45 protein-coding genes are annotated in these 51533 nt (G+C 72.8%); 21 read left to right on the top strand and 24 right to left on the bottom strand.

Features of this window, described 5'->3' with window-relative positions; translation table 11 throughout:
* The first annotated feature begins 240 nt into the window (after positions 1-240).
* The 4 genes from ACZ4SV_RS35435 to ACZ4SV_RS35420 all read left to right on the top strand — a co-directional run bounded on the left by ACZ4SV_RS35435 (position 241) and on the right by ACZ4SV_RS35420 (position 4637).
* Positions 241-837, top strand: coding sequence for a TetR/AcrR family transcriptional regulator (locus ACZ4SV_RS35435; RefSeq protein WP_468010913.1), 597 nt, complete (start codon positions 241-243; stop codon positions 835-837).
* Between the two features lie 401 nt (positions 838-1238).
* Entirely contained in the window at positions 1239-2819 is a 1581-nt protein-coding gene (locus ACZ4SV_RS35430; protein WP_468010920.1) for a N,N-dimethylformamidase beta subunit family domain-containing protein, read from the top strand.
* 336 nt (positions 2820-3155) lie between these two features.
* Positions 3156-3890 carry an NADPH-dependent F420 reductase gene (locus ACZ4SV_RS35425; protein WP_468010910.1) on the top strand — a complete coding sequence of 245 codons (735 nt, stop codon included), beginning with the start codon at positions 3156-3158 and terminating at the stop codon, positions 3888-3890.
* A gap of 48 nt (positions 3891-3938) precedes the next feature.
* Positions 3939-4637 carry a nitroreductase gene (locus ACZ4SV_RS35420; protein ID WP_468010907.1) on the top strand — a complete coding sequence of 233 codons (699 nt, stop codon included), beginning with the start codon at positions 3939-3941 and terminating at the stop codon, positions 4635-4637.
* 69 nt (positions 4638-4706) lie between these two features.
* Here ACZ4SV_RS35420 and ACZ4SV_RS35415 read toward each other — a convergent pair whose 3' ends face one another.
* From ACZ4SV_RS35415 to ACZ4SV_RS35405, 3 genes are all read right to left on the bottom strand, one after another.
* A complete protein-coding gene (locus tag ACZ4SV_RS35415; protein ID WP_468010903.1) occupies positions 4707-5732 on the bottom strand; it encodes an NAD-dependent epimerase/dehydratase family protein in 1026 nt (341 codons plus the stop codon).
* Between the two features lie 157 nt (positions 5733-5889).
* On the bottom strand, positions 5890-6864 hold the full coding sequence (locus ACZ4SV_RS35410; RefSeq protein WP_468010898.1) for a TauD/TfdA dioxygenase family protein: 975 nt from the start codon (positions 6862-6864) through the stop codon (positions 5890-5892).
* Positions 6865-7106: 242 nt separating this feature from the next.
* On the bottom strand, positions 7107-8588 hold the full coding sequence (locus tag ACZ4SV_RS35405; RefSeq protein WP_468010893.1) for a DHA2 family efflux MFS transporter permease subunit: 1482 nt from the start codon (positions 8586-8588) through the stop codon (positions 7107-7109).
* A gap of 73 nt (positions 8589-8661) precedes the next feature.
* Here ACZ4SV_RS35405 and ACZ4SV_RS35400 point away from each other — a divergent pair, with 73 nt between their 5' ends.
* The gene (locus ACZ4SV_RS35400) at positions 8662-9093 is read left to right on the top strand and encodes a MarR family winged helix-turn-helix transcriptional regulator (RefSeq protein WP_468010889.1); all 432 of its coding nucleotides are present in this window, start codon (positions 8662-8664) and stop codon (positions 9091-9093) included.
* A 260-nt stretch (positions 9094-9353) separates the two neighbouring features.
* On the top strand, positions 9354-10286 hold the full coding sequence (locus tag ACZ4SV_RS35395) for a DUF4232 domain-containing protein (protein WP_468010884.1): 933 nt from the start codon (positions 9354-9356) through the stop codon (positions 10284-10286).
* Between the two features lie 151 nt (positions 10287-10437).
* Here ACZ4SV_RS35395 and ACZ4SV_RS35390 read toward each other — a convergent pair whose 3' ends face one another.
* From ACZ4SV_RS35390 to ACZ4SV_RS35365, 6 genes are all read right to left on the bottom strand, one after another.
* Positions 10438-10683 carry a DUF5133 domain-containing protein gene (locus ACZ4SV_RS35390; protein ID WP_365881041.1) on the bottom strand — a complete coding sequence of 82 codons (246 nt, stop codon included), beginning with the start codon at positions 10681-10683 and terminating at the stop codon, positions 10438-10440.
* Between the two features lie 186 nt (positions 10684-10869).
* Complete coding sequence (locus ACZ4SV_RS35385) at positions 10870-11262, bottom strand: thiol-disulfide oxidoreductase DCC family protein (RefSeq protein WP_468010878.1); 393 nt, start codon at positions 11260-11262, stop codon at positions 10870-10872.
* Positions 11263-11388: 126 nt separating this feature from the next.
* Complete coding sequence (locus ACZ4SV_RS35380; protein WP_468010874.1) at positions 11389-12711, bottom strand: cation:proton antiporter; 1323 nt, start codon at positions 12709-12711, stop codon at positions 11389-11391.
* 44 nt (positions 12712-12755) lie between these two features.
* Positions 12756-14216 carry a cytochrome P450 gene (locus ACZ4SV_RS35375; protein ID WP_468010870.1) on the bottom strand — a complete coding sequence of 487 codons (1461 nt, stop codon included), beginning with the start codon at positions 14214-14216 and terminating at the stop codon, positions 12756-12758.
* Positions 14210-15322: an alpha-hydroxy acid oxidase gene (locus tag ACZ4SV_RS35370; protein ID WP_468010866.1), complete on the bottom strand. Its 1113-nt coding sequence runs from the start codon at positions 15320-15322 to the stop codon at positions 14210-14212. The genes ACZ4SV_RS35375 and ACZ4SV_RS35370 overlap by 7 nt, the downstream gene beginning before the upstream one ends.
* Positions 15319-16944: an NAD(P)-binding domain-containing protein gene (locus ACZ4SV_RS35365; protein WP_468010864.1), complete on the bottom strand. Its 1626-nt coding sequence runs from the start codon at positions 16942-16944 to the stop codon at positions 15319-15321. Before ACZ4SV_RS35365 ends, ACZ4SV_RS35370 begins: the two co-directional genes overlap by 4 nt.
* A gap of 233 nt (positions 16945-17177) precedes the next feature.
* Between ACZ4SV_RS35365 and ACZ4SV_RS35360 the strand changes: the two genes are divergently transcribed.
* On the top strand, positions 17178-18701 hold the full coding sequence (locus ACZ4SV_RS35360; RefSeq protein WP_468010861.1) for a class I adenylate-forming enzyme family protein: 1524 nt from the start codon (positions 17178-17180) through the stop codon (positions 18699-18701).
* A 1120-nt stretch (positions 18702-19821) separates the two neighbouring features.
* Here the strand turns inward: ACZ4SV_RS35360 and argG are convergent.
* From argG to cpt, 3 genes are all read right to left on the bottom strand, one after another.
* Positions 19822-21270 (bottom strand): argininosuccinate synthase, encoded by a 1449-nt coding sequence (gene argG, locus ACZ4SV_RS35355; RefSeq protein ID WP_365883733.1) that lies wholly within the window; start codon positions 21268-21270, stop codon positions 19822-19824.
* A gap of 156 nt (positions 21271-21426) precedes the next feature.
* Entirely contained in the window at positions 21427-22344 is a 918-nt protein-coding gene (locus ACZ4SV_RS35350; RefSeq protein ID WP_365883734.1) for a TIGR03564 family F420-dependent LLM class oxidoreductase, read from the bottom strand.
* A gap of 195 nt (positions 22345-22539) precedes the next feature.
* Positions 22540-23073: a chloramphenicol phosphotransferase CPT gene (cpt, locus tag ACZ4SV_RS35345; protein WP_468010853.1), complete on the bottom strand. Its 534-nt coding sequence runs from the start codon at positions 23071-23073 to the stop codon at positions 22540-22542.
* A gap of 160 nt (positions 23074-23233) precedes the next feature.
* Between cpt and ACZ4SV_RS35340 the strand changes: the two genes are divergently transcribed.
* On the top strand, positions 23234-24685 hold the full coding sequence (locus ACZ4SV_RS35340) for an amidase (protein WP_468010848.1): 1452 nt from the start codon (positions 23234-23236) through the stop codon (positions 24683-24685).
* 186 nt (positions 24686-24871) lie between these two features.
* Here ACZ4SV_RS35340 and ACZ4SV_RS35335 read toward each other — a convergent pair whose 3' ends face one another.
* On the bottom strand, positions 24872-25846 hold the full coding sequence (locus ACZ4SV_RS35335) for a GlxA family transcriptional regulator (protein ID WP_468010844.1): 975 nt from the start codon (positions 25844-25846) through the stop codon (positions 24872-24874).
* A 135-nt stretch (positions 25847-25981) separates the two neighbouring features.
* Between ACZ4SV_RS35335 and ACZ4SV_RS35330 the strand changes: the two genes are divergently transcribed.
* Both ACZ4SV_RS35330 and ACZ4SV_RS35325 read left to right on the top strand, forming a co-directional pair.
* Entirely contained in the window at positions 25982-26620 is a 639-nt protein-coding gene (locus ACZ4SV_RS35330; protein WP_468010840.1) for an HD domain-containing protein, read from the top strand.
* Positions 26621-26675: 55 nt separating this feature from the next.
* Positions 26676-27596, top strand: coding sequence for an NADP-dependent oxidoreductase (locus tag ACZ4SV_RS35325; protein WP_468010836.1), 921 nt, complete (start codon positions 26676-26678; stop codon positions 27594-27596).
* A 91-nt stretch (positions 27597-27687) separates the two neighbouring features.
* Here ACZ4SV_RS35325 and ACZ4SV_RS35320 read toward each other — a convergent pair whose 3' ends face one another.
* A complete protein-coding gene (locus tag ACZ4SV_RS35320) occupies positions 27688-28335 on the bottom strand; it encodes an HD domain-containing protein (protein ID WP_468010832.1) in 648 nt (215 codons plus the stop codon).
* A 340-nt stretch (positions 28336-28675) separates the two neighbouring features.
* On the opposite strand from ACZ4SV_RS35320, the gene ACZ4SV_RS35315 reads away from it, so the two are divergent.
* From ACZ4SV_RS35315 to ACZ4SV_RS35295, 5 genes are all read left to right on the top strand, one after another.
* Positions 28676-29212, top strand: a complete 537-nt coding sequence (locus tag ACZ4SV_RS35315; RefSeq protein WP_468010828.1) for an EF-hand domain-containing protein — start codon at positions 28676-28678, stop codon at positions 29210-29212.
* Positions 29209-30342: an isocitrate/isopropylmalate family dehydrogenase gene (locus ACZ4SV_RS35310; RefSeq protein ID WP_468010823.1), complete on the top strand. Its 1134-nt coding sequence runs from the start codon at positions 29209-29211 to the stop codon at positions 30340-30342. Before ACZ4SV_RS35315 ends, ACZ4SV_RS35310 begins: the two co-directional genes overlap by 4 nt.
* Positions 30339-30986, top strand: a complete 648-nt coding sequence (locus tag ACZ4SV_RS35305) for a cysteine hydrolase family protein (RefSeq protein ID WP_468010820.1) — start codon at positions 30339-30341, stop codon at positions 30984-30986. Before ACZ4SV_RS35310 ends, ACZ4SV_RS35305 begins: the two co-directional genes overlap by 4 nt.
* A complete protein-coding gene (locus ACZ4SV_RS35300) occupies positions 30965-31858 on the top strand; it encodes a class I SAM-dependent methyltransferase (RefSeq protein ID WP_468010817.1) in 894 nt (297 codons plus the stop codon). The genes ACZ4SV_RS35305 and ACZ4SV_RS35300 overlap by 22 nt, the downstream gene beginning before the upstream one ends.
* A 146-nt stretch (positions 31859-32004) precedes the next feature.
* Entirely contained in the window at positions 32005-32511 is a 507-nt protein-coding gene (locus ACZ4SV_RS35295; RefSeq protein WP_468010813.1) for a DUF4232 domain-containing protein, read from the top strand.
* A 76-nt stretch (positions 32512-32587) separates the two neighbouring features.
* Here the strand turns inward: ACZ4SV_RS35295 and ACZ4SV_RS35290 are convergent, their stop codons facing one another.
* Positions 32588-33901, bottom strand: coding sequence for an extracellular catalytic domain type 1 short-chain-length polyhydroxyalkanoate depolymerase (locus ACZ4SV_RS35290; RefSeq protein WP_468010809.1), 1314 nt, complete (start codon positions 33899-33901; stop codon positions 32588-32590).
* A 254-nt stretch (positions 33902-34155) separates the two neighbouring features.
* Here ACZ4SV_RS35290 and ACZ4SV_RS35285 point away from each other — a divergent pair, with 254 nt between their 5' ends.
* Positions 34156-35514 carry a glycoside hydrolase family 10 protein gene (locus tag ACZ4SV_RS35285; protein WP_468010805.1) on the top strand — a complete coding sequence of 453 codons (1359 nt, stop codon included), beginning with the start codon at positions 34156-34158 and terminating at the stop codon, positions 35512-35514.
* A 205-nt stretch (positions 35515-35719) separates the two neighbouring features.
* On the opposite strand, the gene ACZ4SV_RS35280 is transcribed toward ACZ4SV_RS35285, so the two are convergent.
* Positions 35720-36865 (bottom strand): FAD-dependent oxidoreductase, encoded by a 1146-nt coding sequence (locus ACZ4SV_RS35280; RefSeq protein WP_468010801.1) that lies wholly within the window; start codon positions 36863-36865, stop codon positions 35720-35722.
* Between the two features lie 194 nt (positions 36866-37059).
* Entirely contained in the window at positions 37060-39042 is a 1983-nt protein-coding gene (locus ACZ4SV_RS35275; protein WP_397940874.1) for an APC family permease, read from the bottom strand.
* 289 nt (positions 39043-39331) lie between these two features.
* On the opposite strand from ACZ4SV_RS35275, the gene ACZ4SV_RS35270 reads away from it, so the two are divergent.
* Entirely contained in the window at positions 39332-40678 is a 1347-nt protein-coding gene (locus ACZ4SV_RS35270; protein ID WP_468010794.1) for a hypothetical protein, read from the top strand.
* A 27-nt stretch (positions 40679-40705) separates the two neighbouring features.
* On the top strand, positions 40706-40957 hold the full coding sequence (locus ACZ4SV_RS35265) for a hypothetical protein (RefSeq protein WP_468010790.1): 252 nt from the start codon (positions 40706-40708) through the stop codon (positions 40955-40957).
* A gap of 136 nt (positions 40958-41093) precedes the next feature.
* On the opposite strand, the gene ACZ4SV_RS35260 is transcribed toward ACZ4SV_RS35265, so the two are convergent.
* The 3 genes from ACZ4SV_RS35260 to ACZ4SV_RS35250 form a co-directional block, all read right to left on the bottom strand.
* Entirely contained in the window at positions 41094-41516 is a 423-nt protein-coding gene (locus ACZ4SV_RS35260) for a hypothetical protein (protein WP_365875805.1), read from the bottom strand.
* 89 nt (positions 41517-41605) lie between these two features.
* Complete coding sequence (locus ACZ4SV_RS35255; protein ID WP_397946835.1) at positions 41606-42055, bottom strand: hypothetical protein; 450 nt, start codon at positions 42053-42055, stop codon at positions 41606-41608.
* 536 nt (positions 42056-42591) lie between these two features.
* Positions 42592-43242 carry a TetR/AcrR family transcriptional regulator C-terminal domain-containing protein gene (locus tag ACZ4SV_RS35250; protein WP_468010785.1) on the bottom strand — a complete coding sequence of 217 codons (651 nt, stop codon included), beginning with the start codon at positions 43240-43242 and terminating at the stop codon, positions 42592-42594.
* A 67-nt stretch (positions 43243-43309) separates the two neighbouring features.
* Here ACZ4SV_RS35250 and ACZ4SV_RS35245 point away from each other — a divergent pair, with 67 nt between their 5' ends.
* Positions 43310-44704: an FAD-dependent monooxygenase gene (locus ACZ4SV_RS35245; RefSeq protein WP_468010781.1), complete on the top strand. Its 1395-nt coding sequence runs from the start codon at positions 43310-43312 to the stop codon at positions 44702-44704.
* Positions 44705-44900: 196 nt separating this feature from the next.
* Here the strand turns inward: ACZ4SV_RS35245 and ACZ4SV_RS35240 are convergent, their stop codons facing one another.
* Complete coding sequence (locus tag ACZ4SV_RS35240; protein ID WP_468010916.1) at positions 44901-45392, bottom strand: Lrp/AsnC family transcriptional regulator; 492 nt, start codon at positions 45390-45392, stop codon at positions 44901-44903.
* 137 nt (positions 45393-45529) lie between these two features.
* Between ACZ4SV_RS35240 and ACZ4SV_RS35235 the strand changes: the two genes are divergently transcribed.
* Positions 45530-46216 carry a nitroreductase family protein gene (locus ACZ4SV_RS35235; RefSeq protein WP_468010778.1) on the top strand — a complete coding sequence of 229 codons (687 nt, stop codon included), beginning with the start codon at positions 45530-45532 and terminating at the stop codon, positions 46214-46216.
* Positions 46217-46256: 40 nt separating this feature from the next.
* Here ACZ4SV_RS35235 and ACZ4SV_RS35230 read toward each other — a convergent pair whose 3' ends face one another.
* Positions 46257-47276, bottom strand: a complete 1020-nt coding sequence (locus ACZ4SV_RS35230) for a helix-turn-helix transcriptional regulator (protein ID WP_468010774.1) — start codon at positions 47274-47276, stop codon at positions 46257-46259.
* A gap of 407 nt (positions 47277-47683) precedes the next feature.
* Between ACZ4SV_RS35230 and ACZ4SV_RS35225 the strand changes: the two genes are divergently transcribed.
* Positions 47684-49276, top strand: coding sequence for a M60 family metallopeptidase (locus ACZ4SV_RS35225; protein WP_468010771.1), 1593 nt, complete (start codon positions 47684-47686; stop codon positions 49274-49276).
* Between the two features lie 460 nt (positions 49277-49736).
* Here ACZ4SV_RS35225 and ACZ4SV_RS35220 read toward each other — a convergent pair whose 3' ends face one another.
* Positions 49737-49937, bottom strand: a complete 201-nt coding sequence (locus tag ACZ4SV_RS35220) for a hypothetical protein (RefSeq protein WP_468010767.1) — start codon at positions 49935-49937, stop codon at positions 49737-49739.
* 522 nt (positions 49938-50459) lie between these two features.
* Positions 50460-50711: a hypothetical protein gene (locus ACZ4SV_RS35215; protein ID WP_468010763.1), complete on the bottom strand. Its 252-nt coding sequence runs from the start codon at positions 50709-50711 to the stop codon at positions 50460-50462.
* Positions 50712-51533 lie beyond the last annotated feature (822 nt).

The following is a 51533-nucleotide window of genomic DNA, read 5'->3' as shown; positions in this document are numbered from 1 at the left end:
TCACACCCGCGCGGGATCAGGGGCGATTTCCGGGCACCCCTGGCCGAGAGCCGACCGCAGTGACGTCCGTCACATCTGCGCAGTAGCGGAATATTCCATTCACATGACGCCGCACACCATTTCCGTTTATCCCGCGCCGTTTCACCCCTACACTCCGCCCGGCACCGCGACACGGAGGGACACATGACCAATCCGGCCCCCGCGCCTCCTCAAGGACGCCGTCAACGCAACAAAGCCAGAGTGCAGGAACGCCTCTTCACCGCAGCCCTGGAACTCATCGCACACCACGGCTACGACAACACGTCCATCGACGACATCGCCGCACACGCCGATGTCGCCCGCGGCACGTTTTTCAACCACTACCCGCACAAGGACGACCTCATCACGGAATGGAACACCCGCCGCGCCACCCAGCTCCACCGCGCCCTCACCACCCGGACCGGCGAACTCTCGCCCGGTGACACCCTCACCCGCTTCCACCACTGCCTCGCCGCGCTCACCGAACTCAACGAACAGCATCAGCAGCTCAACCGCACCATGATCACCGCCGCTCACCGGACCGGCCGCCTCACCACCCACCCCTCCCCCACCGCCCAGCTCTTCACCGCCATCCTCACCGACGGGCAGAAGCGCGGAGAGATCACCGAAGACCTCGATCCGCACCGTCTCGGCCACCTCATCGACGACACCTACCACGGCGTCCTCACCCGCTGGGCGGATCCCGCCACCCCCCGGGACACCTCCCTCTACCGCGAACTCCACGAGGCCTTCAAAACCTTCCTCACCGGCACACTCCCCCGCCCCGCCCACCCCGGCGAACACGTCCGCACCACCTGAGAGGCCCGGCAGCCACGCCCGGCCCGCACCGCCGTCCTGATCCACCCGGCAAGGGAGGAGCAACCGCCCGGACGCCCCGGCACTTCAGCCGGTGAACCGACACGTCCGGGTGGAGCGGCGAGGGACCGTGCCGCAGCGGCCGGCGACGGCCGCGTGCCTGCCGGCCGGAGAAGCGCGTAGCTGCCCGGCGGAGAAGGCGGTGAGGCAGGCCCGCCGCCTCCTGGTGCACCGCGCCACGTCGCCTCATCACAGACCCGTACCCCAAGACCCCTGGCCGGCGCGGAAGCCCTGGACCTGAGACCTCCCGCGGCCCGGAGCGAGGCGCGCGGTCCGCGTCGTTCTGTCACCTTGGCCCGGAGAGAGGTGACGCACGAGCCGTGTGCAAGGGAGGCGCCATGAGCATGGGTCCCGCCCGGCAGGAGAGACCGGAACACGAGGCGGTCCCCGGACGGCGGCCGCCGCGCAGGCGCTTCCTCGGAGCGTGCGCCGGCCTCGGGCTCGCCTCCGTGACGGCCGCCGCCTGCGACGCGGCCGGTCCCGCGCACGGACACCGGCGGGCGGCCGTCTCCCACCGTCCCGAAGCGGAACAGGACCGTACGGGTACACCCGATTGGCGTATCGCTTCCCGAGGTCCCGCTCCGGCCGTCGCCGGCTACGCGGACCGGGTGAGCGTGACCCCGGGCGAGGAGTGCGGCCTGTACGTCTCGACGACCGCGGCGTCCTTCCGGGTCTCGGCCTTCCGCGTCGGCTGGTACGGCGGGGCCCAGGCCCGGCTCGTGTGGACGTCGGAGCGCGTCCGGGGCCGCCGCCAGGCGGAGCCCCGCCTCCTGCCGGACACCCGCACCGTGCGCGCGGACTGGCCGCGCACCCTCACGTTCGGCACGTCCGGCTGGCCGGAGGGCGCGTACCTGCTACGGCTGGAGACGGACAGCGGTCACCAGCGTTACGTCCCGCTGATCCTGCGCTCCACGCGGGGCGCCGGCCGAACCGTCCTGATGCATGCCCCGGCCACCTGGCAGGCCTACAACCGGTGGGGCGGCCACAGCCTCTACGCCGGTGCCTCCGGCGCGTACGCCACCCGCTCCCTGGCCGTCAGCTTCGACCGGCCCTACGACGCCGACGGCGCGGAGAAGTTCATGGTGTACGAACGGGCCGCGGTCGTGCTGGCGGAACGGCTCGGCATACCGCTCGCCTACACCACCGGCACCGACGTGCACCGCGACCCGGAGATCCTGCGCGGGGCGTCCGCGGTCGTCTGCCTGGGACACGACGAGTACTGGACCCCGGAGCAGCGCCGGCACGTCACGCGGGCCCGCGACGCCGGCAGCAATCTGGTGTTCCTGGGCGCCAACACCTGTTTCCGCCGGGTCCGCCTGGAGGACGGACAGACGCGGCCGGACCGCACGGTGGTCTGCTACAAGACCTCGCTGCGGGCCGACCCCTGCTACCCCGCCCGGCCCGCCCAGGTGACCACCGACTTCCGCAGCGCTCCGGCGCCGGATCCCGAGTCGTCGCTCACGGGGGTGCTCTACGAGGGGTATCCGACGGACGCGCCGTACGTCGTCCACGCGGCGGACCACTGGCTGTACGAGGGAACAGGCGTACGGCCCGGCGACGGCTTCGACCACCTGGTCGGCGTCGAATACGACCGGATCACCCCCGCCGCGCCCGTCCCCGCGCCACTGGAGATAACGGCCCACTCCCCGCTGGTGTGCGGTGGCCGCCGCAGCCACAGCGACTCGGCCTACTACACCGCAGCGAGCGGCGCGCGGGTCTTCGCCACCGGCACCATGCGCTGGGTGGAGGCCCTCATGGCCGGTACCCGGGACGGCGGCCGCGACCACGCGATGGACGCCCGTACCCGCGCCTTCGTGACCCGCACGACCGAGAACGCCCTGCGCGCCTTCGCGGAGGGCCCCGCCGCCCGGCACCGCCCGGCACCGCGCCCGAACGTCACCGAGGTGTACAGGGGCCCGGCGTGAGACATCCCCGCCTCCGGCTCGCCGGCCACCGCCGACGTTCCACAGCGGCGGCTACGGCGACACCAGCGGGAACTTGACCGGAGGTAGCCTCCGTTTTAAGCTCCTCTCGTGCGGAGGCAGCCTCCGTTTCAGTGCCCGCCGGATCGTCGCGCGAAGAGTGGGGAGCGGTGCCAAAGGCAAGCGGGGCCGCTGAGCTCGCGTGGGCCGCGCGGCGCGCGAGGAGGCTGCCGCCGCACCCGGAAGCCGTGCGGGGCGCCCCTCCCTGCCCTGCCGGCGCCTCATCACACCTGCCCGCCGTCTCTCCCGGGGGACGACGCACCCCCGGAAGGACCCCTCATGAAAATCGGCATCCTCGGAACCGGAGAGATCGGGACGACGCTGGCGCGCACGTTCGGCGCCCGCGGACATGACGTCGACGTGGCGAACTCCAGGGGACCCGAGACCATCGGCAGCGCCGTGCGGGAGTTCGGGGCGCGCGCGGTGACCGCGGAAGAGGCCGTTCAGGGCAAGGACGTGGTGATCCTGTCCGTCCCCTTCGCCCGTGTCCCGGACGTGGCCGGGCTCTTCGCCTTCGCCCCCGAGGAGACCGTGGTCATCGACACCTCCAACTACTTCCCCCAACTCGCCGGTCCCGTCGACGCGGTGGAGCAGGGCCAGGTGGAGAGCCTGTGGGTGGCGGAGCAGTTGGGGCGCCCCGTGGTGAAGGCGTGGAATGCGGCTCTGGCAGGCACCTTGCGCACCAAGGGCGTACCGGCGGGCACCCCGGGCCGCATCGCGCTCCCGGTCGCCGCCGACTCCGGCGAGGCGCGGCGCGTCGGCATGCGCCTCGTGGACGAGAGCGGCTTCGACCCTTACGACGCCGGCGTGCTGGCCGACTCCTGGCGTCAGCAGCCGATGACACCCGCCTACTGCACCGAGCTGGGTCTCGGGGAGCTGGGACCGGCCCTCGCCGCGGCCGACCGGACCGAGGCCCCGCGTCAGCGCGACCGTCAGATGGCACGCTTGGCCGCTCTCACCTTCACGCCCACGCTGGACGAGACCGTCGAGCTGAACCGCTCCCTCCACCGCTGACACACCCGCCCCGGCACCTCGAACCACACGTCCCGGAAAGGCACTTCCTTGTCCAGCAGCGTCTCCTTCTTCACCGATCTCGTGCGCGCCAGGCACTCGCCCCGGCAGTTCCTGCCCACCCCGCTGTCCCCCGCGGACATCCGCGGGGTGCTGGAGGACGCGCAGACGGCACCGTCCAACAGCAACACCCAGCCCTGGACGGTGCACGTCGTCTCGGGTGCGGCCCGGGACACCCTGAGCAAGGAACTGCTCAAGGCGGAGGAGGAAGGCCGGACCTCCCCGGACTTCACCGCCGACTACGGCGACGGTGTCTACCGCGAGCGGTCCTATCAGCACGGCGCGCTCGTGTACGGGGCCCGGGGCATAGCGCGCTCGGACCTCGAAGGCAGGCGGGAGGTGTTCCGCGAGAACCTGCGCTTCTACGGCGCACCCCATGTCGCCCTGCTCTTCATGCCGAGGCTCGGCGACGGGGTACGGACGGCCGGTGACGTCGGCATGTACGCCCAGAACTTCCTGCTGTCGCTCACCGCACGGGGTTTCCACGGCATCCCGCAGGCCCTGCTCGGCATGTACGCGGGAACGGTCCGCGAGTCACTGGGCGTTCCGAGCGAACTCACCATGGCGTTCGGCATCGCCTTCGGTGTCGGCGACCCGACGTCACCGATGTACGACATCGGCATGGGCCGGGTCCCGTTGCGGCAGAGCGTGGTCCTGCACGACACCCCCGGCGTCCTCGACGAGCAGTAGCTCCTGCCCTCGCGTACGCGCCGGGTCCCGGGCGCCCCGCCTGACAGGGCGCCCGGGACCCGGCCCAGGTCACTCCGCTCCGGCCGGGCGCATGCCCCCGAGCCGCCTCTCGTCCAGTGCTTTCAGCAGGTGGCGCTCGCGCTCGCCGCTGAGGCCGGCCCGGCGGGGCCGGTCCAGGCCCTGTTCCCGTTCCCAGCGCAGGATGTCCGCCAGCATCTGGGCCCGGGGCCGGTGGCGCAGGCCCGCCGCGCTCGCCGCGGCGCCGTTGCGGGCGCCGAAGCCGGACCAGTCCGGGTCGGCCACCCATAGCGCGAGGGACTCCGGACCCATGGCCTGGACCACGTTCTGTTCCAGCAGCCAGGCGTCGTCGGCTTCCCTCACCGGCCCGGTGTGGCCGCCGATCCGCCGTGACAGCGCGACCCACTCCCCGAAGGGCACGACCGGGCCGACCGCGTCGTACGTCCCCGTCGTGCCGTTCTCCGCACAGTCCAGCAGCCATGCCGCGAGGTCTCGCGCGTCGACCACCTGCGTGGGAAGGGCCGGGGAGGCCGGCACCAGGAGCGGGGCCGACGGCTCGCGGGCCGCGCGGGCGACCCAGTAGCCGGAGCGCCCGCTGTGGTCGCCGGGGCCGCCGATCAGTCCCGCCCGCGCGATGAGGAGCCGGTCGCCCACCGCGGCCGTCGCGGCCTGCTCACAGGCCACCTTGGCCTCTCCGAACAGCCCGTGGTCGACCTCGTCGCCGCGGGCGGCCGGGAGCAGTTCCGCCGACTCGTCCGCGTCCGGCCGCGCATGCGAGGCATAGGCGCTGACCGACGACACGTACGACCAGTGGCCCGCCCGCTCGCCGAGCGCCGCCAGCGCCCCGCGGACGAAGCCCGGCTGCCACGACACCTCGACCACGGCGTCCCAGTCCTGGCCCTTCAGGCTGTCGTACGCCTTCGGGTCGGCCCTGTCCGCGACGGCCAGCACCGCGCCCTCGGCCGGTTCGCCGCTCTTCCCCCGGGCCAGACAGGTCACCCGATGCCCACGTTGCAGTGCCTGCCGCGATACCTCGCGGCCCACCCACGCGGTGCCGCCCAACACCAAGATCTCCATCAGTGCACTCAACCAGAGACTGCCGGCCCCCGCCTGCCCGGTTCGCCGAGGGCATAGCCGCGTCCGCGTGGACTCGTTGCCCTCGCGTCCGCGGGCGCGGCCTCGCAGTGCGGGGGCCGAACTCGCCTGGGCACGCCGGGTGTTGACAGCTCCGGGCTCACCAGCGGCCGGGCGCGCTCCCGGTGATCGCCTCCGAAGGACGGCCGTCCACCCCGGTGGGCACGTCCCCGGCGAGCATCACCCGGTGCATGATCCGCGGGGAGCCGAGCTGGGCGTGGTCGCCTGGCGCCAGGTGCACGGTGGCCCGGTTGTCCCAGAAGGCGACGCTGCCCGGCTCCCAGCGGAAGCGCACGGTGTACTCGGGGCGGACGGCCTGCTCCAGCAGCATGTCCAGGACCGCCCGGCTCTCGGCGCGGGAGAGCCCGGTGATCTGCTCGACGTAGTAGCCGTTGACGAAGAGGATCCGCTCCCCCGTCTCCGGGTGGACCCGTACCAGCGGGTGCACGGTGGCGGTCTGGTGCTCCAGCAGGTGGCGGACGTAGGCGTCGTCGCCGGGCCGCGGCTGGTAACCGACCCCGAGCCGGTGCTCGGCCCGCAGTCCGTCCACGAACTCCCGCACGGGCGCGGAGAGTCCGGCGTACGCGGCGGCCAGGTTGGACCAGGTGGTGTCGCCGCCGTACGGCGGTACGGCCTCGGCGCGCAGGATCGTCGCGGCGGGCGGGTCGATCCGGGCGCCGTGGTCGCAGTGCCAGCCGCGCAGCAGCGAGTGGCGGCGGCGCCGCAGCCATTCGTCGTGCTCCATGCCGAACCGGCCCCCGAGTTCCAGCCGGTCGGCGGTGGTCTCGACCTCGGGCACGCCCGCCGGGGAGGCGCTGCCCCGCCTGGGCAGCACGACCGGCTCGCCGAACCGGCGCGCGAACGCGACATGGGAGGCGTGGTCGAGGCGCTGCCCGCGGAAGAACACCACCTTCCAGCGCAGCAGCGCCGCGCGGACGACCGCGACCACCGCCTCGTCCAGTTCCCCGGCCAGGTCGACGCCGTCGATCTCCGCGCCGATGTATCCGGCGGCCGGCCGCACCTCCACACCGGCCGCGCGCGCCGCCCCGTCCGTCCCCGGGCTGTCCGTCGTCATGCGCACTCCGGTGGTCGTAGTCGTCCGCGTTCCCGGGTGGTGGGCGGAGGCTGCCGTCGGCGCGAAGACGGCGGAGACGGCCGCGTACGACGCCCCGGCCGCCCTCCGGGCAACGACCCGAAGATCAGACAGGCCCAGGTCCCCGCCCGGTCCGGTCGGTCACCGCTCACCCTATCCGTGGCGCCGGCGGGACGGCACGGACGGGGAGGAGGTCCGTACGTACGCGAGCGGTGTTCCCGGGGTCAGGAGCCGACCCGGTCCCGCCGGCGTCGGGGCAGGACGGGCCCGGAGGTCCTGGCCGTGCTGCCGCGGACGGCGGCGCGGGCGGGGCCGTCGGGCAGGGTGAAGGCGAGGACCGCCGTCGCCGCCGCGATCGCGGCGAGGGCCAGGTACGCGTGCTGGTAGGCGGTGACGGGCGGCGCCGCGGCGGTCTCGGGCGGGGTGCCGAGGACGAGGGCGGTGGTCACGGCGGCCGGCGCGAGCGCGCCGCCGGTCTGGCGTACGACGGTGTTCAGCATCGTGGCCTGGGCCAGGTCGGTCCGGTCGAGGGTGGCCAGGGAGGCCACCGTGGTGGGCATGAAGAAGGTGCCGATCGCGGCGCCGAACAGGAACATGTAGCCGCGGACGGTCCACAGGTCCGTGTCCGCGTCGCAGGTGGCGAGGAGCAGCAGTACGGCGCCCAGACCGACCAGACCGCAGCCGACGATCAGGCGCGGGCCGACCCTGGCGTACAGGGCACCGGCGACCTGCACGGTCAGCAGCACGCCGAACGCCTCGGGGAACGTGGTCAGGCCCGACTCCAGCGCGCTGCGGTGCTGGGCTTGCTGGACGAAGAGAGGGGTCAGGTACAGGGCGCCCATGATGGGTATCAGGCCGATGAGATTGATCAGGTTGGTGTCGCGGAACAGCCGGTCGGCGAACAGGCGCAGCCGGAGCAGGGGTTGGGCCGTGCGCAGTTCGACGGCGACGGCGCCGGCCAGCAGTACCGCGCCGAGCAGGAGCGTGGTGAGGATGGTGCGGGAGGTCCAGCCCTGGTTGGGTCCCTCGCAGATGCCGAACATCAAGGCGGCCAGCGCGCCCGCGCTCAGCAGCAGTCCGGGCAGGTCGAAGCGGCCGGGCCGGCCGCCCCGGCCGCCGGCCAGGAACAGGGCGCCGAACAGCACGGCGGGCAGGCCCACCGGCAGATTGACGTAGAAGACCCAGCGCCAGGACAGGTGGTCCACCAGCAGCCCGCCCAGCACGGGTGCCGCGGCCGGCGCGATCTGCTGCGGGATGATCATGTAGCGGGAGATGCGCACCTGCTCCGCCGAGGTGAAGGTGGCGAACAGCAGGGCGGTGGAGGCCGGGAAGAGGACACCGGCGGACAGGCCCTGCACCGCACGGCAGGCGACGAGCTGGCCGAGCCCGGCCGCCGCCCCGCACAGCAGCGACGAACCGAGGAAGACGGTGAGCGCGGTCAGCAGGACGCGTTTGCCGCCGAACCGTTCGACGAGCCAGGCCGAGGCCGGGATGGCCATGGCCAGACAGACCGGGTAGACGACGACCACTCCGTCCAGCGCGGCGGTGGTCAGCCCGAACTGACGGGCAATCGAGGGCAGGGCGACGGTGGTGATCGCTCCGTCGACGATCGCGATGAACGTGACGCTGACGCTGACGACGGGGACGACCAGGCGCTGGCTGAGACGGGACGGCAGGGCGGACAGCACGGAGTGGCGTCGGAGCATATGCTGAGCATACTCACTATGAGGGGTCTCAGCGTATGGCGGGGGCGAGGGCGGACAGGAGAGACTGAGCGCCATGACAGTGCAGGGCAGCAGCGACATCCTGATCGACGAGCTGTACGAGACGACGCACCGGCTACGACAGTTCGTGGAGGCCCGGTTGCGGGCGAGAGGGGCGTCGGTGGCCCGGCTGCGTGCCCTGCGCATGCTCGCCGGGGCCCGGGAGCCGCTCCGCATGCGGGATCTGAGCGAGAGGGCGGGCATCGCCCCCCGCACCGCCACCGCGATCGTCGACAGTCTGGAACGGGACGGCCTGGTGGAGCGGCTCCGCCATCCGCAGGACCGGCGCGCGTTCCTGCTGCGGCTCACCGAGGCGGGCCGGCGCTGTCACCGCGAGGCGGAGGAGATCGACCGCCTCGCCCTCGCCGAAGCGACCGCCGGGGTGGACCCGGACGAACGCGAACAGCTGCGGACCCTGCTCGCGCGCATCCGCGCCAACACCGTGTGAGGGGTCGCGGAACCCCGACCGAGGCACCTCCCGGCGTCCGAGATGGGACGCCCGGCACCGCCTCGCGCCGGCCGTCGGGCGTCGCCGGCTCCGCGCGGCCGTGTCCCGGGGACCTCGCCGAGGCCCTCACGGAACCCTGGCCGCGAAACGCGCAGGCCCGGGTCGCGGCAGCGGCCGACAGGCCGTACGGAGCGAGCCGTTGACCCGCCGTCGTGACGTACGCCACAGCCCGGCGGCCGGGACCCTGATGAAGTGTCCCGATGCGCACAGCCACTTGTCTCTTCCCGCCGGCCCTTGCCGCACTCCTGCTGCTCACGGCGTGCGGCTCCGGACAGCCGGGCAGCCTCGGCCCGGACGTGACCGGTCCCGCGAGCCGGCCGGCTGTCACCGCGCCGTCCGTGGACGGCGTCCGGATCACCTCGGTGACCGTCCCCTCCGGCACGCCCACCGCGAGCCCCAGTCCGGACGCTTTCTCCGTCCACCCCGACCCGCTTCCTGGCCGCGTCTCCGGCGTCTCGGCCGCCTACGAGGTCACCAACGACGGCACCGCGGCCCTGACGTACACGGTCCTCTTCACCTTCACCACGGACACCGGCGAGGTCATGGCCAGCAAGGAGGAGACCGTCCGCTCGGTCGGTGCCGGGGCGACCGTACGCGGCACGGTCCGCCTCGGGGAACTGGTGCCCGGAGCGTCGCCGGTGACCCGGGTCAAGGTCGCCAGGGTGACCAGGGTGCCGGCCGGCGAGGCGCCGCCGGCGTCCGGCCAGTGCCCGCCTTCCGGCATCCGCCTGAGCGCCGATCAGGGCGATGCCGCGATGGGGCTGCGCGTGGTGGGACTGCACCTGGAGAACTGCGGGACACGCGCGTACGCCCTCGACGGCTACCCGCTCCTCGAACTCCTCGACGAGGACCTGTCCCCCGTCGAGGGCATCCGGATCGTGCGGGGCAGCGGGGGCATCAGCACCGGGACCGGATTCGACGAGCCGGCCCGCCCGCTGGTACTGAAGCCCGGGGAGAGCGCCGTTTCCGGGCTCATGTGGCGCAACACCACCGAGGACGGCGCTCCCGTCGACGTTCCGTACGTCAGGGTGCGGGCGGAGCGCGGCGCCGATCCGGTGACCGTCACGCCCCACCTCGACCTCGGCACCACCGGGAAGCTGGCCGTCCGCGCCTGGGCGCGCCCGCCGCAGTAAGGCCCTGCTCCGAGCCCCGGGCCCCGCGTTCCGAGGAACCACGGGGCAGGGGCCGCGGACCGGACTGGCCCTTCCCGGCGGCGCGTTGCCCGGGCACACGCCTCGTCCGGGCAGGCTTTCGGATGCGCGGGGTGGGCTTGGCCGCCTGGCGTCAGGCGGCCAGGGTCTGTGTCGCCCTGGCGGCCGCGGGACGGTCCGTCCGCAGCCGGTCCAGAAGGGCGTCGGCGGTGGCGAGGGCCTGGTCCACCGACTGGGTGCCGGTCATGACGCACAGCGTGTAGGTGGCGTCCTCCAGTTCGCGGCTGGAGTGACCGGTGGGCTGCAGGTCATGGCGGAAGCGAGCGTCGGCGAAGCGGGCCAGCACCGCACGCAGTTCCTTCTCCGCAGGCAGCAACACAGCGACAACCTTCCCGAAAGGCGGGCCGTTTCACGGGGCCCGCGACGTCCGTGAGCGCGCACCCTCCATGCGGCTGCGCTGCCGGGAGTGGTGGATGCGTGTCCAGGGAGCCGTCTGCCCCGGTCTGATCACCGTATGCACGTTTGCTGTCGCGTCGAACAGAGAACCGGCGAACGGCCCTCCCGCTCAGTCGGCTCCCGGCCGCCGGCCGGGGGGCACGGCACAGGCCGGCGTGCCGCCGGGGAGGCGGTGGCGGTTGCGGGCGATGACGCGGTAGACGCCGTGGGCGGCCCAGCGCAGGGGCGGCAGTCGCAGGAGCGCCCCGGCGACGGCCCAGCCGCGGCCCGCGCTCAGCAGCGCTCTGGCGACCGCCTGCGCACCGCCGTACACCCGCCCGTCGGGGGTCACCCACAGGGCCTCGTACTCGGCCCGCTGCCGGGTGACGCCGAGGGCGTCCAGCTCGGCCCGCTGGCCGGCCTCGATGTCGCAGCGCGGCTTGACCCACCTCCGGGCGAAGGCCACCGAAGCGGAGCAGAAACCGCAGTCGCCGTCGTAGACCAGCACAGGCAGCGTTCGCATGCCCTCCATGATGCGCCTTGACGAGCCCCAGCGACCGACGGCCGGCCCGCCGCCCGCGCGTCCGCGACGAGCGCCCGGAGCCGGGGACGCGCGGTCGGCCGGCGTGGCCGCCAGCCGGCGTCGTCGTCAGCCGGTGCCGTGGGTCCGGGGGCTGTGCCCGGTGGGTGCCGGGCCCGCGCCGGGGCCGGCGGAGGTCGTCTCGGCGGGCGGGGTCCGGTCCGGCAGGTCGGTGCGACCGCGCCGGTCCAGCAGGGCCAGCAGCGGGCTCGTCATCACCGTCGTCACCAGGGCGACGATCACGAGCACCCCGAACAGCGCGGGCGAGGCGATGCCCGCGGCCAGGCCGACGTTGATGGCGATGAGCTGCATCAGGCCGCGCGCGTTCATCAGCGTGCCGACGCGGACCGCGACGGCCTGCGGCTCGCCCATCAGCCGCGCCATGGCCCAGCAGGCACCGAACTTGCTGACGATCGCCACCAGCACGCAGGCCGCGGTGAACAGCAGCAGCCGGCCGTCGGACAGCAGCGTGAAGTCCGTGTTGAGTCCGGAGTAGGCGAAGAACAGGGGCAGGAACACGATGCGGCTGATCGGCGCGATGGCCGCCACCGCGCGGGTCACCACCGGGTCGCGGGGGAAGGCGATGCCGAGGCTGAAGGCGCCGAACACGGCGTACAGGCCGATGCGGTCGGTGTACCACGCGGCGAGGAACAGCAGCAGGACGGTGACCAGCAGCATGTGGTCGTCGGTCAGTTGCCGCGCCCGTTCCAGGGCCGCGGGCCGGACGCGGAGGAAGAGCCACAGCAGCACGGCCAGGCCCGCCGTGCCGGCCACCGCCAGCAGGAAGGTGTCCGCTCCCCCGCCCGCCATGCTGAGCACTCCTGCCAGCAGCACCCACGCCACGGCGTCGTCCAGCGCGCCCGAGGCCAGGGAGACCGCCCCGAACCGGGTGTGGGTCAGGCCGCGTTCGGTGATGATCCGGGCCATCATCGGGAAGGCGGTGATCGACACGGTGACTCCGACGAACAGCGCGCCCACCGTCGTGGAGACGCCGTCCGGGTAGAGGTCCACCGTGCCGTGCGCCGCCCAGGCCAGCCCGGTGCCCAGGACGAGCGGGACGACGATGCCGGCCGCGGAGACCGGGACCGCCGTGCGGCCCACCGACCGGAGCCGGTCGGTGCGGAACTCGTACCCGGACAGGAACATGAACACGACGAGGCCGACCTGCCCCGCCACGTACAGCACGGGGCGGATCTCGTCCGGGAACACCGCCTTCTCCAGGCCGGGTGAGACGAGACCGAGGACGGAGGGGCCGAGGGCCACCCCGGCGACCATCTCGCCGACCACGGGCGGCTGGCCCAGTCGGCGCAGCAGCCAGCCGACGAGGCGGCACACGGTGAGGATGACGGCCACGGCGAGGAAGAACGCCGGACCCATCTCGGTGGTCGACAACGGTGACTCCTTGGTGAGGAGACGCGGGAGGAAGGTGGGGCCCGTCAGGCTCGCCGGCCCGGGTACGGGCAGGTGCGCGCGGCCTGTTCCCGTCCCGTCCCGGTGCCGGGCAGACCTTGGTCGCCGTCGAGCGGGCGGCCCTCGGTGTCGTGCCGGGCGAAGTACGTCGCGGCGGGCCTGGTGCGGCGGGCCTCCAGCACCATCCAGGTGCCGAAGAGGAGTTGCAGCAGGCTGCGTCCGACGTCCTCGGCCCGGTCCCGGACGGTCAGCGCCGTCCGCAGGACGCCTCGCAGAGGCCGCGGGAGCGGGCGGTCGCGGGGGACGAGCAGACAGGGGGCGCGGTGCGGGATGGAGCGGGTGTGGCCGACGGGAGAGTCGAGCACGTACCGGGCCAGCACCTCGCGGGTCGCGGCGCGCATGACGACCGGGGCGAGGCGCCAGGCGGGGCAGGGCCGGTTGGCGGCGACGCCGAACGGGATGTGGTGGGCGTCCCGGGCGGAGAGCGACTCCCAGCGCGCGGGGTCGAAACGCTCGGGGTCCGGGTAGCCGGTGGCGTGGTAGTCGGGGTAGCTGAAGGCCAGGACGGAGCCTGCCGGGATGACCGGCAGACCGTCGAGGGCGAGGTCCGCGGTGGTGATCCGGTGGGCCACCCCGAACAGCGGGTAGAGGCGGAACGTCTCGTTCATGACGTGCGTCAGGTAGCGGTCGTCGTCGGGGGCGGCCGCCACCCGCCGCTGTGTCTCCGGGTGCTGGGCGAGGACCAGCAGGAGGTGGGCCATCGCCTCGGACATCTGGACGACCGCGGTGTTAAAGAAGGTGCCCTGGAGGTAGAACGCCTGCTGGCGGCGGGTCAGGCCGGCGGGCAGCGCGTGGGGCACGTCCCCGGCGGCCAGCCGGCGCAGCAGATAGCGGGTCAGCCGGTTCCGGCGGCGCATATGGCGCAAACGGGTGCACTTGAGGGCGTTGACGACGTCCTCGGCGTGGGCGACGATCAGCCGCCGGGCCTCGGCCGGGCACGGCTCCTCGAAGACCAGCCCGTAGAAGAACTCGGCCCACACCGGCATCATCAGGTCCCGCAGCCGTACCGCACGCACGCGGCCGGTGCCGGCCGCTTCCAGGACCTGCCGGGTGTGCCGGGCCGCGGCGGCGGACAGTTGCGCCGACGGGCCGGAGAGGATGTCGAGGGTGCGCCGGGCGACCTCGTCGTAGCGGGGGCCGGCCTCCAGGTGCTCCTGGTGGACGTCGGCGCCGGGCGCGAGCCAGTACCAGAACAGGTCGGACAGCGCCGCGCCCTTGCTGCGGCCGGCGGCGGCCGGATGGCCGTAGACCTCCTGGAAACGGTCGGGCCCGAAGACGGCGTCGGGGAAGAGCATGCCCTCGTCGCCGTTGACGCGGGCGAAGACCTTCGTCCGCAGGGCGACGACCCGGTCGGGCAGCCAGGCCGGGGAGGACAGCAGCAGCGCGCCGCCCGCGGCCAGTGCCGCCGCCGTCGTCCTGCTCACCATGTCCGCTCTCCTTCCGGTGGCCGGTGCGGGAACCCGCGCGGGACCACCTGGTCGGCCGTGAGGTCCCCGGGCCGGCGTCCGCCGCACAGGGCGAGCGCCCGGCCGAAGTCCTCGCGCAGCGCCGTCAGGGCCTCCCGCACCCCGTCCTCCCCGGCCGTGGCCAGGGCCCACAGCACGGGCCGGCCCACCCCGACGGCCCGGGCGCCGAGGGCGAGGGCCAGCGCGATGTCGGTGCCCCGGCGCACCCCGCCGTCCATGAGCACCGGCACCCGTCCGGCGACGGCGCGGGCCACGGCCGGGAGCGCCTCGACGGCGGCGGGAGCGGCGTCGAGCTGTCGTCCCCCGTGGTTGGAGACGAGCAGCGCGTCCACCCCCCGCTCGACGGCCACGCGGGCGTCCTCGGGGTGCAGTACGCCTTTGAGGACGAGGGGCAGACCGGTCAGTTCGCGCAGCCGTGCCAGGTCGTCCCAGCCGGCCGGCCACATGGTGATGTCGCGGGTGCCGCCCGGCGCGGTGCCGGGCAGGTCCCGCATGTTCTCGGCCGCGAGTCCGGGCGGCAGATCGTGGAAGCCGTTGCGCAGGTCACGGGTGCGCGGGCCGAAGACGGGCGAGTCGACGGTGACGACGAGCGCGGAGCACCCCGCCCGTTCGGCGCGGCGCACGAGTGCGGCGGTGACCTCGGTCTCCGGTTGCAGGTAGAGCTGGAACCAGACCACGGCCTCCGGGTCCGTCCCGCGGGCGGCGGCGACCACGTCCGCGACGGCGGTGGTGGCGGCCATTCCGGTCACCAGCGGGGTGCCGGTCGCGGCGGCGGCCCGCGCGGTGGCCAGTTCGCCCTCGGGGTGGGCGAGGCGGTGGAAGGCGGTGGGCGAGACGAACAGCGGCGCCGGCCACTTCCGGCCCAGCACGCCCACTTCGGTGTCGCGGCCGGCGCCGCCGCGCAGCACCCGGGGAAGCAGGGCGAGCCGGCTGAAGGCGTCCTCGTTCTCCCGGAGTGCCGTCTCCTCGCCCGCGCCGCCGGCGATGAAGTCGTAGTGCTCGGGGCGGAGCCGTTCGCGGGCCCGCTCGGCCGCGTCGCGGGAGCGGGCGGGGCGCGGGCGGGTCATGCCGGGGGCGCGGCGGGTTCCGCACCGGCCGGGAGGTCGTTCCCGGCGGGCAGCCGGGAGGCGAGGAAGGAGCGGAGCGGGCCGACGTGGACGTCGGGGTTGTCCCACTCGTTCTCCAGGTTCTCGGTGAGGTGGTGCTGGGCGACCGGCTCGCCGGTGCCGTCGGGGCGGAACTGCCGTACGACGGGGTGCAGATAGCGCGCGTCGAGGCCGCCGGTGTCCTGCTGGGGCGTCCTGCGGACGGTGATGTCGAAGGGGTCGACCCGGTCGTGGTCGGCGCCGTACTCCAGCGTGACGGTGAAGTAGGAGGCCAGGTCGCCGAAGTCGCCGCGGGCGGCGGCCTCGTGCAGATGCGCCACCGGGACCTCCTCGCAGTAGCGCACCCGGCCGTCGGTGCCGGCCAGCACCGCGTCGCCGAGGAATCCGAACAGCTGCCACAGGGCCGAGGTGCGGTTGACCCGTTGGACGACCGCGTCCGTCACGGCGCCGGCGGAGGCGGGCAGGGCGGTGTGCGGCCATTCCCGGTCGTGGTAGCGGCGTTCGAGTATGCGGTGCAGCGCCTTGACGCCGTACCGGAAACCGTGAATGAAGCCGTTGGTGGACTTCTTGAAGTCCAGGGACTGGGTGATGGTGCCGGCGAAATACAGACCGGGCACGTTCACGGATTCCCAGGCGGGGGTGAGCCGTGGGAAGCGGTCCTTGATGACGAGGTCGGGACGGCAGTCGTCGTCGAACACCGAGGCGTCGAAGCGGAATCCGGTGGCCAGGATCACCCGGTCGTACGGGATGTCCTTCACCACTTCCTCGACCCGGGCGAATTTCACGCTCACCACATAGGTGCCGTCCGGGTTCCGCGCTATGCGCAGGATGTCCCCGTCCAGTACGGCGTTCTGGGACTTGAGCTGGTAGGTGTCCAGGAAGTTGTTGTTGACGGCCCGCAGATGTCCGACGAAATGCGTCCGCCAGGCCAGCTTGAGCGAGCCGGGGCCGGCGACGTGGATGACGGCTGCGGTCTCGATGAGGTTGTCCGCGGTTTCGAACGCGGAATTGCCGCGCCCGACGATCAGCACCCGCTTGTCGGTGAACTCGGCCGGGTCGACGGACACCTCGGCGTAGTGTTCGGCCTCCTCGGCGCCCTCGATGGGCGGCACGTAGGGCCGCGAGACACCCGTGGCGACGATGATCCGCCGGGCCCGGACAACGTTGCCATGCTGGTCCGTGGCGGCGAACAGGCCGCCGTCGGACCGGCCGACGCGACACACGCGGGTGTTGAACCGGATGCGCAGCTCGTGCGTCCGCGCGAAGTCCGCCAGATAGCGGACCATGTCGTCGGCCGGAGGGAAGTACCGCGGGGAGTAGGCGGTGAACAGCGGTCCCTCGTCCGAGAGCAGCGAGTTCCAGTCGACGCGCAGCCGCAGCTCCGGATCGCTCCAGCCGGTGTGCACCTTGTTGGAGGAGATAAGCGTCCGATGCCTGGGAAAACGAGTGAAGAAAGCGCCCGGAGCGTCACTCTCTTCGACGACGAGGTAATCTCTGCCGCTTTTCCCTAGAAAGTACCCGGCCTGAAGTCCGGCGGGACCGCCGCCGATGACGAGATAGTCAACCTGTCCTAAATCAGACATGGTTTTCTGCCTTCCGTGGGGGCGACGAAGACGATACTTGATGATTAAAGGACGAGACCAGTCCGCCTCAATGTGATGTAGGTCACTCCCCCTCCGATGGGGTGAATTCCCCTGGTCGGATAACGTGAGCGGGTCATTGGCGGGTCATGTGCGCTCCTCCCCGCCCGGCATGGACGTTTTCCAGTCATTCACAGCGCCTTTACGTCGGTTTTTCCGGCCCACAAGGAGCCGAAGTGGACGAAAAGCCCGGAGAAGTCTTCCCGCGAGCACTGCTCGACGCGTTCCGCGACGCCCCCGGCCTGACCGCGTTCGAGTACGAGGGACGCGCGGTCACCCGCGGAGAGGTGCTCGTCTCGATCGCCGGCTTCGTGCGTGGCCTGCGCGGCGCGGGCTTGACGGCGGGCTCCCGCGTGGCCCTCGACACCGGGGTCACACCGGAGGCGTTCGCCGTCCGCGTGGCCGCCCATGTCGTCGGCTGCCAGGTCGTCGGTCTGCGACCGGGGCTGACCGGCGAGCACCTGCGCGACATCCTGGCCCGCGGGGTCGACGCCGTGGTGACGGACGACGCCGCGAGCCGGCCCCACCTGGCCGCCGCGGCGGGCGGCATCCCGCTGCTGGAGACCGGCGGCGCGCTGCGGCCCCCGGCGTCCTTCGTACCCGGCCCCGACGACCTCACCGCGCGGGGCGAGCCCGACGGCATCGGCGTCATCCACCTCACCAGCGGGAGCACCGGCCGGCCCAAGGGCACGCTGGTGACCTACGGCGCCCTGTCCCAGGGCTGGGCCCTGCAGCCCGCCCGCTGGACCGACCGCACCCGACGCCTCGCGGCACGCTACGCACGCTTCCTGCTCTTCGGGACGCTCACCAGCGCCGTCATGTTCGAACACCTGGTCCTGGCGCTGCTGGGCGGAGGCACCGCCGTCATCCCGGCACAGCCCCTGCGGTTCCCCGAGGTGTTCGCCGAGCTGCGCGTCACCGCCTGCATGACGACGGTGCCGCGGCTGTACGGCATCCTCGACGCCGTACGCGACCGCGCCGTGGACACGAGCAGCCTGCGCGCCCTCGTCGTGGCCGGATCCCCCCTCGCGCCCCACCGGCTGACCGAGGCGGCGGAACTGCTCGGACCGGTGGTCCACCACGCCTACGGCCAGACCGAGACCGGGATGCTCACCCTGCTGGAACCCGACGAGCTGGCGGCCGATCCCGGCCTCGCCGACAGCGTGGGACGACCGCTCGACACCGTCGAGATGGCCGTGCGCGACCCCGACGGCCGGGACCTCCCGCGGGGACGGACGGGCGAGGTGTGGGTCCGGCTGGCGGACGCGTTCTGCGGCTACTGGGAGGACCCGCGGGAGACCTCGGAGGTGCTGCGGGACGGCTGGGTCCGCACCCGGGACCTCGGCCGGCTCGACACCCGAGGGCACCTGCGGCTGGCCGGACGCACGCGCGACATCGTCATCGTCGACGCCGTCGTCCACTACGCGGGCCCCATCGAGCGGGCCCTGGCCTCCCACCCCGGCGTCGACCAGGCGTACGTCGTCGGGATACCGGACGAGCGGACCGGCGAGGCGATCCACGCCTTCGTCGTCCCGCAGCCCGGCGCCACCCCGGAGACGGACGCGCTGCGCGAGCTGGTCGCCCGGGAGGTGGGCGAGGCCTGCGTCCCGGCCTCGATCGTCCACCTCACCGAGGTCCCCACCGCCCCCAGCGGCAAGCCGGACAAAGCCGCGCTACGGGCCCTGCTCACACCCCGCTGAACGACTGCGCCACTGCTGGGGGACGGCCGCGCGCGGCCGGTGCCGGGCTGCCGTACGGCCCGCGATATGCGGGGGCGGGCGTCCGGTGGACCCGGGTTGACGGACCGCCTACGGGGACGATCCGCGGCGAGCGGGCACCGGCGGTCCCGGATTGGCGGGCCGCCTACGGGGACGATCCGCAGTGGGCGGGCGTCAGCGGTCCGGGCGTCCGCCACACGGAGACGATCCGCGTTACGCGGGCGTTCCGCGTTAGGCGGGCGTCGACGGTCCGGGCGCGGGGAGCCGAGGGCGGAGCCAGGTCGCAGAACGCGGACGCGCAGCCGGGTCCCGGCATCCGGACGCCGGGAGCGGTGCCGGGTCGCCTCACCCGGACGCGGTGAGCCGACGGCGAAGCCGTATCGCGGAACGCGGGCGAAGCCGGGTCACGGCGTCCGGACGCGGAGCCGGGTCGCGCACCCTGTTTGGCTGGAGTGCAGCGGAGGCCACGGGTCGGCCGGAGGCCGGCCCCGGCCCGCAACGCGGGGCGGATGCCCTACGGTTGGCCCGGCGCGCGGAGCGCGTGCCGCCTGGCGGTGAGCGGAGCGAGCCGCATCCGCTCACGCGGACGGGAGCGAGTCGGGGAGCGCAGCGCGCCGGCTCACGGCGCCGGGCGAAGCTCGGAGGGACCCGCTCCGCGGGAGAACGCGGACGCGAAGCGGGCTCCCCGCATCCGGACGCCGGGAGCCGGCGGAGCCGGGGCGGGGAACGCGGCGGAGCAGGATCACGGCACCCGGACGCGGGGAGCCGATGGCGAAGCCGGACCGCGGAACGCGGACGCGGAGCCGGGTCGCAGAACGCGGCGAATCCAGGTCGCCGCACCCGGACGCGGAGAGCCGACGACGGAGCCGGACCGCGGACCCGGAGCCGGATCGCGAAACTCGGACCCGGAGCCCGAACCCGGACCCGGCCCGGGAACCCGGACCCGGATCGCCGCGCCCCGACGGCGGCGGGGAGTCGTGGTCCAGTGGTTTCCGCACCGCGGGCGGGGCGGCGCTGTCACCGTCGTCCAAGAGAGAAGCGCACAGGCAAGGGGCCCCACCGGTCCCAGACCGGCGGGGCCCCTTGCCCCGAGGCGGGGTGATCAGTCCGTGCCGGATTCCATGGCGGCGCGGTCCAGCGCCTCGTCTTCCTCCGAGACCGCGCCCCGGGAGGCGATCGCCTCGGCGCCGCCCTGGGGCATCGCGCCGATCAGACCGGTGGAGGCGGCCTGGGCCGCGCCGATCAGCGCGGGGTGCTCCGTGCCGACCATGCCGAGGTCCGCGTACTGCTCCAGCCGGGCGCGGGAGTCGGCGATGTCCAGGTTGCGCATGGTGAGCTGGCCGATGCGGTCGGACGGGCCGAACGCGGAGTCCTCGGTCCGCTCCATGGAGAGCTTGTCCGGGTGGTAGCTGAACGCCGGGCCCGTGGTGTCGAGGATCGAGTAGTCCTCGCCGCGCCGCAGCCGCAGCGTCACCTCACCGGTGACCGCGGCACCGACCCAGCGCTGGAGCGACTCGCGGATCATCAGCGCCTGCGGGTCCAGCCAGCGGCCCTCGTACATCAGGCGGCCCAGCTTGCGGCCCTCGTTGTGGTACTGGGCGAGGGTGTCCTCGTTGTGGATCGCGTTGACCAGGCGCTCGTACGCGGCGTGCAGCAGCGCCATGCCGGGCGCCTCGTAGATGCCGCGGCTCTTGGCCTCGATGATCCGGTTCTCGATCTGGTCCGACATGCCGAGCCCGTGCCGGCCGCCGATCGCGTTGGCCTCCATGACCAGTTCGACCGGGGAGGCGAACTCCTTGCCGTTGACCGTCACGGGGCGGCCCTGGTCGAAACCGATGGTCACGTCTTCGGGGGCGATCTCCACCGACGGGTCCCAGAACCGCACACCCATGATCGGGTCGACCGTCTCGACGCCGGTGTCCAGGTGTTCCAGCGTCTTGGCCTCGTGGGTGGCGCCCCAGATGTTGGCGTCGGTCGAGTAGGCCTTCTCCGTGCTGTCGCGGTACGGCAGCCCGTGCGCGAGCAGCCACTCGGACATCTCCTTGCGGCCGCCCAGCTCGGTCACGAAGTCGGAGTCCAGCCAGGGCTTGTAGATCCGCAGGTGCGGGTTGGCGAGCAGACCGTAGCGGTAGAACCGCTCGATGTCGTTGCCCTTGAAGGTGGAGCCGTCGCCCCAGATCTGTACGTCGTCCTCCAGCATCGCCCGGACCAGCAGCGTGCCGGTCACGGCGCGGCCCAGGGGGGTGGTGTTGAAGTAGGCGCGCCCGCCGGAGCGGATGTGGAACGCGCCGCAGGCGAGCGCGGCCAGCCCCTCCTCCACCAGGGCCGCCCGGCAGTCGACCAGGCGCGCGATCTCGGCACCGTAGTTCGTCGCGCGGCCGGGCACCGAGGCGATGTCGGGCTCGTCGTACTGGCCGATGTCGGCGGTGTAGGTGCACGGGACGGCGCCCTTGTCGCGCATCCACGCGACGGCGACCGACGTGTCGAGGCCGCCGGAGAAGGCGATGCCGACGCGCTCGCCGACCGGAAGGGAAGTGAGGACCTTGGACATAGGAAGAGTATGCACCCTTACACATAGACATGCATAGTGCGGGTCGCTTTCGAGACCCTCCAAGATCCTCTGGCCGGATCCGATACCACCGCCGGCGCTCCGTCCGTCACCGCGGCGCGGGTCGCGCCGCGGCGGTCACGGGACGCCTCCTGCGGCTCAGCCGCCGGCCAGTTCGCCCAGCAGCGCGAACGTCCGGCGCTGGTCGGCCTCCCCGCCCAGGTCGGTCGCCGTGAACACCACCTCCGTCGCTCCGGCGTCGCGGTAACGGCGTACCTCGGCGGCGACGTGCTCCTCGTCGCCGATGACGGCGACGTCGACGGCCCGGGTGCCGCCGGACAGCTCGATGACCCGCTGGTAGGACGGGAACCTCTCGTAGAAGGAGAGCGTCTCGACCGCCGTCCGCCGCACCTTCTCGGCGTCGGAGGTGACCACGCCGGGCACGAAGGCGACGATCCGCGGCGCCGGCCGGCCCGCCGCCTCGGCCGCCGCGGTGACGGCGGGGACGATGTGCTCGGCCAGCGCGCGCGGTCCGGCCAGCAGCGGCAGGATGCCGTCCGCGAGCGTGCCGGCGACGCGCAGGGCCTGCGGTGCCATGGCGGCGACCAGGACGGGTACCGGCGGTTCGGCGCCGGGCACGGTGGCCGGGAGCGGGGTGCTGGCGGTCAGCAGCTCGCCGTGGAAGTCGGTGCTGCCCGTCTCCAGCAGCGGCCGCAGCGCGGTCAGGAACTCGCGGAGCCGGGCGATGGGACGCTCGTACGGGATGCCGAAGCCGGTCTCGGTGAAGTGTTTGGTCCCGAGCGCGAGCCCGAGGTGGTACCGGCCGCCGGTGGCGGCCTGGGCCGTCTGGGCCTGACTCGCGACGAGCAGCGGATGGCGGCCGAAGACCGGGATCGCCGAGGTGCCGACCTGGAGGCCGGGCACCTCGCGGCCGACGATCGCGGCCAGCGCCGGGGAGTCGTAGGAGAAGGTCTGCCCGAACCAGGCGGACGTCAGCCCGGATTCCCGGGCCTCTCGGGCGAGTCGCACGATGGTGTCGATCGGGTCGAGATGAGAGAGCGATACTCCGATGGTCATGTAGACGGCAACGAGGCCGCGTGGGACGTCATTCCGGCCCGTTTGTGTCAAGCTCGTGACGGCTGGGAGACCGGCCCGGCGTGGTCGCGCGGGACGGTCGCCGTCGGCAACGCCTCTGGCACACGCGCTGGTTGACCAGACGTGCGCGAGTGACGGCATCCCCGGCCGCCCGGCGACGGGCGGCCCGGCCGTCGGTCACTCGGCATGCGCGGCGATGGTCCGTGCGCAGTCCATCGCCTCCGCGTGTGTGGTGTCCACCTCCAGGTCGTAGCGCACGCCCTGGTGGACCAGTGCCGCCTGGGCGGCGGCCATGCCGACGGTCCGGTCGCCGCGGGCGATCTCGCGGCCCGCGGCCACCGCCGCGTCGCACCTGACGCCGACCCACAGCACCCGCAGTCCGCTCAGGGCCTTCTGCCAGCGCTGCTGTGAGTACGCGCCGCCGAGGAAGACCTCGTCGACGATGACCCGGGCGCCCGCGCGGGCCATCGCGGCGACGCCCTCGATCCACGCCGCTTCCAGCGCCCGGAACTCCGGGCCGACGGTCACCTCTCCGTCCGGGGCGAAGCCGATGCCGCCGTCCGACGCCTCCAGGGACGCCGGCATCGCGTCCACCAGCGTGTCCGTCCCGAGGGCCAGCCACGGATCCGGCAGGACCGCCTGCAGACACCGGACGATGCCGGACTTCCCCGAGCTGGAACCACCGTTGACAAGGATCACCTGAGTCTCCACCGAGCCACCGTAGAGGCGCCGGGACACCGTGGGAAACGGATTTCCGAGGGACCCCGCACCGCCTGCCACAACCGGGCAGACCCTCCCGGGAGGAGACCCCAACCCGCCTGCGCCGAAAGACATTTCACGGCTCCACCCGATGGCCGGTACGGTCCGCTCCATGGACTGGAATTTTCTGACGGCCGAAGACCTCATCGCTGCCTTACGGGCCGGTGACGTGACCTCGGCGGAACTGACCGACGCGGCGATCGCCCGGATCGAGCGGGACGACAAGGCGGTCAACGCGATCTGCGTGCCGGACTTCGACCGCGCGCGGGCCGCGGCGCGCGACGCCGACCAGGCGCGCGCCCGCGGCGAGGACCGGCCGCTGCTCGGCGTTCCGGTGACGGTCAAGGAGTCCTACGACGTCACCGGGCTGCCCACGACCTGGGGCATACCCCAGCACCGGGACCATCTGCCGGCCGAGGACGCCGTACAGGTGTCGCGGCTGAAGGCCGCGGGCGCGGTGGTGCTCGGCAAGACCAATGTGCCCGTCGGGCTGCAGGATATCCAGAGCTTCAACGACCTCTACGGCACCACCAACAACCCGTGGGATCACCGCCGTACGCCGGGCGGGTCGTCCGGGGGATCGGCGGCGGCCCTGGCGTCCGGGTACGGCGCGCTGTCCATCGGCTCCGACATCGCCGGTTCGCTGCGCACCCCCGCGCATTTCTGCGGTGTCTACGCGCACAAGCCGACGCACGGGCTGGCGTCCACCCGCGGTATGGTCCCGCCGGGCACCCCGGCCCTGCCGGCCGACCCCGACCTCGCCGTCGTCGGTCCGATGGCGCGCAGTGCCCGCGACCTCGCGCTCCTGCTCGACGTCATGGCGGGACCGGACCCGCTGACGCTCGGTGTGGCGCACGACGTGACGCTGCCGCCCGCGCGCCACGAGCGGCTCCGCGACTTCCGGGTGCTCGTCCTCGACGAGCACCCGCTCATCGCCACCGCCGCCGCCGTGCGGGCGGGCGTGGACCGGGTGGCCGGCGCGCTCGCCGGCGGCGGCGCCCGCGTGGAGCGGCACAGCGCGCTGCTGCCCGACCTGGCCGAAGCCGCGGTGCTCTACATGCAGTTGCTGTACTCCGGTTTCTCCGCGGGCTTCCCCGTCGAGACGTACGAACGGCTCCGGATCCGCGCCGCCGGGCTGGACGCGGACGACCTGAGCCTGGAGGCCACCCGGCTGCGGGGCATAGCGTTCAGCCACCGCGAGTGGATCCAGGCCAACGCCCGCCGCGAACTGCACCGCCACGGCTGGCGGGAGCTCTTCGCCGAGTTCGACGCCGTGGTGTGTCCCGTCACACCCACTCCCGCGTTCCCGCACGACCACCACCCCGATCCCACGGAACGCCGGATCGACGTCGACGGTGTCTCCTACCCGTACTTCGACCAGCTCGTGTGGGCCGGTGTGGCCACCATGCCGGGGCTGCCCGCGACCGCCGTACCGACGGGCCGGTCCCCCGAGGGGCTGCCGGTGGGAGTGCAGCTCGTCGGGCCGATGTTCGAGGACCGCACCCCACTGCGGCTGGCCGAACTGCTGGAGCAGGAGATCGGCGGCTTCGAAGCGCCCCGGTAGGGCGTTGCCGTCGCCGCGGGCCGGCGGCGCGGGACGGCCCGGTACGGCCGGACCGTCCCGCTCCAGCCGGCCGGCTGCCGTGGTGCTGCGGGCCGGGGACGCAGGGGTCTGCCGGCCGCGTCCGGCGGGCCCCGGCCGCTGTCCCGTACGCCGCACCGGGAGGCCGGCCCCGGCTGCCCCTTCGCCCTAGGTGGCGGATGCGCGGCGTGCGGTGGCGAACCGGCGCTGGTAGGCCGCGGGCGAGATCGACAGCTCCCGCGCGAAGACGCGGCGGAGGGCCTCGTAACTGGGGAAGCCGGCCAGGGACGCCGCCCGGGTGGCGGTGTGCCCCTGGTCGAGGAGCGACTTCGCGATGTCGAAGCGGATCGACTCGACGTACCGGGCCGGTGTGGTGCCCAGTTCCTCCCGGAACAGCCTCGTGAGGTGGCGCGTACTGATGTTGAGGTGGCGGGCCAGTCCGGCGAGGGAGCAGTCGCCGGCGGGATCCGCCGTGACCAGGTCGACGACCCCGCGCAGGGCGGGCGACCGGGGCGGCGGGCCCTGCAGGGGCGCGGAGAACTGGGACTGGCCGCCCGCGCGCTGCAGGTAGACCACGAGGGAGCGGGCGACCTCCCGGCTGACGTCGGGACCGTGGTCCTCCTCGACGAGAGCCAGCGCGAGGTCGATGCCGGCGGTGACGCCCGCCGAGGTGTACGTGGTGCCGTCGCGCACGTAGATGGCGTCGGGTTCGACACGGGTCCCCGGATGCCGGGCGGCGAGTTCGCCGGCGATCCTCCAGTGGGTGGTGGCCCGCTTGCCGTCCAGCAAGCCGGCCGCGCCGAGGACGAACGCGCCGGAGCACACCGACGCGACCCGCCCGGAGCGGACCGCCAGACCGCTGGTGGCTTCCACCAGGTCACTGGGGACGGGAGTGCGCGGATAGAGGTCCCCTCCCGGCATCAGGAACGTGCCGGGATCCGGCTCCGCGGCGGCGCTGCCGTCGACGGCCATCCGCATGCCGACCGAGGAGGCGACATCGGCACCGGTCGCCGACACCAGGACGATCCGGTAGTCGGCGCCGAGCAGGTTCGCTTCCCCGAACACCTCGGCGGGACCGGCGACGTCCAGCAGTTTCACCCCGTCGTAGACGAGGATCGCCACCCGATGCGCACCCGGGCTCACTGGCCCATCCTGAGGTGACCGCATTCGAGTGGTTCCTGGCCGGACCGAGGCGGCGCCGGGGGCCGGCCGGACGGCACCGTGGAGAACGGACGCACGGTCCGCTCCCAGCACATCGCACCGGAAAGCACGGACATCATGACGGACATCATCGCAGGGGTGGAGATCCCCGGGACCCCGGCCGCCGCGGAGGCCACGGACTTCCTCCGGGACCGGACGAACCCCCTGCTCTTCCACCACTCCCGGCGGGTATTCCTCTTCGGTTCCCTGCACGCGCGCGAGCTGGGCCTGCGGCCGGATCCCGAGCTGCTCTACATCGCCGCGATGTTCCACGACACCGGCCTGCTGATCCCGTTCTCCGGCGCGCGGCAGCGTTTCGAGCTGGACGGCGCCGACCACGCGCGGGCGTTCCTGCGCGACCGCGAGTTCTCCCGGCAGGCCGGCGACACCGTCTGGACGGCGATCGCCCTGCACTCGACACCGGGGATTCCCGGCCGGATGGGCCCGGAGATCGCCGCCACGAACTACGGGGTGCTGACCGACGCGGTCGGCTGGGGGCTGGACCGGCTGGACGACGGCCGGCTCGCGGAGATCGTCGCCGCTCATCCGCGCGGCGATTTCAAGAAGGAGTTCCTCCAGGCCTTCGTCGACGGCCTCAAGGACCGCCCGGACACCACCTACGGGACCGTCAACGCGGACGTCCTCGAACACTTCGTTCCCGGATTCCGCCGTACGTCCATGGTCCAGCGCGTCCTGGACGCCCCCTGGCCGCGGTGACCCGGCCGGGGCGAGCACACGAACGTCTCCCGAGCACGCCAAGAGAGGACCCCTCGTGCGAGCGATCACCGTCCGAGACCGCGAAGCCGGAGTCACCGGGCTGACCCTGGAGGACCTTCCCCGTCCGCACGCCGCCGAGAACGACGTCATCGTGCGGGTGCACGCCGCGGGCTTCACCCGGGGAGAACTCGACTGGCCCGGGACCTGGTCCGACCGCGCGGGCCGCAACCGCACCCCGAGCGTGCCCGGCCACGAGGTGTCGGGAGTGGTGGCGGAACTCGGCTACGGGACCACCGGACTCACCGTCGGCCAGCGGGTCTTCGGGCTGACCGACTGGACCCGCGACGGTTCGCTCGCCGAGTACGTCGCCGTGGAAGCCCGCAATCTGGCCCCGCTCCCGGCGGACGTCGGCCACACCCGCGCGGCCGCGCTGCCGATCTCCGGGCTGACCGCCTGGCAGGGCCTGTTCGACCACGCCCGCCTCGCCACCGGCCAGAGCGTCCTGGTCCACGGCGCCGCGGGCGCTGTCGGCTCGATCGCGGTGCAGCTCGCGCGGGAAGCGGGCGCCCGCGTGGTCGGCACGGGCCGCTCCGCCGACCTGGACACCGTCCTGGACCTGGGCGCGCACGCGTTCCTCGACCTGGAGGCCGACCGGTGGGAGGACGCCGGCCCCGTCGACGTCGTGTTCGACGTGATCGGCGGTGACGTCCTCGGCCGCTCGGCGGCGCTCGTGCGCCCCGGCGGCACGCTGGTCACCATCGCGCACCCGCCCGCTGTCCGCCCCGACGACGGCCGGGCCGTGTTCTTCGTCGTGGAACCCGACCGCGCGCGCCTCGCCGACCTCGTCCGGCGGCTGCGGGAGGGCCGGCTCCGGGTACGGGTGGGCGCGGTCCGGCCGCTGGCCGAAGCCGCCGCCGCCTTCGCACCGGGACAGCGTGTCCCCGGCCGCACGATCATCCGCGTGGCCGAGGACTGAGGGGGCGGGCGGGCCTGCCGCACCGGCCGGGACGCCCGCCGCTGCGGCGACGAGTGCGGTCAGGCCGCGTACGGCGCCGGGTCCGGACGTGCTACTCGGCCCAGGGCGAGTCGAGGATGACGCGCACGAAGTCCTCCCGCCGGAATCCGGGCACGAAGTGCTCCAGCACGTCGGCCTTGACATTGCCGAAGGTGGTCTGCGGCCGGGGGCGGATGCCGTCGGTGAAGGCCGCGAGGATGCGTTCCTTGAAGCCGGGCCGGGGGTGCAGGGCGACGATGTCCGCGCGGTCCGCGTCGGAGATCGCCTCGTACCCGATGCCGAGGACGTCGTACTCGACGCCCGCGGTGACGAGCGCGACCTCCGGTTCCATGAATTCCGGTATGCCGGGTGTGGTGTGCAGCGCGATGGCCGTCCACACCCGCCGCACGCTGTCCTCGGGCACGCCGTGCGACTGGAGGAAACGACGGGCCTCGTCGGCGCTGTCCACCTCGAACCGGCGTCCGCTGGTGCGGAACTCCTCGTTCAGGCCGAGATCGTGGAACATGGCCCCGAGGTACAGCAGCTCCGGGTCGAAGCCGAGGTCCCGGTTGCGGCCCTGGAGGCTGCCGAAGAAGTAGACCCGGCGCGAGTGGTGGTAGATCAGGTCACTGGTACTGTCCCGGACCAGTTCCGTCGCCTCGCGGGCCAGCTTCGTGTCCGGCACGGGGATACCGGCCGTAAGGTTCGTGTCCGCAGTCATCGCCTGCCACCTCTTCGTCGTTCGGATGCGGGGTTCCGGGATCCGGCCCGGCACCAGTGTTCTGCACCGCGCGGTGCCCGGACCACGTCCGCACGGCCACATGTCCCCCAGATGCGGACACGAGGCGCCAGCCGCCTTCCGCCTGGCCGCCGGCACCTCGCGCCGCTCTCCCGGCTCATGCCGCTTCATGCGTCATCCGGGAGATTCCCTTCTTTCGTGTGCACCTGGCCGGCTTCCCGCGCCGGTGCCCGCACGGCGGGCCGATAGTGGTGGGGCCGTCGCGGCCCCGCCCGGGGAAACGGTGGCGTCCCCGCCCGAGCGCCGCTCCAGAGGAGGCACCATGCCCACCACCGAGGCGAACGACCGTGTCCAGCTCGTCTTCTCCCTGTTCGACGCCGACGGCAACGGCGTTCTGGAGGCCGACGACTTCGAGCTGATGGGCAAGCGGGTCGTCGCGGCGGTGCCCGAGGCCGGGGACACGGCGCGGGACAGACTGCTCGACGCCTTCCGGGGCTACTGGGAGACGCTCGTCCGTGAGCTGGACACCGACGGCGACGGGCGGATCAGTCCCGAGGAGTTCACCGCCGTGGTGCTCGCCCCCGAGCGGTTCCACGCCACGGCCGACGCGTTCGCGGACGCCCTGGCCGCCCTGGGCGACCCGGACGGCGACGGCCTGGTCGAACGCGGCCACTTCACCGCCCTGATGACGGCCATCGGGTTCCGGCGGCCCAACATCGACGCCCTCTTCGACGCCTTCGGCCCGGCCGACGGCGACCGGGTCCCCACGGCCGTCTGGGCGGACGGCATCCGGGACTACTACCGCCCGGAGAAGGCCGGCATCCCCGGCGACCACCTCACCGCCGGCACGGCCCGGTGAGCGACCCCAGCGTTCCCGCCCCGGCAACGGAGGCGCGCGTCGCCAAGCCCGTCATCGGTCTGGCGGTGGGCCGGGGCACGGGACCGGAGGTCGCGGACGTCTTCGAGCGCGTCCTCGGCGCGCTGACCGCCGGGCATCCGCACGGCGTGACGATCGAGCGCTCCCCCCGCCTGTACCACTCCTACGTCTCGCTCCGCGCCGAACGGGACGTGGCCGCGGTCCAGGCGCTGACCGCCGAGGACGCGGACCATTACGAGCGGTTCTGCCGGACCCGGGCCGAGCAGGGCACCGAGGCGATCTTCCGCACCGCCGTCAACGCCCAGTCCCTCTACCTCGTCCGGCAGCGGCTGCGCGCCGTGAAGGTGGACCTCCTCACCGACGCCGGGCGCTCCCTGCTCCTCGTGCGGGACCAGGCCCAGGGGTTCTACACCGGGGACAACCGGCACACGCCCGGCGAGGTCACCCGGACCATGACCTTCAGCCGGGAGATCACCGAGGCCGTGGTCGCCTACGCCCTGCGGCGCGCCCGGCGGGAGTGGCCGGACGGACGCCTCGACCGCATCGTCATGGCGTACAAGTTCCACCTGCTGGACGGCGCCCTCGACGCCTGGGTGGCCGGCCTCGCGGACCGGCTCGGCATAACCGTCGACCTGTTCCAGCCCGACACGGTCAACCGCAACCTCATCACCCACGGCCTGCCCGACCGCACGCTGATCGTCGCCGGGAACGAGTGGGCCGACATCATGCACGTCATACTGCTCGACCGGTTCGGCTCCGACCGGCAGGAGAACCGCTGCACCGAGAACGTCTGCCTCGCACCGGGCCTGGCCGGCCTCGTCGAGTACCAGACGGTGCACGGGTCCGCCGACGACCTCGCCGGGCGGGACCTGGTCAACCCGGTGGCGACGATCCGCGCGGCCGCGCTCGTCGCGCAACGCCACGCCGGGTGCCCCGGGGCGGTACGGGCCGCCGAGCGGGCCTTGCGCACGCTGGACCAGCGCGGGGTGCGCACCCCGGACCTCGGCGGACGGCACTCCACCACCGCCGTGGTCGACGCGCTGCTCGGCTGCCTCGACGTACCCGGACCCGACGGCACGCCGCGGGACGCCGCCCTGGTCGGCGGGCCGTGACCGGCGGGGAGGCGGCCGGGACGGCGCTCGTCGTGGTGGACGTGCAGAACGACTTCTGCACCGGCCCGACGGCCCTGGCCCGGTTCGGCGAGGACCCGGCCGTGCTGGAGGCGGCCGTCGCGGGGTGCGTCCGGGCGGTGGCCCTGGCCCGCGAACGCGGTGTGGAGGTGGTCTTCGTACGGTTCGTCGGCGACCCCGAGTTCCAGGGCGCCGCCTGGCGGCTGCGGGACCGCGCCCTCGGCAAGCGGCCCACGTGCAGGGAGGGCTCCTGGGGCGCGCGGTTCCACGCCGTCGCCCCGGCCCCGGGCGAGCGGGTGTTCACCAAGCGCGCCTGCTTCGACGCCTTCCTGGGCGACGGCTTCGAGGAGCACCTCACCGCGCGGGGCGTGGGCCACTTGGTCCTCGCCGGGCTGTACGCGGACGTGTGCGTGGACTCCACCGCCCGTACGGCGTTCCAGAAGGGCTTCCACGTGACCGTCCTGGCGGACTGCACCGCCGCGCTGCACCTGCCGTACGAGGCCGTGCTGAGGTTCATGCGCCTCGTGTACGGCGCCCGGACCACCACCGCGGACGACCCCCGGGCGTGGACGGCGTCCGTGTCCCGGCCCGGGGAGGAGAGGCTGTGTGTGCCGCCGCCGAGGTGACCGCCGGTGTGGCCCGGGGTGTGGCCCGTACCGCCCTGCTGGTGGCCGCGGCCCGCGCCATCGAGACGCATCGCCCCGACGCCCTGGCCCGGGACCCGTTCGCGGAGCACTTCGTGCGCGCGGCACCGGTCTCGGCCGGCTGGCCGGTCCGTCCGGAGCAGGTGCCCGCCGGTGAGGCCGATCCGCTGTGGGGCCGCCTCGGCCGGTACTTCGGCCTGCGCACCCGTGTCCTGGACGATCATCTGCTCCACCGCGCGGACCGGGGCGTCCGGCAGGTGGTGCTGCTGGGAGCGGGCCTGGACTGCCGGGCGTTCCGCCTCGGCTGGCCGCCGGGCTGCACGGTGTACGAGGTGGACACGGCCGGTGTGCTGGCGTTCAAGCAGGCGGTGCTGGACCGGACCGGGGCCGTCCCCACGGCCGGGCGCCGCACCCTCGCGGCCGACCTCCGGCTCGGCTGGAGCGAGGCACTGCTCGGCGCGGGCTTCGATGCCGCCGCGCCCACCGCGTGGCTCGCCGAGGGACTGCTGCTCTACCTCCCGGCGGACGCCGAGCGCCGCCTCATGACCACGATCGGCCGGCTCAGCGCGGCGGGCAGCTCCCTGGCCTACGAGATCAAGGAGATCGCCGAATCACCGCGGGTACGGGCCAGTCCCGTCTACACGGCGGCACGGCGGCGCCTCGGCATCGACCTGCTCGCCCTGTTCGACAGCCGGGCGCGCCCCGACTCGGCCGGTGCACTCGCCGGCCGGGGCTGGTCGGTGGCCGTCCACACGCCGTACGACTTCACCGCCCGGCACGGCCGCGGTCCCCGCCCGGAGCCGGACGACGCCCTGGCGGCCAACCGCTGGATCTTCGCCGCGGCACCGGAATAGTCGTTCCGGCGGGCGGCCGGGACGGGACGGTGGTTCAGCGTTCAGTCACTCGGTGTCCAGTGGTCCACGGTTCAAGAGGGGTCCGTCGTCCCCTCCGCGGTACCAGGTACGTGCCAGCCACTTCGCTCCACTCATCGGAGGTTCTCATGCAGCGTGTCCGGACCATCGCCCTGTGCGTCGCGGCCGGCGCCCTGGTCTCCTCCCTCTCCGCCGCCGTCCCCGCCGGGGCGGTTCCCGGCGCAGGCTCGCCTGCCTGCAAGAACGTCACGCTGTCCTGGGCCGGCGGTACGGCCGGGCCCGGCGGTGGCAGCGACCGGCAGGAGACGGCGCGGGTCCAGGTGCGCAACAGTGGCGACCGTGCCTGTTCCCTGCTCGGCGCGCCGTCGGTCATGCTCACCACCGACGGCCCGCCGGAGACGCTGTCCCAGCGGCCCGGGGGCGACAGCGTGCACCTCGCGCCCGGAAAGAGCGCGCGGTTCACGATCACCTTCCTCAGCGACGCCGGGAAGAACGGGAACGAGGTCATCCGGCCCGATCAGGCCGTGGTCACCCTGCCCGGCGGCACCGTGAAGACCCTCACCTGGCTGTGGGGCGGTGTCACCCGGCAGGAGGCCGCCAGTCACCCCGGCAACTACGTCGGCCCGATCGCCTGACCTGCTCTTCCGCGCCGGGAACCGGACCGCTCGCCAGGCCCTGCGACCGGCCGTGAGCGCCGTTCACGGACGACCGTCAGGGCTGCTGCGTCGCGCAGGCCGCTCCGTTGAGGCTGAAGGCCGTCGGGGCGGAGGTGTCGCCGGTGTGGGTGGCCTGGAAGCCGAGGGTGGCCGAGGCGCCGGGGGCCAGGGTGGCGTTGTAGGGGGCGTTCCGCGCGGTGACGGTGCCACTGGCGGGTGCGTACTGGGCGTTCCAGCCGGAGGTGATGGTCTGCCCTGCCGGGAGGGTGAACGTCAGCGCCCATCCGTCGACCGGCGCGGTGCCGGTGTTGGTCACGGTGACCGCGGCCGTCAGCCCGGTGTTCCAGGTGCTGGTCGTGTAGGTCACCCGGCAGGCGCCGGCCGGTGTGGTGGGCGGGTCGGTCGGCGGGTCGGTGGGCGGCGGGGTGGTCGCGGAGTCCAGTCCGAAGAAGGAGATGGCGCGGGCGGCCATGCCGGTGGTCGGCAGGGCGTGTCCGACGCCCTGGAGGCTGATGGCCTCGACGGGGGCCTGGGTGCCGGTGCCGCCGTAGCGGGTGCGGGTCCAGGCGGACTGCGGGTGGTCGGTGAACGCGGGCGTCTGGCTCACGCCGAGGACGTTGGTCCACTGCTTGATCTCTTCGCCGAAGTTCGGGTAGCGCAGCGTGGTGTCGTCGGTGCCGTGCCACAGCTGCATCCGGGGCCGGGGGCCGCTGTAGCCCGGGTAGGCGCCGCGGGCGAGGTCGCCCCACTGCTGCGGTGTCTTCGTCACGGTTCCGTTGGCGCACGCGGTGTTCCAGCTTGAACCGTCGGTCGTGGCGAAGCAGCCGAAGGGCACGCCCATGAAGGCGGCTCCGGCCTTGAACACGTCGGGGTAGTCGCCGAGCAGGACGTTGGTCATCATCGCGCCCGACGAGGCGCCGGCGACGTAGACGCGGTCCGGGTCGGCGCCGTAGTGCTGCTCGGCGTAGGTGACCATCGACATGATGCCGACCGGGTCGCTGCCGCCGCCGCGCTTGAGCGCCTGGGGCGAGGAGACGTCGAAGCAGCCGCCGCTGCGGGTGACGGACGGGTAGACGACGAGGAAGCCGTACCGGTCGGCCAGCGAGGCGAACTCGGTGCCGGAGTAGAAGGCCGGACCGGAACCGGTGCAGTAGTGCACCGCCACCAGGACCGCGGGGCGGGCCGGCGCGCTGTCCGGGCGGTAGACGTACATGCGCAGGTTGCTCGGGTTGGCTCCGAACCCGGTGACCTCCGTCAGGGAGGCCGCGTGGGCGGCCGGCACGGACAGGGTCAGCGCGGCCAGCAGCGACACCAGGCCGGCGAGCAGGGCGGTCAGCAGGGACCGTGGCCTCGGCCTTCTTCGGATCATGTCAGCCTCACCTCGGAACATCGAAACATTCGGACGTCTTTCGGAACGCGCTGCGTCACGTTAGGGGCGCCGGAAAGCGGCGTCAACCACTCCCGCAGGAGCACAACTCCCCCACGAGCCAAGGCGGGGTCGACCTTCGGCCAACCGCTCGAAGTGATGCGTGAACCGTTGACCGCTGTCTCTCTGGTTCGTAATCTGCGCGTCACATTCGACAACTGATGCGAAAGTTTCGAAGAAACGGAGCTGGCATGCTCATGCCTAAATCACTCCCCAGGCGGGCGGCCGGGGTGTTCACCTCGGTGCTGCTCGCCGCGACGACGGCCACGGCGCTGTCGCACAGCGCCGCCGCCGCCGACGGCACCCTCGGCTCGGCCGCGGCCGCGAAGGGCCGCTACTTCGGCACCGCCGTGGCGGCGGGCCACCTCGGCGAGTCCGCGTACACCGGCACGCTCGACCGCGAGTACAACGCGGTCACGCCGGAGAACGAGATGAAGTGGGACGCCACCGAGTCCACCCGGAACACCTTCACCTTCGGCGCCGCCGACCAGATCGTCGGCCACGCGCAGAGCAACGGCATGAAGATCCGCGGGCACACGCTGGTGTGGCACTCCCAGTTGCCCTCCTGGGTCTCCGGTCTGGGCGCCGCCGATCTGCGCACGGCGATGAACAATCACATCACCCAGGTCATGCAGCACTACAAGGGCAAGATCTACGCCTGGGACGTCGTCAACGAGGCCTTCCAGGACGGCTCCAGCGGCGCCCGGCGCAGCTCGCCCTTCCAGGACAAGCTGGGCAACGGCTTCATCGAGGAGGCGTTCCGCACCGCCCGGTCCGTCGATCCCGACGCCAAGCTCTGCTACAACGACTACAACACCGACGGCGTCAACGCGAAGAGCAACGCGGTCTACGACATGGTCAAGGACTTCAAGGCCCGCGGCGTGCCGATCGACTGCGTGGGCTTCCAGTCCCACTTCAACAGCGCCTCGCCGGTCCCGTCCGACTACCAGGCCAACCTGCAGCGCTTCGCCGACCTCGGCGTGGACGTGCAGATCACCGAGCTGGACATCGAGGGGTCCGGCACCGCGCAGGCCAACAACTACGCCAACGTGGTCAAGGCCTGCCTGGCCGTCACCCGCTGCACCGGCATGACCGTCTGGGGCATCACCGACAAGTACTCCTGGCGCAGCAGCGGCACCCCGCTGCTGTTCGACTCCAACTACGCGAAGAAGCCCGCGTACGACGCCGTCCTGACCACGCTCGGCGGTACCGGGGGCGGTGACGGGGGCGGCGGCGGCAACGGCGGCGACCCCACTGCGGCGTGCACCGTCGCCTACGCCCGGACCGCCGACTGGAACGACGGCTACAACGGCCAGGTCACGGTGACGGCAGGCTCCGCGCCGATCACGAACTGGACGGTGACCCTCACCTTCCCCTCCGGGCAGCAGGTGTCCGCGCTCTGGAACGGCAGCCCGGCCTGGAACGGCAGCACCGCGACGGTCCGCTCCACCTACAACGGCAGCCTCGCGGCGGGCGCCTCGACCGATTTCGGCTTCACCGTCATGAAGAACGGCAACGCGGCGGCTCCCACGCTCGGGACCTGCACGGCGTCCTGACCACCGGACCCGTCCGGCAGGCGCCCGGGCCCGCGCGGGTCAGGGCGGCCGGTCGTCGCAGGGCCGGTCGTCAGAGGGGCCGGTCGTCGCGGGCCCGGTCGTCAGAGGGGCCGGTCGTCAGAGGGGCCGCCGGCGGGCGGCCGTGGCGCACGCGGAGGCGTGGCGCGGGTGCCGCCGTCCGGGCCGTGACCCGCGAGGGATGCCCTCAGTTGCCGGCGCGCGGGGTCTGCTCCTCCGCGCCGAACGCGGCGAACAGGCCGTGGGGTGTGTCGTCGCCGAAGAGGAGCGCGTTCACCCGGTCGCCCTCGACCGCGGCTTCGGCGCTGCGCGGGAACATGGCCCGCTCGTAGGCGGCGAGCGCGGCTTCGGTGTCGCCGGGGTGCGCGGCGAGCGCCTCGCCGAGTTCGGAACCGTCGTACATGGCCAGGTTGGCGCCTTCGCCGTTCGGAGCCGAGAGGTGGGCTGCGTCGCCGATCAGGGTCACCCCCGGCACCCGGTCCCACCGGTGCTCGGCCGGCAGCGCGTACAGCGGGCGCAGGAGCGGCGCCGTGTCGCTGTCGGTGATCAGCGCGGTGAGTTCCGGCGCCCATCCGGCGAACTCCTCCGCGATCCGCTCGGCGGCCGCGGTGGCATCGGTGAAGTCGATGGCGTCGAACCAGTCCTGCTCCTCGGTGAGGGCCACGTAGGTGTGCAGGGTGCCGCCCTTCTCCCGGTGCGTCTGGATGGCCTTTCCCGGCGCGAGCGCGAACATCGACCCGCCGCCGGCCGTCTTCGCGGCGGCGGGGTGCCGGGTGTCGCTGTCGTACAGGTACGTCTCGACGCACGACCTGCCGACGTACTCGGGTACGGCGTCGGAGAGCAGCGGCCGGACGCGGGACCACGCGCCGTCCGCGCCGACCAGCAGGCTCGTGACGACGGTGGCGCCGTCGGCGAAGGCGATCTCGTGGCGGCCCTCGCCGAGGGAGCGTACGGCGTCGGCCTTGCACCCCCAGCGGACGGTTCCGGCCGGGAGCGAGTCGAGCAGGAGCTGCCGCAGCTCCCCGCGCTGCACCTCCGGGCGTCCTCCGGTGCCGTCGTCGGCCTTGTCGAACAGGACGGTCCCGTCCCGGTCGAGGAACCGTATGGCCTGGCGGCCGGGCAGGACGAGGCCGTGGAACTCGTCGATCAGACCGGCCGCCCGCAGGGCGAGCTGACCGTTGTAGTCGTGGATGTCGAGCATGCCGCCCTGCGCGCGGGCCGTCGGCGAGACCTCCGCCTCGTAGACCGTGGCCGGGATGCCGTGGACGTGGAGGACGCGGGCGAGGGTCAGTCCTGCGAGCCCGGCGCCGATGATCGTGACGTCCGTGGTCATGGTGGGTCCTTGTCTGTCGCACGCCTGCCGGACGGGATCCGGCGGGATCACCGGAAAGGTCCCAGACCACGCCGACATCCGGCCGACACCCGGCCGACAGTGCCGACACCCGGCCGACAGCCGGCTCCGCCGCGCGTGGGGGCGCGGCGGAGCCGGTGGGTGCGGACCGCCGCCGGGTGCCGACGCGGCCGGGGTCAGCTCCCGACGTGGATGCCGGGACGGCGCTCGGGATCGGGCTCGTTCCTGCGGATGATCTCCCGGGTGACGGGCGCCGTGTCGCCGCGGCCCAGGAGGAAGTAGCGGAACATGTGCTTGAGCGGGCTGCCTTCGGCCCAGGCGAAGTAGCAGTGCGGGCGGACGCCTGTGGCGTTGCGCAGGGCCAGCAGGATCGCGGCGATGGCGTTGGGGGCGGCCGGGGCCTGGGCGCGCAGGACGCGGTAGCCGTCGACCTCGACACCGTGGACGGTCAGGGTGTCGCTGAAGTCGGAGGGGTCGACCACGTCGATCTCCAGGAACAGGACGTCGGCGCGGCCCGGCACCGGGTTGGCGCCGCGCTGTTCGCGTTCCTTGTCGGCGTACTCGGCCCGGTCGCCGGCCTGGCGCCGGTTGGCGATGATGTTGAGGGAGTGGTCGTAGGCCAGGCTGTCGGCGACGAACCGGCGTGCCGCGGCGTCGAACTCGATGCTGTCGGCCCGCAGTTCCGTGGTGCGGGTGATCCGCGAGACCAGGGAGACGAGGACGATGCCGGCGATGAAGACGCCGGAGATGGCTATGCCGTCGGGCTTGTCGATGATGTTCGCCACCAGCGCGTACAGCAGCGCCGCGGTGAGCGCGGCGAAGCCGGTGCTGCGGGCGCGCTGCCGGCGGCGGGCGGCGGAGACGGTGACGGCGAACGCACCGGAGACCATCATGGCGAGGACGCCGGTGGCGTAGGCGCCGGCCTGGGCGTTGACGTCGGCGTCGAAGGCGATGGTGATGCCCACGCAGATGGCCGTGTAGACCAGGACGACCGGCCGCACCGCCCGTCCCCACTCGGGGGCCATGCCGTAGCCGGGCAGGTAGCGGGGCACGATGTTGATCAGTCCCGCCATCGCGGAGGCGCCGGCGAACCAGAGGATCAGGATGGTGCTGATGTCGTAGACGGTGCCGAACGCCTCTCCGACGTGCTCGTGGGCCAGCCAGGCCAGGGCCCTGCCGTTGGCGCCGCCCCCCGCTTTGAACTCGTCCGCGGGGATGAGCACCGTGGTGACGAAGCTGGCGGACAGCAGGTAGACGCTCATGACGAGTGCGGCGGCGGTGAGCAGCTTGCGGGTGTTGCGGATGCGCGCCTCCAGCCGCTGCTCCGCGTCGGCGCCGTCGGCGGTCACCAGCGGCATCATGCTCACCCCGGTCTCGAACCCGGACAGGCCCAGCACCAGCAGGGGAAACGCCAGCAGCGCGGGGCCGGCGAGGTCGCCGAAGCCGCCCCCGGTGTCGCGCAGGGCGCCGGTCCACGCGGCCCAGGCGCCGTCGGTGGTGAAGACCTGGACCAGCCCCACGGCGATGACGACGGCGTTGAGGGCGAGGAAGGCGGCCACCAGCGGGATGGCCACGCTGACCGCCTCGCTGAAGCCCAGCAGGAACACCGCGCCGAGCAGCACCAGCAGGCCCACCGTGATGAGTACCTCGTGACCGTGCAGGGCGTGGGGCAGATAGGGGTTCTCCACCAGGTGCACGGACGCGTCCGCCGCGGAGAGAGTGATGGTGATGATCCACGAGGTGGCGACGAAGCCGAGCAGCACCAGCACGAACAGCTTGCCCTGCCAGAACGGCAGCAGATCCTCCAGCATCGCCACCGATCCGGCGCCGTGCGGGCTCTCCCGCGCCACCCGCCGGTACATCGGCAGCATGCCCAGCAGGGTCAGCACCACGATGATCAGCGTCGCCAGCGGAGAGACGGCCCCGGCCGCCAGGGCGGCGATCGCCGGCACGTAGGCCAGGCTGGAGAAATAGTCGACGCCGGTCAGGCACATCACCTTCCACCAGGCATGCGACTCGCCGTGTCCCTCACCGGCGGCCGGCCCGACCGGCTGCACCCGGTGCCGCAGCAGCCATCCGGCCAGCCGGCCGGTGGGCTGGGCACGCAGCGCGGGACTGTCCACCACGGCCGGCAGGACCGGCTCCTTCTCGTTCTTCACGGCCTTCAGCCGTCCTCTCCCCGTACGACTCGTCGGCACCACTGGACACTCCCCCGCCGGACGGCCTCCACGCATGCGTCTCGGCTCCTGTCGCCCCGGCCGGGTGGACATCCAGTGCCTGATAGTTGTTACCCACGGGCGGTGAATCATTCGATCAAGCCCGCGGCGATCCGGCACCGGCCCCGGTCCCCGGCGGCCACGGCGGCTCCTGGCGGTCCTGGAAGGGCAGCGATCCCCATCCTGGATCACAATGGGACACATGTGACGGCCGACTCGTGGAGGCGCGGTGATGGAGGGCAACGCCGGGGACGACGAGGGGGCCGTCGAGGAACATGACGGGTACGACGCCGAACTCGACGACGACAGCGAATCCGACGCCGGGGAGACCGACGAGTACACCGAAGCCGACGCGGACATCGACGAGTACACCGAGCCCGAGCCGTACGACGTCGAGCCGGAGCCCTACGGCAGGGCCGCCCCGGCGCGCGAGACCGCGGTCGGCCCCGCCGGCGAGACAGCCGGCGTCCGCCTGCCGGCCGGTGTGGACCCCGATGTCTTCCTCGACGTCCCGGTACTGAAGGTCGACGAAATCGAGCTGGACGTCGAGGACCTGCGCGCGCACGTCTCGCTCCAGGCCGAGGTGCTCGATCTGGTACGACTGAACGTGGGCGCCGATGTCTCGCTGGGCCGGGTGCACCTGGGCATCTCGGGTGTGGACGCGCAGGCCCAGCTCCGGGTGCGTCTCGACAACGTCGCGGCGATCATCAACCGCGTGCTCACCACGCTCGACCGCAATCCGGAGATCCTGCACGAGCTGGCCCGGGGCGTCGGGTCGGCCGTGCAGGACGTGGGCGGCGGAGCCCGCCGGGCCATCGGCGAGCTGGGGACGGGGGCCGGAAGCGCCGTGCAGGATGTCGGGCTGGGCGCCCGGGCCGCCGTACGGGACGTCGGTCGCGGTGTCGGCTCGGCGGCGCGGGACGTCGGCCGGGGAGCCGGAGCTGCCGTTCAGGACGTGGGCGGCGGTGTCGGCTCGGTGGCGCGGGACGTCGGGCAGGGAGCCGGAGGCGCCGTCGGGGATGTGGGCACCGGTGCCGGGCGCGTGGTGGAGGACGTCGGCGGCGAGGCGGGCCGGACGGTCGGCGCGACGGGCGCGGTGGCCGGCGGCACGGGGGCAAGGGTGGCCGAGGAAGCTGCGGGGGTAACCGAGGTGGCGAACGAGGCAGGCCGGACCGTCCGCACGACGGGCGCGGTGGCCGGCGGCACCGGCGCAAGGGCGGCCGAGGAAGCCGCAGGTGCGACCGAGGTGGCGAACGAGGCAGGCCGGACCGTCGGCGCAACCGGCGCGGCGGTCGGCGGCACCGGCGCAAGGGCGGCCGAGGAGACTGCGGCGGAGGAGGCGGTACGGGACAGCCGTGCGGCCGTCGCGGACAGCGCCCCGGCCGCGGCGGCCGGTACCGCGCACCCCGCCGAGTCCGCCGGGCGGGGCACGGTCCGCAGGTCCGCGGAGGAGGGCCGGCGCCGGGCCGTCCGGGGTCAGGAAGGCACTCGTGCGCGCCGAGCGCGCACCGAGGACGGCAAACCGGCGGCCCGGCCCCGTCGCCGCCGGCCCGCCGAGGAACCGGACGAGCCGCCGTGAACAGGAGGCGCGGAGACGGAGCGCGAGATGTGCGACATCTCGTTCCGGTCGACGGTCCGTGCCGAACGTCTCCGCTTCACGGAGGAACCTCGGACAGCCGTCCGCTTCCCCGGCACCGGGGCGCGGCAGTCGGTGAGCCACAGCGACCGCACCCGCCTCCCCGACCGGATCGAGCCCGGCCGGGAGTACCGCGACGTCACCGTTTCCTACCGTCTCGCCACCCGACTCACCGAGGCGGAGGACACAGAGAACGGCTCGGAACCGCTCGGCGGTCCCTGAAGTCCCCGGCGGATCGCAGTGTTCCTTTTCGCCTGCACCCTCGCGCCACCGGCCTCCGCACTTCCGGCCGCAACGGTCATCGGTGCCTGACGGAGGCCCCGCCCCATCGACCGCCTACCGCCGGCCGGACGGCCGCTCAGCTCCGCCCGGCCGGCGTCCACGGCTTCTCGGGCGGCGGCGGGCCCTCCAGAGCGCTGCGGATCTTCTCCTTCAGACTCTTCGGCGAGGCTTCCTTCTCCTCCGTCGTATGCATGAGCCGTGCGACGGACACCCGTATGTGACACTCGCGGTGGCGCTGCCTGACGAGCACCACCCAGCTCCCGTCCCGGGTGAGCAAGGCGTGCCGGGCCGGCTCGTCTCCGGGCCGGGCGTGCCGGGCGAGCACGTGCGGCGTGTAGTGCAGCGCCGCGTCCTCCGCGGCTGCCACCGCCTGTGCCTCGTCCCCGTCGATGGGATGAGTGCCCACCAGCATCCAGCGGTGCAGTCTCAGTTCCACGCCGTCGACGCGTTCGGTCTCACGAGTGTCCTCTTCGATGAGGACGTACCACGCAGCAGTCACGGCTGGGGCCTCTCCGTCTTCCGGGGCCGAGGCCAGCCAGCGGGGTCACCCGGCGAATATACCTTCCGGACCTGCCGGGACGCGGTGCTTCAGGGGCGGCGGCGGTCGGTGCGGGGGGCTTGCGGGCACGGCGGGCGGTTCCGGGGCGGCCCGGTCGGCTGGGACGGCGGCCGGCGGGCGGCGGCCAGGAGCGCGGTGACCCGTGCGGGGTCGGAGCCGGTGATGGTGGCGATGCGGTCGATGCTCAGCCGGAGGTCGTCGTGCAGGAGCGCGGTGTCCTCGGCCGGGCTGGGGGTGCGGCCGGCGCGCTGGGCGACGGCCCGGGTGTGCCGTTCCCAGGCCCAGGCGGAGGGGCACCGCCTGGTCATGACCCAGGTCCAGTTGCCGGCGACGAGGTCGAAGAGCTGGGCGACGCTGACCTGGGCCTCCTCTTGTGGCAGGCGTGCGGCGGCGTAGGCGTGGTAGACGGGGCGGTGCAGGTCGCAGAAGGCGTGGAAGGCCGTGGTGAGTACGGCCGAGGTGGGCGGTGTGGGCTCCATGGTCCTTCCCTGGCGATGGACGGACGAGTCGGCTGTGGGCGGTGGGGCGTTCTTCGGCGGCTGCGTGAGCGCGGGGCCGGCCGGCGGCGTCGGGAGGCTTCGCCGGGCGACGGTGAGCCGGCCGGTTCCCCGTGGGGCCGGGGACACCCCGGACGTACGGCGCCCGGCCGGGCGGAGACGCGCGGACCGGCCGGCGCGCGGCCGAGGCCGTCGGCGCTGACGGGGTGCTGAGTGGCGGCACGGATGACCACGCGTCGCGGACGATCTCGACGTACCTCCGGGAAAGATCACGCTGGCCTGAGGGCATGCGGGAGACGAAGGACTCGCGGATGCCCCCACGTATGGTGGGTTCCCGCTGACGGCGGTCCGAGCCGTCCCTCGTACAGGTGAAGGCGCGAGCCGGACGCTGACGCGGGCGGCGCACGTCCGCATGCCCCGGGGAGCGCGCGCTCAAGCGGCGCGTGCCCCGGGGCATGCGGACGTGCGCCGGATGCCCCGCAGTGCGCGCTTAGACGTCGAATGGCCCGGGGGCGCGTTCAGCCGATCCCGTAGCGTGCGCCGATCCCCGCGACGACGAGCGCCAGACCCTCCTCGAACTGCCGGTCGTAGTCGTCGAAGAGGAGCCTGCCGGCCTCGGCGGCGAGGGGGAAGCCGGCCATACGACGGGCGCGTTCCTCGATGTCGAAGCCCTCCCGGCGCTCGCCCGGCAGGGGCCGTACGCCCTGTTCCTCGATGACGAAGCCGATGGTGTAGGCGTTCACCGTGCGGCCCGCGTCGACCGCCTGCACCAGGGTGAACCCGGCCTCGGTCAGCAGCCGCAGGTTCGCCTCCAGGGCGGGGGCGTGGTCCGTGCCCGTGAACCGGGAGCCGCTGAACACCTTCGCGCCGTCACGGTAGCCGAGCAGCGCGGTCCGCAGTCCGTGGCTCATGGCGAGCAGCCGTTCCCGCCAGGTGTCGGCGGGGTCGAGCACGGTCCCGGCGACCATCCGCCGGTACATCTGGGTGGCCATCTCGTCCAGTAGCGCCTGCTTGTCCCGGAAATGCCAGTACAGGGCGGGTGCTTTGACGTCCAGTTCCTTGGCGATGGCGCGCAGTGTCAGCCCGTCCAGGCCGACCTCGTTCAGCAGCCGCAGGGCCGTGTCGGCGACCCGCTCGCGGTCGAGGGGGGTGCGTTTCTCCGTACTCACGCTTGACAGCTTAACAACGTTAAGTGCAGTCTCGACCCGTCACTTAACGACGTTAAGGGGAAATCTGATGGATACGGCAAATGTGAGGGACGTTCTCGTGGTGGGCGCGGGCCCGACCGGTCTCGCGCTCGGGATCGACCTGGCGCGGCAGGGCGTGGACGCCCTGGTGGTGGAGCGCGGGGAGCACCTGTTCCCGGGGTCGCGCGGCAAGGGGATCCAGCCGCGCACCCAGGAGGTCTTCGACGACCTCGGCGTGCTGGACGCGATCCGGGCGGCCGGCGGCCGCTACCCGAACCGGATGATCTGGAAGAACGGCGAACGGATCGGTGAGCAGCCGATGTTCGAGACGCTGGACGCGGACGACGGCACGCCCTGCACCGAACCGCTGATGATCCCGCAGTGGCGGACGCAGGAGGTGCTGTACGCGCGGCTGACCCGGCTCGGGGGCGAGGTCGCCTTCGGACACGAGGTGACGGCCCTGACACAGGACGGACAGGGGGTGACGGCCCGGTTCGCCGACGGTACGGCAGTGCGCGCACGGTACGTCGTCGCGGCCGACGGCGGGCGCTCGGCCGTCCGGCAGGCGCTGGGCGTCGGGATGGCCGGGGAGACGGTCGACCCGGCGCCGTTCGTGGTGGCCGACCTGCGGCTGACGGGCCTGGACCGCGACCACTGGCACGCCTTCCCCGGGGACGACGGCAGCGTCCTGGGCCTGTGCCCGCTGGCCGGGACGGAGGACTTCCAGTTGGCGGCACGCCTGCCGGAGGGCACGCGACCCGACCTCTCCCCGGATGGCATCCGCGAACTCGTCGCCCTGTACACGCACTTGGGCGCGGCGGACGTGACGGAGGTGCGCTGGGCGTCCGGCTTCCGGCCGCGGGCGGCCCTGGCGGACCGGTTCCGGGTGGGCCGGGTGTTCCTGGCGGGAGACGCGGCGCACGTGCACTCGCCGGCCGGCGCCCAGGGCCTGAACACCAGCGTGCAGGACGCCTACAACCTGGGCTGGAAGCTGGGTGCGGTGCTGCGGGAGGAGGCGCCGGACGCGCTGCTGGACACCTACGAGGAGGAGCGCCGGGCGAACGCCGTGGCCATGCTGGAGCTGTCGACGGGCGTGCACCGCGGGGAAGTGCGGCGCGGCAAGGCGACGGTGCAGCTCGGGGTGGGCTACCGGGAGTCGTCCCTCAGCCTCGACACGCGCCCGGAGGCCGAGGGCCTGCGCGCGGGTGACCGCGCCCCCGACGGCACGGTGGCGGGCGTACGGCTCTTCGACGCGTTCCGGGGGCCGCACTGGACGCTGCTGGGGGCGACCCTTCCGGGACTCCCCTCACTCCCCGCTCCCCCGCCCTCGTACGGTCCGGGCGTCTTCCTCGTCCGCCCGGACGGATACGTGGGCTGGGCGGGCGACACCACGGAGGGCTTGCGCGCGTACGCGGAACGGACGGGGGCTGTCATCGCGCCGTGAGGCGGGAACCGCGTGAAGCGGACACCGTGAGGGGCGGGAACCGCATGAGGCGGGAGCTGTGAGGGGCGGGAGCGGGTCGCGGCGGTCGGCGGCGCGGGATGCGCTCGACCCCGTTCCCGGTCGGCCGGTGGCGCGAGGTCACCGCGGTGGCGGGTCATCCCCGGCGTGGGTCCCGACTCCCTGAGACCCGACTCCCTCAGTCCCGACTCCCCGCGCGGCCGGCCACCTCGTCGACCAGGGGCTGGACCCGGTAAGGGATGACCGCGCTCAGGGCGATGACCGTCGTGCTGCGGCGTACGCCCGGCACCTCCAGGACGTGGTCGATCACCTCTTGCACGTGCTGGTTGCTCGTGCCGGCGATGCGGCACCAGATGTCGCCGGGGCCCGTCACGATGTGGGCCTCGAGGATCTGCGGCACGGCCCGCAAGCGCGCGGTGATGGCCGCGCGGGCCGACTGGTCCACCTCGAACGTGGTGAACGCCTCGACCCCGTGGCCGAGAGCGGCGACGTCCACGTCCGGGCCGTAGCCGGTCACCACGCCGGAGCCGGTCAGCCGGTCGAGCCGTGCCTGCAACGTGCCGCGTGCGACGCCGAGTTGGCGGGCGATCTCCAGCAGGCCCTCACGCGGGCGCTCCCGGAGCAGGCGCAGCATCCGGCCGTCGAGCGGATCGAGCCCCTGTCGCGCCACTCCGTACCTGCCGATCTGTGCCGTGCCAGGCACCTCAGCCCCTCGTTCTTTGTCAGATTAGCAACGGGAGGAAGGGTCTGTTGCCTATTCGGCTGCCGGTGGCCCACGCTGTGGCCCCCGGTCCGTGAGGAGCAGTCGTGAGGCAGCACACCCACCCGTTCATCCCTTACCGGCCCGACCGGTACGACGAGGCCGAGATGGTCCGGCGAGGGAAGGAGTTCGTGTCGTTCCTCGACGGCCGGCGCAGCGTGCGGTTCTTCAGTGCCGAGCCGGTCCCGCGCGCGTGCGTCGACCTCGCCATCGCCGCGGCGAACACCGCCCCTTCCGGGGCCCACTTGCAGCCGTGGAAGTTCACCGTGATCGGCGACGCCGGGACCAAGCACCGCATCCGGGTCGCCGCCGAGCAGGAGGAGCGGGTCAATTACGAGGGCGGACGGATCCCGCCCGAGTGGCGTGCCGCGCTCGCGCGCCTCGAAACGAATGCGGACAAGAGCTACCTCGACGTCGTGCCGTGGATCGTGGTCTGCTTCGCCGAGAAGAGCACCGCGCTGCCGGACGGTTCGCTGCGCAAGAACTACTACGTGAACGAGAGCGTGGGCATCGCGTGCGGCTTCTTCCTCGCCGCCCTGCACGCGATGGGGCTGAGCACCCTGACCCACACGCCCAATCCGATGGGCTTCCTCACCGAGATCTGTGGGCGGCCCGGCAACGAACGGCCCTACATCCTCTTCCCCGTCGGCTACGCGGCCGCCGACTGCGAGGTCCCGGACCTGGCACGCAAAACGCTTGCGGAGGCGACCGCCGAGAGCCCGGGCCCTCGCTGACGGCCGGGCCCTCCTCACCGGGGCGGCGAGCCGCTCCGGTTCAGTCGACCAGGCCGAGGCGGACGGCGGTCACCCCGGCCTCGAACCGGCTGGAGGTGCCGAGTCTGCCCATGATCTGGCGCATCAGGCGGCGCAGGGTGCGGTCGGAACAGCCCAGCCGGCGGGCGATGGCGTCGTCCTTGGCGCCGGTGGCCAGCAGCGTCAGCACCTCGCGTTCGAGCACGGACAGTTCGGGACCGGTGCACCCGGGCCCGGCGGGCTCCGTCCCGGTGGTCCGTTCCGTGTGCGGCCGGGCGAGGTCCCAGGCGTGGAGGAAGACCTGGGCGAAGCACTGTGCGACGGGTGTGCTGTGCAGGATGACGTCGCCGCCCTCGCCCCGCGGTCCGGCCCCCACGCCGATGACGACGACCGTACGGTCCATGATGTTCATGTGGAGCGGTACGGTCGCCGCGACCCGCACCTCGACCCCGGCGTCGATCAGCGCGTGCAGATAGCGGGCCGGCGCGGGTGAGCGCAGCGCCTGCTGGGAGGTCAGCACGCGCATCCGGATGCCGCTGGCCGCCATCTCCAGGTCCCGCACGAGGCTGGCGTCCAGGACGCGCGCGTCGGGGAAGGCGTTGCGCATCGCCAGGAACTCCTCCCGGCTCAGCGCGTCCAGTTCCTCCAGGCGCTGCCGGGTGCGTGCGCGGTCCGTGAAGAACTCCGTCTCCACGGTGTCCCGGGGGCCGGGCCGGGGGGCCGCCAGCAGGGACAGGACATCGTCCAGCGCCCGGGCGTCCCGGCTGAGCCCCTCGACCGTCTCCCGCAGGCGGCGCCGGTGCTCCGCTACGACGTGCCGCAGGGCGCGCTCCGGAGGGCTGAGCCGTTCGCCGCTCGCGTCCAGGAGCCGCCGCTCCGCCAGCCACCGCGTCAACTCGGCGGAGATGTCCCGCAGTTCCTCCTGCTCGGTGGTGCCCCTCGCGTCCGATGCCTCGATCCGCTCCACCATGGCCAGGTAGGCGTCTTTCGCCTCGGAGTCCGCCGGCCGGCGACCCCGCGAAGGGTTCTGCTGCGCATGCATGCGCGCACGATACGGGCGCCTCACGACCGACGACCAGCCCGGCCCCCGGGCCGGACCGGACCGGCGGCGGGCGCGGACCGTGCTCCGGATGCCCGTCCACATCCGGTTCGACAACCGCGGCGGGATTGACTGCTGGTGCGTGGACCGCGTCGCGGTCAGGGGCGACGGCGCCGACGGAGTCACCCACCTCTGCGCCTCAAACGGCCGCCGTCCGGCGCCATCCGTCGCAGTCGGCGCCCCAGGCCCCTTGGCGACGCTGACGAACGCCTCCGCGGTGAATCCACCCGCCGCACGGGTGAGGGAAGGCCGTCGGGCGACTGGGGAGGCGGGGCGGTCGGTATAACCCGGGGTGATGCGGCTGTGCCGTCCGGATCGGCGTGCACGCGCGGAAAGGAAGCGTTCACGCGATGCCCGAAGGCCATGACCTCGGTCTGTCCGTGGGCCGGGTACTGCCCACCAGCGTCGAGTTGACGTGGGCGCCGGCCCCCGGGCTGGGGCCGTACCGCGTCCTGCGCGGCGACCGGGAGATCGGATCGTGCGGCGGGCAGCGCTTCACCGACGACGAAGCCTGTCCCGGCACCGAGTACGCATACCGCGTCCTGTCCACCGGGCCGGCGGGCGGTGACGCTGTCGTGAAGGTGCGTACCGGCTCGTGGCCGGCCGACGCGGGAGACATCCGGCCCCCGCACGCCCGTCCGCACGAGCCGGGTGAGCCGATGGTGCTCACGCTCTCCGGCCGTCCGACCTCCGGGGACGAGAAGACGCGCCTCGCCCTGCGGACCGTTGCGGGCAGCCGCTACCAGTCCACCGGCCTGTACGCGGCCCCGGGCCAGGAGGTGACCATCGACGTCTCCGGTGACCTGGGTCCCGGCCGCGTACTGAAGCTCTGGACCGGTGCTCCTTATCTGGTGGCTCCGGACGGACGGAACGAGAGCCCTCAGCCACGGGAGCACCCTGCGCTGGGAGCCGGCGTCAATCGGAGGCGCGACGACGCGGGCGGCATGCTCTACCTGGAGTACTCCGCGGCGCCCACGGACACCGTCACCGTCCGCGTCATCGACGGCCAGGCGGCACCGTACTTCGTGACCGGCTCCACGAGCCAGGACGACTGGCTGCGGATGCTGCGGGAAAACTCCGCCAGTCCCTACGCCGAGATCGTCTCCCGCCGCGTGATCATCACCTGCCTGCGCGAGACGATGCTGCGGCTCGCCGAAGATCAGACGGCACAAGGCACCGCGCAGGAAGACGTGATGCGCATGCTGGAAACGGTGATCCTGCTGGAGGACACCTACGCCGGACTCAGCGACGCTCCGGGTACCGCGTCCGAGCACCGGCGCTCGGAACTGGCCGAGCACTTCGTCCAGGTCCCTTCCACCGGGGGCTTCATCGCCGCCACCGTCAACCGGTGCGTCAAACTGCACGGCTCCTCACTGGCGTGGGTCACCACCCTGAGCCAGGCCTCGGGATGGGGAATGAGCCACGAACTCGGCCATCACCGGCAGCAGTTCATCTGGACCCAGCAGGCCCTCGCCGAAGTCACCCCCAACCTCTTCGCCCTGCACGTCCAGAAGGTCTTCGGTCGGCCCAACCGGCTTGTGACGGACAACCGATACGAGCAGGCAGCCGCCTACCTCGACGGCCTGCACGCCGCCACCGCACAGAACCACAGCGCCCAGCCCGACGCCACCGGCGCGCCGGCCAGTCCCTGGAACGGCCTGGTCATGCTCCGCCAGATCAGCCTCGCTCTCGGCGAGGAGGGCTGGAGCCGCCTGTTCCGCTTGGCCCGGGAGAACCCGGAGGTGCCGTTCGCCCGCGACGACGCGGCCGGCACCTGGCGTGTGATCATCTATCTCCTGTGCGTCGCCTTCCAGCACGATCTGCGCGACCACTTCCGCACCTGGGGCCTCTCGCCCGTCTACGACGACGCGTTCCACCGCCGCCTGAACGCTCTCCGCCTGCCCCAACCCGACCTCACACCGGCCACGTTCAAGGAACAGTGATCTGGCCCGCCGGTGGCTGCGGGGGTGGCCGGCGACGAAGACGGCCCTTTGCTCCACGGCCGTCCGGATCGGTCCGGCGGAGGCAGGGGCGCCGAGCGCTCGACTCGCCTGAGGGAACGGGGCGTCGAAGACGTGAGGGAGGAACTGACTGCGGGTGCGGACCGCTTCGGCCGGCATCGACGACCTCGTAGGTGTGCGCCCATACGCCCCAGTTTCACTCGAACAAGTGGAGCGTGGGGCGGCCGGCGCGGCCGACCCGGGGTTGGGTTTCCGTGCGTTCCGTGGTCGGTGTCCTGCCAAGGGTCTTTGCGCAGAGAACGGTTCCGGCCTTGCGACGCCCTGCCCCGGAGCGTTGCGCGCTTGCCGGGACAGGGCGTTCGACCAGTCGGGCCGGTCGGTTCACTTCTGCGCAGATGCAGGCTCGCGGACTTCACCACGGCCTGTGCTGTGCTTTCCCCGATCAGTCCACCACGTGGTACTTCTTCTTGGAGACTTCTGCGATCGTGGAGAATTCGCCGATCTTGTCTACCGTCCCCATGATCTCACTCAGTTGGAGATCCCCGTCGCCGCGTACGGCATCCCGGTAGTCTTGGAGACCCGCCTGCAAAGCGTTCTGGGCCTCGCGGAACTTCTCCTGGGCGAGGTCAAGCTTGGTCGACATGTGCATCACCTTTCCAATCCCCGCGCACGAGAATTGCTTGGGTCTGGTGTTTTCCCGATTCTCCCGGAGCGCAGCCGACTGGCGTCATCCGCTGAGCGGACCTTGGGACGGGCCCTGGGCGGTCGGCGCGAAAGGCGCTCGCGCCCTGCCGGGCATCGGCACGTCAAGCCTGGCACAACCCCAAGCGGCGCGCAGCTCGGCCTGCCGCGCTTGGCTTTGGAGGGCGATGGGACGCCGCCTCGTGCATGACCCGGCAGGCCATCGCCGTCGGGGTCAGAAATCCATCCAGCGCGATATTCGCAACGCCCCCTCGAAGGAATCCGGTACGAGGCGGGGTGAAAGCGCCGTTGCGCGCGTATTCGAGGAGTGGAGCGTCGGCGAAGGCACTGGAGCTGGAGGGCGACACGCGGGGGCTGCGGGTGCTGGCATGATCGAGGTTGTGACGCCGACGCCCGCCTTGCAGGTTTCTTTCCCTGGAACGGGACGCGGACAGCAGGGCCTGCCCGAAACGGCTCAGTGGGCTCAGTACACCCGCGTGCAGCCGATGCGGGTGCAGTATTCCTGGGCCAGCTCGCTGTTGTTCTCGTCGTACATCGTGAGGTAGACGCGCACGACGCCGCCCGGCTGCGGGATATTCAGCGATCCGATGAGGGTCGTGTTCGGCCCGCCTGCGTACGCGTACGGGCTGCAGATGAGGCCTGACAGCGTGCTGCCGTTCACCCCATAGGCGCAGACCCGGCGGCCACCGCTCGCCGCGTGGACGGTGCCGGACACGCTGGCGGTGTACCCGTCGGTGAAGTGGCTTCAACCATGCCACTTGTGACCAGCCGTGAACATGCCATTACGCACCTGCGTGTGTGATGTTTCCGCCTTCATGACAGTGATCATCCAAACTTACGGTGCTGACCGCGCCGCCGGCCCCGTCCGCGTACCGTTTCGGGGCCGCGGCCTCACCCATCGAAGCAACGGCATGACACACACCGAGCCTGATGGCAAGGGCCAGGCCGTCTCCCCCGTAGGGGGTGGCAACGGCATGACGACCATCTCGCCCGTCGGCAGCGCCGTCATCGGCTGCTGGAGCCGCCGCTCCCGCTATGGCACCCGCCCGGGAGGAGCCACAGCCACACGGGAAGCGCCCTGTGTCAGGAAATGAGAGGGACGGAGGTGCTGGGGTCGGGGCAAGCGGCGGCGCGGGGCTGTCACGTTCAGCCGACACGCAGGGCGTGGGGTCAATGTGCGTGACGCTTCAACGGCTGGCGCCCGGTCACGGCCCTCATACCTACGTCCCGGCCCCGGGCGCGTCCCTTCCGCTCGGGTCTGATGGCCGCGGCGGCCAGACCGGCCGCACTCCCTTCCCGCAGTTATGGACCGTCTTCGGGTGCCCAGATCGCCTAGCGACCGTCCGCGCCGGTCAACTGTGCTGACCTTCTCCGCCGGCGCGCGGCCGTTCATTCCGGCATCACACCAGACCTCCGCATCGCAGATGTGTCCAGCGCACGGTCTAGTACTGCAACGGTGCTTGCCGTGACTGATGGCCAGGTCAGGGGCTGTGTCCGCGTCGTTTGTAGTGGCTGGTGCGGGCCTGGTGTTGGCGTC

It is taken from the genome of Streptomyces sp. NPDC027672, from assembly GCF_055566335.1.
This window is presented reverse-complemented; position numbering and strand designations above follow the sequence as displayed.

Coding starts and splice junctions, on each gene's coding strand:
- ACZ4SV_RS35225 (WP_468010771.1), top strand. CDS start 47,684: ATGCCCGAAGGCCATGACCTCGGTCTGTCCGTGGGCCGGGTACTGCCC.
- ACZ4SV_RS35280 (WP_468010801.1), bottom strand. CDS start 36,865: ATGACCACGGACGTCACGATCATCGGCGCCGGGCTCGCAGGACTGACC.
- ACZ4SV_RS35430 (WP_468010920.1), top strand. CDS start 1,239: ATGGGTCCCGCCCGGCAGGAGAGACCGGAACACGAGGCGGTCCCCGGA.
- ACZ4SV_RS35405 (WP_468010893.1), bottom strand. CDS start 8,588: ATGCTCCGACGCCACTCCGTGCTGTCCGCCCTGCCGTCCCGTCTCAGC.
- ACZ4SV_RS35295 (WP_468010813.1), top strand. CDS start 32,005: ATGCAGCGTGTCCGGACCATCGCCCTGTGCGTCGCGGCCGGCGCCCTG.
- ACZ4SV_RS35265 (WP_468010790.1), top strand. CDS start 40,706: ATGTGCGACATCTCGTTCCGGTCGACGGTCCGTGCCGAACGTCTCCGC.
- ACZ4SV_RS35220 (WP_468010767.1), bottom strand. CDS start 49,937: ATGTCGACCAAGCTTGACCTCGCCCAGGAGAAGTTCCGCGAGGCCCAG.
- ACZ4SV_RS35400 (WP_468010889.1), top strand. CDS start 8,662: ATGACAGTGCAGGGCAGCAGCGACATCCTGATCGACGAGCTGTACGAG.
- ACZ4SV_RS35315 (WP_468010828.1), top strand. CDS start 28,676: ATGCCCACCACCGAGGCGAACGACCGTGTCCAGCTCGTCTTCTCCCTG.
- ACZ4SV_RS35230 (WP_468010774.1), bottom strand. CDS start 47,276: ATGCATGCGCAGCAGAACCCTTCGCGGGGTCGCCGGCCGGCGGACTCC.
- ACZ4SV_RS35375 (WP_468010870.1), bottom strand. CDS start 14,216: ATGGTGAGCAGGACGACGGCGGCGGCACTGGCCGCGGGCGGCGCGCTG.
- ACZ4SV_RS35255 (WP_397946835.1), bottom strand. CDS start 42,055: ATGGAGCCCACACCGCCCACCTCGGCCGTACTCACCACGGCCTTCCAC.
- ACZ4SV_RS35245 (WP_468010781.1), top strand. CDS start 43,310: ATGGATACGGCAAATGTGAGGGACGTTCTCGTGGTGGGCGCGGGCCCG.
- ACZ4SV_RS35415 (WP_468010903.1), bottom strand. CDS start 5,732: ATGGAGATCTTGGTGTTGGGCGGCACCGCGTGGGTGGGCCGCGAGGTA.
- ACZ4SV_RS35410 (WP_468010898.1), bottom strand. CDS start 6,864: ATGACGACGGACAGCCCGGGGACGGACGGGGCGGCGCGCGCGGCCGGT.
- ACZ4SV_RS35340 (WP_468010848.1), top strand. CDS start 23,234: ATGGACTGGAATTTTCTGACGGCCGAAGACCTCATCGCTGCCTTACGG.
- ACZ4SV_RS35290 (WP_468010809.1), bottom strand. CDS start 33,901: ATGATCCGAAGAAGGCCGAGGCCACGGTCCCTGCTGACCGCCCTGCTC.
- argG (WP_365883733.1), bottom strand. CDS start 21,270: ATGTCCAAGGTCCTCACTTCCCTTCCGGTCGGCGAGCGCGTCGGCATC.
- ACZ4SV_RS35285 (WP_468010805.1), top strand. CDS start 34,156: ATGCCTAAATCACTCCCCAGGCGGGCGGCCGGGGTGTTCACCTCGGTG.
- ACZ4SV_RS35320 (WP_468010832.1), bottom strand. CDS start 28,335: ATGACTGCGGACACGAACCTTACGGCCGGTATCCCCGTGCCGGACACG.
- ACZ4SV_RS35370 (WP_468010866.1), bottom strand. CDS start 15,322: ATGACCCGCCCGCGCCCCGCCCGCTCCCGCGACGCGGCCGAGCGGGCC.
- ACZ4SV_RS35350 (WP_365883734.1), bottom strand. CDS start 22,344: ATGACCATCGGAGTATCGCTCTCTCATCTCGACCCGATCGACACCATC.
- ACZ4SV_RS35395 (WP_468010884.1), top strand. CDS start 9,354: ATGCGCACAGCCACTTGTCTCTTCCCGCCGGCCCTTGCCGCACTCCTG.
- ACZ4SV_RS35330 (WP_468010840.1), top strand. CDS start 25,982: ATGACGGACATCATCGCAGGGGTGGAGATCCCCGGGACCCCGGCCGCC.
- ACZ4SV_RS35270 (WP_468010794.1), top strand. CDS start 39,332: ATGGAGGGCAACGCCGGGGACGACGAGGGGGCCGTCGAGGAACATGAC.
- ACZ4SV_RS35385 (WP_468010878.1), bottom strand. CDS start 11,262: ATGCGAACGCTGCCTGTGCTGGTCTACGACGGCGACTGCGGTTTCTGC.
- ACZ4SV_RS35365 (WP_468010864.1), bottom strand. CDS start 16,944: ATGTCTGATTTAGGACAGGTTGACTATCTCGTCATCGGCGGCGGTCCC.
- ACZ4SV_RS35425 (WP_468010910.1), top strand. CDS start 3,156: ATGAAAATCGGCATCCTCGGAACCGGAGAGATCGGGACGACGCTGGCG.